The organism is Gracilibacillus xinjiangensis, assembly GCF_042651765.1.
GTDB lineage: Bacteria > Bacillota > Bacilli > Bacillales > Amphibacillaceae > Gracilibacillus > Gracilibacillus xinjiangensis.
Map to the genome: position 1 here is coordinate 346,029 of NZ_JBHSDT010000008.1, position 57,671 is coordinate 403,699.

Annotated in this window: 60 protein-coding genes, 1 other RNA gene and 2 other annotated features (2 of these 63 cut by a window edge); of the genes, 53 read left to right on the forward strand and 8 right to left on the reverse strand. The window is 38.0% G+C overall.

The window, feature by feature from the left end; all coding sequences use genetic code 11:
* The 18 genes from ACFOY7_RS12900 to pheA all read left to right on the forward strand — a co-directional run.
* A protein-coding gene (locus ACFOY7_RS12900) for a prepilin peptidase (protein WP_390252504.1) crosses the window boundary here: on the forward strand, window positions 1-566 show its 3' portion. Its footprint begins 184 nt before the window's first position; the window shows 566 of its 750 coding nt (coding positions 185-750); the start codon falls outside the window, past its left edge; it ends in the stop codon at window positions 564-566.
* A 194-nt stretch (window positions 567-760) separates the two neighbouring features.
* Window positions 761-1,609 carry a hypothetical protein gene (locus tag ACFOY7_RS12905; protein WP_390252505.1) on the forward strand — a complete coding sequence of 283 codons (849 nt, stop codon included), beginning with the start codon at window positions 761-763 and terminating at the stop codon, window positions 1,607-1,609.
* A gap of 169 nt (window positions 1,610-1,778) precedes the next feature.
* The gene (gene radC, locus ACFOY7_RS12910) at window positions 1,779-2,468 is read left to right on the forward strand and encodes a RadC family protein (RefSeq protein ID WP_390252506.1); all 690 of its coding nucleotides are present in this window, start codon (window positions 1,779-1,781) and stop codon (window positions 2,466-2,468) included.
* A 275-nt stretch (window positions 2,469-2,743) separates the two neighbouring features.
* Window positions 2,744-3,784: a rod shape-determining protein gene (locus tag ACFOY7_RS12915; protein WP_390252507.1), complete on the forward strand. Its 1,041-nt coding sequence runs from the start codon at window positions 2,744-2,746 to the stop codon at window positions 3,782-3,784.
* Window positions 3,785-3,796: 12 nt separating this feature from the next.
* Complete coding sequence (gene mreC, locus ACFOY7_RS12920; RefSeq protein ID WP_390252508.1) at window positions 3,797-4,720, forward strand: rod shape-determining protein MreC; 924 nt, start codon at window positions 3,797-3,799, stop codon at window positions 4,718-4,720.
* Entirely contained in the window at window positions 4,717-5,262 is a 546-nt protein-coding gene (gene mreD / locus ACFOY7_RS12925) for a rod shape-determining protein MreD (protein ID WP_390252509.1), read from the forward strand. Before mreC ends, mreD begins: the two co-directional genes overlap by 4 nt.
* A 39-nt stretch (window positions 5,263-5,301) precedes the next feature.
* The gene (gene minC / locus ACFOY7_RS12930; protein ID WP_390252510.1) at window positions 5,302-5,985 is read left to right on the forward strand and encodes a septum site-determining protein MinC; all 684 of its coding nucleotides are present in this window, start codon (window positions 5,302-5,304) and stop codon (window positions 5,983-5,985) included.
* Entirely contained in the window at window positions 5,978-6,772 is a 795-nt protein-coding gene (minD, locus tag ACFOY7_RS12935) for a septum site-determining protein MinD (protein ID WP_390252512.1), read from the forward strand. Before minC ends, minD begins: the two co-directional genes overlap by 8 nt.
* 342 nt (window positions 6,773-7,114) lie before the next feature.
* Window positions 7,115-7,888: a peptidoglycan DD-metalloendopeptidase family protein gene (locus tag ACFOY7_RS12940; protein ID WP_390252513.1), complete on the forward strand. Its 774-nt coding sequence runs from the start codon at window positions 7,115-7,117 to the stop codon at window positions 7,886-7,888.
* Window positions 7,869-8,759 (forward strand): site-2 protease family protein, encoded by an 891-nt coding sequence (locus tag ACFOY7_RS12945; protein WP_390252515.1) that lies wholly within the window; start codon window positions 7,869-7,871, stop codon window positions 8,757-8,759. The genes ACFOY7_RS12940 and ACFOY7_RS12945 overlap by 20 nt, the downstream gene beginning before the upstream one ends.
* Window positions 8,752-10,197 carry a ribonuclease E/G gene (locus tag ACFOY7_RS12950; protein WP_390252516.1) on the forward strand — a complete coding sequence of 482 codons (1,446 nt, stop codon included), beginning with the start codon at window positions 8,752-8,754 and terminating at the stop codon, window positions 10,195-10,197. Before ACFOY7_RS12945 ends, ACFOY7_RS12950 begins: the two co-directional genes overlap by 8 nt.
* A gap of 38 nt (window positions 10,198-10,235) precedes the next feature.
* Window positions 10,236-10,310: a sequence feature (ribosomal protein L21 leader region), on the forward strand.
* 13 nt (window positions 10,311-10,323) lie between these two features.
* Window positions 10,324-10,632, forward strand: a complete 309-nt coding sequence (rplU, locus tag ACFOY7_RS12955; RefSeq protein WP_390252518.1) for a 50S ribosomal protein L21 — start codon at window positions 10,324-10,326, stop codon at window positions 10,630-10,632.
* Window positions 10,633-10,643: 11 nt separating this feature from the next.
* Window positions 10,644-10,973, forward strand: a complete 330-nt coding sequence (locus tag ACFOY7_RS12960) for a ribosomal-processing cysteine protease Prp (RefSeq protein ID WP_390252519.1) — start codon at window positions 10,644-10,646, stop codon at window positions 10,971-10,973.
* A gap of 15 nt (window positions 10,974-10,988) precedes the next feature.
* Window positions 10,989-11,267 (forward strand): 50S ribosomal protein L27, encoded by a 279-nt coding sequence (gene rpmA / locus ACFOY7_RS12965; protein WP_089740762.1) that lies wholly within the window; start codon window positions 10,989-10,991, stop codon window positions 11,265-11,267.
* Window positions 11,268-11,587: 320 nt separating this feature from the next.
* Complete coding sequence (locus ACFOY7_RS12970; RefSeq protein WP_390252520.1) at window positions 11,588-12,097, forward strand: Spo0B domain-containing protein; 510 nt, start codon at window positions 11,588-11,590, stop codon at window positions 12,095-12,097.
* A gap of 18 nt (window positions 12,098-12,115) precedes the next feature.
* The gene (gene obgE / locus ACFOY7_RS12975; protein ID WP_390252521.1) at window positions 12,116-13,396 is read left to right on the forward strand and encodes a GTPase ObgE; all 1,281 of its coding nucleotides are present in this window, start codon (window positions 12,116-12,118) and stop codon (window positions 13,394-13,396) included.
* Between the two features lie 38 nt (window positions 13,397-13,434).
* The gene (locus tag ACFOY7_RS12980; RefSeq protein WP_390252522.1) at window positions 13,435-13,887 is read left to right on the forward strand and encodes an ACT domain-containing protein; all 453 of its coding nucleotides are present in this window, start codon (window positions 13,435-13,437) and stop codon (window positions 13,885-13,887) included.
* An 18-nt stretch (window positions 13,888-13,905) separates the two neighbouring features.
* Window positions 13,906-14,790: a prephenate dehydratase gene (gene pheA, locus ACFOY7_RS12985; protein ID WP_390252523.1), complete on the forward strand. Its 885-nt coding sequence runs from the start codon at window positions 13,906-13,908 to the stop codon at window positions 14,788-14,790.
* An 18-nt stretch (window positions 14,791-14,808) separates the two neighbouring features.
* On the opposite strand, the gene ACFOY7_RS12990 is transcribed toward pheA, so the two are convergent.
* Together ACFOY7_RS12990 and ACFOY7_RS12995 are read right to left on the reverse strand one after the other, a co-directional pair.
* On the reverse strand, window positions 14,809-15,336 hold the full coding sequence (locus tag ACFOY7_RS12990; RefSeq protein ID WP_390252524.1) for a transcription repressor NadR: 528 nt from the start codon (window positions 15,334-15,336) through the stop codon (window positions 14,809-14,811).
* Entirely contained in the window at window positions 15,333-16,481 is a 1,149-nt protein-coding gene (locus ACFOY7_RS12995) for an IscS subfamily cysteine desulfurase (RefSeq protein WP_390252525.1), read from the reverse strand. Before ACFOY7_RS12995 ends, ACFOY7_RS12990 begins: the two co-directional genes overlap by 4 nt.
* A gap of 90 nt (window positions 16,482-16,571) precedes the next feature.
* Here ACFOY7_RS12995 and nadB point away from each other — a divergent pair, with 90 nt between their 5' ends.
* The 16 genes from nadB (at window position 16,572) to yajC (ending at window position 30,513) form a co-directional block, all read left to right on the forward strand.
* Entirely contained in the window at window positions 16,572-18,086 is a 1,515-nt protein-coding gene (nadB, locus tag ACFOY7_RS13000) for an L-aspartate oxidase (RefSeq protein WP_390252526.1), read from the forward strand.
* Window positions 18,086-18,928, forward strand: coding sequence for a carboxylating nicotinate-nucleotide diphosphorylase (gene nadC, locus ACFOY7_RS13005; RefSeq protein ID WP_390252527.1), 843 nt, complete (start codon window positions 18,086-18,088; stop codon window positions 18,926-18,928). The genes nadB and nadC overlap by 1 nt, the downstream gene beginning before the upstream one ends.
* The gene (gene nadA, locus ACFOY7_RS13010; protein WP_390252528.1) at window positions 18,925-20,028 is read left to right on the forward strand and encodes a quinolinate synthase NadA; all 1,104 of its coding nucleotides are present in this window, start codon (window positions 18,925-18,927) and stop codon (window positions 20,026-20,028) included. Before nadC ends, nadA begins: the two co-directional genes overlap by 4 nt.
* A 140-nt stretch (window positions 20,029-20,168) precedes the next feature.
* Entirely contained in the window at window positions 20,169-21,398 is a 1,230-nt protein-coding gene (safA, locus tag ACFOY7_RS13015; protein WP_390252529.1) for a SafA/ExsA family spore coat assembly protein, read from the forward strand.
* A 170-nt stretch (window positions 21,399-21,568) separates the two neighbouring features.
* A complete protein-coding gene (locus ACFOY7_RS13020; RefSeq protein ID WP_390252530.1) occupies window positions 21,569-22,318 on the forward strand; it encodes a YebC/PmpR family DNA-binding transcriptional regulator in 750 nt (249 codons plus the stop codon).
* 289 nt (window positions 22,319-22,607) lie between these two features.
* Window positions 22,608-23,150 carry a BofC C-terminal domain-containing protein gene (locus ACFOY7_RS13025; protein WP_390252531.1) on the forward strand — a complete coding sequence of 181 codons (543 nt, stop codon included), beginning with the start codon at window positions 22,608-22,610 and terminating at the stop codon, window positions 23,148-23,150.
* A gap of 196 nt (window positions 23,151-23,346) precedes the next feature.
* Window positions 23,347-23,820, forward strand: a complete 474-nt coding sequence (locus ACFOY7_RS13030; protein WP_390252532.1) for a small multi-drug export protein — start codon at window positions 23,347-23,349, stop codon at window positions 23,818-23,820.
* Between the two features lie 19 nt (window positions 23,821-23,839).
* Window positions 23,840-24,574: a hypothetical protein gene (locus tag ACFOY7_RS13035; protein ID WP_390252533.1), complete on the forward strand. Its 735-nt coding sequence runs from the start codon at window positions 23,840-23,842 to the stop codon at window positions 24,572-24,574.
* Between the two features lie 16 nt (window positions 24,575-24,590).
* Window positions 24,591-24,992: a GntR family transcriptional regulator gene (locus ACFOY7_RS13040; RefSeq protein ID WP_390252534.1), complete on the forward strand. Its 402-nt coding sequence runs from the start codon at window positions 24,591-24,593 to the stop codon at window positions 24,990-24,992.
* The gene (locus ACFOY7_RS13045) at window positions 24,985-25,857 is read left to right on the forward strand and encodes an ATP-binding cassette domain-containing protein (RefSeq protein WP_390252535.1); all 873 of its coding nucleotides are present in this window, start codon (window positions 24,985-24,987) and stop codon (window positions 25,855-25,857) included. The genes ACFOY7_RS13040 and ACFOY7_RS13045 overlap by 8 nt, the downstream gene beginning before the upstream one ends.
* 292 nt (window positions 25,858-26,149) lie before the next feature.
* Complete coding sequence (gene ruvA, locus ACFOY7_RS13050) at window positions 26,150-26,749, forward strand: Holliday junction branch migration protein RuvA (RefSeq protein ID WP_390252536.1); 600 nt, start codon at window positions 26,150-26,152, stop codon at window positions 26,747-26,749.
* Window positions 26,750-26,770: 21 nt separating this feature from the next.
* Complete coding sequence (ruvB, locus tag ACFOY7_RS13055) at window positions 26,771-27,772, forward strand: Holliday junction branch migration DNA helicase RuvB (protein WP_390252537.1); 1,002 nt, start codon at window positions 26,771-26,773, stop codon at window positions 27,770-27,772.
* On the forward strand, window positions 27,769-27,969 hold the full coding sequence (locus tag ACFOY7_RS13060) for a DUF2905 domain-containing protein (protein ID WP_390252538.1): 201 nt from the start codon (window positions 27,769-27,771) through the stop codon (window positions 27,967-27,969). The genes ruvB and ACFOY7_RS13060 overlap by 4 nt, the downstream gene beginning before the upstream one ends.
* Window positions 27,970-29,001: a tRNA preQ1(34) S-adenosylmethionine ribosyltransferase-isomerase QueA gene (gene queA / locus ACFOY7_RS13065; RefSeq protein ID WP_390252539.1), complete on the forward strand. Its 1,032-nt coding sequence runs from the start codon at window positions 27,970-27,972 to the stop codon at window positions 28,999-29,001.
* Between the two features lie 86 nt (window positions 29,002-29,087).
* Window positions 29,088-30,227, forward strand: a complete 1,140-nt coding sequence (gene tgt / locus ACFOY7_RS13070; RefSeq protein ID WP_390252540.1) for a tRNA guanosine(34) transglycosylase Tgt — start codon at window positions 29,088-29,090, stop codon at window positions 30,225-30,227.
* Window positions 30,228-30,249: 22 nt separating this feature from the next.
* On the forward strand, window positions 30,250-30,513 hold the full coding sequence (gene yajC, locus ACFOY7_RS13075; RefSeq protein ID WP_390252541.1) for a preprotein translocase subunit YajC: 264 nt from the start codon (window positions 30,250-30,252) through the stop codon (window positions 30,511-30,513).
* Between the two features lie 78 nt (window positions 30,514-30,591).
* Here yajC and ACFOY7_RS13080 read toward each other — a convergent pair whose 3' ends face one another.
* Complete coding sequence (locus tag ACFOY7_RS13080) at window positions 30,592-30,981, reverse strand: TIGR04086 family membrane protein (protein WP_390252542.1); 390 nt, start codon at window positions 30,979-30,981, stop codon at window positions 30,592-30,594.
* A 152-nt stretch (window positions 30,982-31,133) separates the two neighbouring features.
* Between ACFOY7_RS13080 and ACFOY7_RS13085 the strand changes: the two genes are divergently transcribed.
* From ACFOY7_RS13085 to ACFOY7_RS13095, 3 genes are all read left to right on the forward strand, one after another.
* Window positions 31,134-32,435, forward strand: coding sequence for an ArsB/NhaD family transporter (locus ACFOY7_RS13085; RefSeq protein ID WP_390252543.1), 1,302 nt, complete (start codon window positions 31,134-31,136; stop codon window positions 32,433-32,435).
* A gap of 58 nt (window positions 32,436-32,493) precedes the next feature.
* Entirely contained in the window at window positions 32,494-33,174 is a 681-nt protein-coding gene (locus ACFOY7_RS13090; protein ID WP_390252544.1) for a DUF421 domain-containing protein, read from the forward strand.
* 139 nt (window positions 33,175-33,313) lie between these two features.
* The gene (locus ACFOY7_RS13095; RefSeq protein WP_390252545.1) at window positions 33,314-33,862 is read left to right on the forward strand and encodes a hypothetical protein; all 549 of its coding nucleotides are present in this window, start codon (window positions 33,314-33,316) and stop codon (window positions 33,860-33,862) included.
* Between the two features lie 91 nt (window positions 33,863-33,953).
* Here ACFOY7_RS13095 and spoVB read toward each other — a convergent pair whose 3' ends face one another.
* Complete coding sequence (gene spoVB, locus ACFOY7_RS13100; RefSeq protein WP_390252546.1) at window positions 33,954-35,492, reverse strand: stage V sporulation protein B; 1,539 nt, start codon at window positions 35,490-35,492, stop codon at window positions 33,954-33,956.
* Between the two features lie 132 nt (window positions 35,493-35,624).
* Between spoVB and ACFOY7_RS13105 the strand changes: the two genes are divergently transcribed.
* The 5 genes from ACFOY7_RS13105 to ACFOY7_RS13125 all read left to right on the forward strand — a co-directional run bounded on the left by ACFOY7_RS13105 (window position 35,625) and on the right by ACFOY7_RS13125 (window position 41,522).
* Window positions 35,625-35,912, forward strand: coding sequence for a post-transcriptional regulator (locus tag ACFOY7_RS13105; protein WP_390252547.1), 288 nt, complete (start codon window positions 35,625-35,627; stop codon window positions 35,910-35,912).
* Between the two features lie 45 nt (window positions 35,913-35,957).
* The gene (gene secDF, locus ACFOY7_RS13110; RefSeq protein ID WP_390252549.1) at window positions 35,958-38,216 is read left to right on the forward strand and encodes a protein translocase subunit SecDF; all 2,259 of its coding nucleotides are present in this window, start codon (window positions 35,958-35,960) and stop codon (window positions 38,214-38,216) included.
* Between the two features lie 85 nt (window positions 38,217-38,301).
* Window positions 38,302-38,643: a LapA family protein gene (locus tag ACFOY7_RS13115; RefSeq protein ID WP_390252550.1), complete on the forward strand. Its 342-nt coding sequence runs from the start codon at window positions 38,302-38,304 to the stop codon at window positions 38,641-38,643.
* Between the two features lie 55 nt (window positions 38,644-38,698).
* Complete coding sequence (recJ, locus tag ACFOY7_RS13120) at window positions 38,699-41,020, forward strand: single-stranded-DNA-specific exonuclease RecJ (protein ID WP_390252552.1); 2,322 nt, start codon at window positions 38,699-38,701, stop codon at window positions 41,018-41,020.
* The gene (locus tag ACFOY7_RS13125) at window positions 41,010-41,522 is read left to right on the forward strand and encodes an adenine phosphoribosyltransferase (protein ID WP_089740732.1); all 513 of its coding nucleotides are present in this window, start codon (window positions 41,010-41,012) and stop codon (window positions 41,520-41,522) included. The genes recJ and ACFOY7_RS13125 overlap by 11 nt, the downstream gene beginning before the upstream one ends.
* A 67-nt stretch (window positions 41,523-41,589) precedes the next feature.
* On the opposite strand, the gene ACFOY7_RS13130 is transcribed toward ACFOY7_RS13125, so the two are convergent.
* On the reverse strand, window positions 41,590-41,718 hold the full coding sequence (locus ACFOY7_RS13130; protein ID WP_390252553.1) for a hypothetical protein: 129 nt from the start codon (window positions 41,716-41,718) through the stop codon (window positions 41,590-41,592).
* Between the two features lie 173 nt (window positions 41,719-41,891).
* Here ACFOY7_RS13130 and ACFOY7_RS13135 point away from each other — a divergent pair, with 173 nt between their 5' ends.
* Entirely contained in the window at window positions 41,892-44,096 is a 2,205-nt protein-coding gene (locus ACFOY7_RS13135; RefSeq protein ID WP_390252554.1) for a RelA/SpoT family protein, read from the forward strand.
* Between the two features lie 18 nt (window positions 44,097-44,114).
* Window positions 44,115-44,561: a D-aminoacyl-tRNA deacylase gene (dtd, locus tag ACFOY7_RS13140; protein ID WP_390252555.1), complete on the forward strand. Its 447-nt coding sequence runs from the start codon at window positions 44,115-44,117 to the stop codon at window positions 44,559-44,561.
* Between the two features lie 539 nt (window positions 44,562-45,100).
* Here the strand turns inward: dtd and ACFOY7_RS13145 are convergent.
* Window positions 45,101-46,012, reverse strand: a complete 912-nt coding sequence (locus tag ACFOY7_RS13145; protein ID WP_390252556.1) for an N-acetylmuramoyl-L-alanine amidase — start codon at window positions 46,010-46,012, stop codon at window positions 45,101-45,103.
* A 342-nt stretch (window positions 46,013-46,354) separates the two neighbouring features.
* Between ACFOY7_RS13145 and ACFOY7_RS13150 the strand changes: the two genes are divergently transcribed.
* The 4 genes from ACFOY7_RS13150 (at window position 46,355) to ssrS (ending at window position 50,223) form a co-directional block, all read left to right on the forward strand.
* A complete protein-coding gene (locus ACFOY7_RS13150; RefSeq protein WP_390252557.1) occupies window positions 46,355-46,528 on the forward strand; it encodes a hypothetical protein in 174 nt (57 codons plus the stop codon).
* A gap of 50 nt (window positions 46,529-46,578) precedes the next feature.
* Window positions 46,579-46,797, forward strand: a binding site (T-box leader).
* 113 nt (window positions 46,798-46,910) lie between these two features.
* Entirely contained in the window at window positions 46,911-48,173 is a 1,263-nt protein-coding gene (hisS, locus tag ACFOY7_RS13155) for a histidine--tRNA ligase (protein ID WP_390252558.1), read from the forward strand.
* Between the two features lie 12 nt (window positions 48,174-48,185).
* Window positions 48,186-49,943: an aspartate--tRNA ligase gene (gene aspS / locus ACFOY7_RS13160; protein ID WP_390252559.1), complete on the forward strand. Its 1,758-nt coding sequence runs from the start codon at window positions 48,186-48,188 to the stop codon at window positions 49,941-49,943.
* Window positions 49,944-50,025: 82 nt separating this feature from the next.
* Window positions 50,026-50,223, forward strand: a non-coding RNA gene (gene ssrS, locus ACFOY7_RS13165) — 6S RNA.
* Window positions 50,224-50,506: 283 nt separating this feature from the next.
* On the opposite strand, the gene ACFOY7_RS13170 is transcribed toward ssrS, so the two are convergent.
* Entirely contained in the window at window positions 50,507-51,199 is a 693-nt protein-coding gene (locus ACFOY7_RS13170; RefSeq protein WP_390252560.1) for an RsfA family transcriptional regulator, read from the reverse strand.
* 110 nt (window positions 51,200-51,309) lie between these two features.
* The gene (locus tag ACFOY7_RS13175; RefSeq protein WP_390252561.1) at window positions 51,310-52,575 is read right to left on the reverse strand and encodes a replication-associated recombination protein A; all 1,266 of its coding nucleotides are present in this window, start codon (window positions 52,573-52,575) and stop codon (window positions 51,310-51,312) included.
* A gap of 238 nt (window positions 52,576-52,813) precedes the next feature.
* Here ACFOY7_RS13175 and cymR point away from each other — a divergent pair, with 238 nt between their 5' ends.
* The 5 genes from cymR to recD2 form a co-directional block, all read left to right on the forward strand.
* The gene (gene cymR, locus ACFOY7_RS13180) at window positions 52,814-53,233 is read left to right on the forward strand and encodes a cysteine metabolism transcriptional regulator CymR (protein WP_390252562.1); all 420 of its coding nucleotides are present in this window, start codon (window positions 52,814-52,816) and stop codon (window positions 53,231-53,233) included.
* A gap of 18 nt (window positions 53,234-53,251) precedes the next feature.
* Entirely contained in the window at window positions 53,252-54,394 is a 1,143-nt protein-coding gene (locus tag ACFOY7_RS13185) for a cysteine desulfurase family protein (protein ID WP_390252563.1), read from the forward strand.
* A gap of 14 nt (window positions 54,395-54,408) precedes the next feature.
* Window positions 54,409-55,518, forward strand: a complete 1,110-nt coding sequence (gene mnmA, locus ACFOY7_RS13190; RefSeq protein ID WP_390252564.1) for a tRNA 2-thiouridine(34) synthase MnmA — start codon at window positions 54,409-54,411, stop codon at window positions 55,516-55,518.
* 133 nt (window positions 55,519-55,651) lie between these two features.
* The gene (locus ACFOY7_RS13195; protein ID WP_390252565.1) at window positions 55,652-56,317 is read left to right on the forward strand and encodes a tetratricopeptide repeat protein; all 666 of its coding nucleotides are present in this window, start codon (window positions 55,652-55,654) and stop codon (window positions 56,315-56,317) included.
* Between the two features lie 19 nt (window positions 56,318-56,336).
* A protein-coding gene (gene recD2 / locus ACFOY7_RS13200) for an SF1B family DNA helicase RecD2 (protein ID WP_390252567.1) crosses the window boundary here: on the forward strand, window positions 56,337-57,671 show its 5' portion. It continues 1,035 nt past the right edge of the window; the window shows 1,335 of its 2,370 coding nt (coding positions 1-1,335); it begins with the start codon at window positions 56,337-56,339; the stop codon falls past the right edge of the window.

The window sequence follows — 57,671 nt, forward strand, 5'->3', positions numbered from 1 at the left end:
AAGGAAAATGCAAACATTGTACACAGAAGATATCCCCAATATACCCAATTGTTGAGCTGATTTCAGGGATTGGTTTTTTATTCAGTTATCATGTACTTGGACATTCAGAAGCACTATTAACTGCCCTTCTATTGATAAGTCTGTTTTCTATCATTATGATGACAGATTGGAAGTATATGATTATCCCTAATAAAATTCTGCTATTTTTTCTCCCATTGTTTACCATCAGCATCCTTCTGGATACCCCCGATCATCTCCACTTAAATCTTTTTGGCGCAGCATTCGGTTATGGGGTGATCGCTGTAATTATTCTCGCAAGCAGTGGCGGCATGGGGGCAGGTGATATGAAATTATTAGGATTACTAGGTTTTGTTGTAGGTTTTCCGAAAGTGCTCTCTGTCCTGTTATTAGCAGCTGTTTTTGGATTAATCACTGCTTTCATGCTGTTAATCTTGGGTAAGACGATGAAAAGTACGCCGATTCCTTTCGGCCCCTCTCTAGCATTAGCAGCCTATATCATTTTTATATATGGTGATAGCTGGTTTTATCCTTTCTATTATTGGTGAAATGTTTGAGCATTCTCTTATCTTTCTGACAAAAAAAACGCCATCGTATTTCACTTTTCGGATGAGGGACGGAATTAATGACATTGTTTATCAGATCCTGGCGAAAGTTTTTAATCCCTTGATGACAAAACTCGTCTTACATCTTATTTGTTATATGATAGGGTGATAGAAAAGAGCTGAAATGAGGGATCAAGTTGAAAAACAGTAATAGAATATCTGTTCATATAAATCAAAAAAAACAAGAACCGAAAAAAGACCCTATCGAACATTTGCTGGAAAAAGAAAAGAAGCCAACAAATGAGGAGAAGAGCCAGCCAGTCTACCAGCCCATTCATCGTCCTGTCAAGTCTGGTTTTTGGACAACTTATCGTTCTTTCATTTATGCTGCTTTAACTGCAATTGTTATTGGTACCTTTTTAGGATTTATTATGTTAAAGATATTTGTTGATATGGATCCTGAAGAAGTAAGTCTGGATAATAACCAGCGAGTTAATAGTGTTGTAACTGCATCAGAGGACGTGGACACAGAAGAGAAATCAAACGATAATCCAATTTTTAAAAGTGCTGCACATCAAGCGTTTGTTGTGCAGGCAGGTGTCTTCAGTTCAGAATCTGCCGCAACGCAGCTGCTAAACGAGTTAAAGGGATCCAATATACCTGCAATGATTTGGCAAAGGGATAATCAATTCCACCTATTTGTATCTGTCCATTCAACAAGTGATGCATCGAAGAATTATCTTAAATCGATTACAACAGATATTGAAATGTATGGCGGGAAAGCATGGACAACAGTGCCTGTAGAAATTAGTATTACAGAAAGTGAAAAAAAGTGGTTAGAATCATTTGATACACTATTACCTCAATTGTTCGAAAGTCCCGACATGAAGCTATTAAAAGAATGGTTGACAACGAAACCGGACAATCTCTCCCCAAACTTAACAGCATTTAATGAAAAAATAGAACAAGCCGGCAATAAAGAACAATTAGACATGTTAACCGTTTTGGAAATTTGGTATCAGTATTCCCTGTTGTCTAATAAATAATATAATTATTCTTTTTCTATAAGCAACTTATAGAAGTTCACGTATTTTAGCAGGAAATTGCTGCTGATTTTTACCCAAAGGTTGATGAAAAAAGAAAAATTCGGGATTTGTTGCTTCTTCATTAGTTTCGTAAAATAAAAAGGTACGTTATTTTTGAAGGAGGCCGTATATGAATACAGAAATGGTTAAAATGAAAGAAGTCCCGAAACGTGACAGACCACGAGAAAGGTTGATAGAATTCGGCTCTGACCATTTATCGAATCAGGAATTACTCGCAATACTATTCGGGACAGGAACGAGATATGAAAATGTCTATCAATTAGCTGAGCGTGTGTTAAGACATTTTGAAGGTTTAGGGCAACTGAGAGATGTTACCATTGAAGAATTAATCGGATTAAAAGGGATTGGCCATGCGAAGGGAGTAAACTTATTAGCTGCTATTGAGCTGGGCAAACGAATTCAGCAATACCAGGATAAAGAACGTTATATCATTCGCAGCCCTGATGATGGGGCAAATTATTTAATGGAAGAAATGTGCAAATTGAAACAGGAACATTTTGTTGTTCTATTTCTCAACACCAAAAATCAAGTCATTCATCGCCAAACCATCTTTATGGGGAGTCTTAATGCATCGATTGTCCACCCTCGCGAAATTTTCAGAGAAGCTGTAAAAAGATCCTCTGCATCAATCATTTGTGCACATAATCACCCCTCTGGAGACCCCTCTCCATCACAGGAAGACATCCAAGTGACTAAACGATTGGTAGAAAGTGGAAAGGTGATAGGAATAGAGTTACTTGACCATATTATTATCGGGGACCATCGATTTATTTCATTAAAAGAAAAAGGGTACTTGTGACACTATCTATTTTGTGAAAAATTAAGTATAATTAATTTACAAGCTTAAAACAAACGCCTTGTACAAGAAATTGCTTGTATAAAGGCGTTTATTATTGTACGTTACCAATATATAGGTATATAGTAGAATAAAGACACAAAATTAATATAGCGGAGTTTTTAAAAATTTTGCCTATATTATAATGATAGAAGGTTAATTCTTGATTGACTGACGATTAAAGCATAAAATTAAGCTTGACTAAACATTATTAAATTAGCTTGAGAGGAAGAAAAAGATTGGCATTATTTAATTTTTCGCAAGATTTGGGGATAGATCTAGGAACTGCAAATACCCTTGTATTTATTAAAGGGAAAGGTGTTGTTGTAAGAGAACCTTCTGTTGTTGCTATAAATAAATCAACAGGTGATATAGAAGCTGTAGGCGGTGACGCTAGAAATATGATTGGTCGTACACCAGGAAATATTGCTGTTATACGTCCAATGAAAGATGGCGTTATTGCTGACTATGATACAACTGCTGCAATGATGAAATATTACATCAAGTTAGCACAAAAAAATCGTTCATCATTTGCTAAGAAGCCAAATGTAATGGTATGTGTTCCATCAGGTATTACAATGGTGGAAGAACGAGCTGTAATTGATGCGACTAAACAAGCTGGGGCTAAGGATGCCTTTCCAATTGCAGAACCTTTTGCAGCGGCAATTGGGGCAGGACTGCCAGTTTGGGAACCAACAGGAAGTATGATTGTTGATATCGGTGGGGGAACAACAGAGGTTGCAGTTATCTCACTAGGCGGTATCGTTACAAGTAAATCAATCCGTACTGCCGGTGACGACATGGATGATGCGATTATCCAATATGTAAAACGTAAGTATAACTTAATGATTGGTGAAAGATCTGCCGAATCAATAAAAATGGATATTGGTTCAGCGAAAGTACCAACTGAAGTTGATGAAATGGATATTAGAGGTAGAGATTTATTAACAGGTTTACCAAAAACAATTACGATAACATCGGAAGAAATCGCTTATGCATTAAAAGACACGGTTGATGCAATCGTAGAATCTGTAAAAAACACGTTAGAATTAACACCGCCGGAACTATCTGCAGATGTGATGGATAGAGGGATTGTATTATCAGGTGGTGGTGCACTCTTAAAAGGACTGGATGAAGTAATAAGTGATGAAACGAAGATGCCTACATTTGTTGCTGAGGAACCATTAGATAGTGTAGCAATTGGGACAGGGAAGTCACTAGAATATATTGAGCAATTCCGCGCACAATCTAAAAACTCTACTAACCGTTTTACAGATTAAGCAGGTGTTCCCATGTTTTTATTTAAGAAAAAGCATATGTTTATTTTTCTTATTGTTCTTATGATTTTAGTAGGGATAATAGGTTTTTCATTAAGAGAACGCAGCAATTTAACACTGGTCGAAGATTTTATTCATGACAGTGTTGGTTGGGTGCAACAGTTAGTAAATGAACCGATTAATTGGACCACAACATTTTTTTCCAATGTAAATGAGATTAAAAATGTCTATTCAGAGAATCAGGAATTGAAGTCCCAATTAGAAGAAATCCGTCAATTGGAATACGAAAATCAGGAACTATCTAAGGAATTAGAGGAATTACAAGCAATAGTAGGAAAGACAGAAACAGATTTTCTGCAAAATTTCAACGCGATTCAGGCATCAGTAGTTGCCAGAAGTAAAGACAATTGGTTTAAACAAATTACGATAAACAAAGGCACACAGGATGGTGTACTGCCAAATATGGCGGTAATAACAGGGGAGGGTATGATTGGTAAAGTGCAAACAAGTTCACCCTTTACCTCAACTGTCTTACTGTTAAATGGTTTTGATCGATCCAATCGTATCTCTGTCAATGTTGATCAAGAGGATACTGCGACAGATATGTCGGGATTTATCGTAGGTTATGATGAACAAACCGATCTGTTATTACTGGAATTGAATGAAAATAACGATAATTTACAGGCAGGGCAATATGTGTTTTCATCAGGGCTAGGTGGAGTTTTTCCGAAAGGGTTGGAAATAGGTGAAGTGACTGAAGTAACGGAAGGTCGCTATTCTTTGACAAAGGTTGCCTATGTTAAACCCGCAGCTGATTTAGAATCTGTCCACCATGTTATGGTGATTGACCGTGGGATGATAACGACTGAAGAAGCAGATAGATTAGCTAGAGAAGCTGAAGAAGAAGCGGAAAGTGCTGAAGAGGTGGATGAGTCATGAGTCGTATCATCCCCTTTTTACTGGCATGTATATGTTTGTTTCTCATCATACTGGAAGGTGCTTTAGCAAATATTTTAGTTAAACTGTCTTTTATTCCAGCAGAGTGGCAGATTGTATCTCATTTTTTATTGTTATTTGTGATTTATATTACGATATTCTTTGACCGTCAAAGCACATATTACAGTTTCTTGTTCGCTGTCCTTTTTGGATTATTAGTTGATATTCTCTATACACCCATTTTAGGGATTTACTTATTCGCCTATGCTGCAGCCATTTACATTGTAAGAAATTTCATGAAATGGTTACATGCTAACTTCTATGTGACAGTTTTAATGATGATAGTTGGAGTTTTTACTGCAGACATCTTGGCCTATTTTCTTTATAATATAATTCAAATGCATAATATGGGTTGGAATGAGTATTTGCTTGATAGGTTATTACCTACAATTTCCTGGAATGTAATTGTTGGAATTGTCTTCTTTCCGATGTTATATAAACTATTAAAAAAGTGGCAATTTATTAAGTTTCAGCATACGGATTGATATATGCACCATGAAGATAGATTAAGGGGTTGAAGTATTGTGGCAGCAAATCGTTGTATCACTATAAAAGGAACGCGTGATGGTTTAACGCTTTTTATGGATGATACCTGTACATTCGATGATCTATTAAAGGAATTAGAGAGTGTTCTATCAATGAACTATATAGCTGAGAATGAACAACCGATCCGGATAAGAGTTGAGCTTGGGAATCGATATATATCGGATCAGCAGGAGAGTAAGTTAAAGGATATTTTCTCCAATCAACAAAACTTCATCGTTGATCAGATTGTATCAAACGTTATTTTAAAACAGACAGCTCTGGAATGGAGAGATGATACAGCGATCAAATTACATAATAAAATAATACGCTCAGGTCAAGTGCTTAAGGTTGTAGGCGATCTATTATTAATTGGTGATGTGAATCCTGGCGGAAAAGTGATTGCAACTGGAAATATATATGTTTTGGGACACCTTAGAGGAATCGCCCACGCCGGTAGTGACGGCAATATGGCATCAGTTATTGCCGCCTCTTTTATGAGTCCAAGTCAGCTGAGAATTGCCGATACTATTAGTCGTTCACCAGATTATGAAAATGATGGCGGAATGATGGAATGCGGATTTGTTGACAAATCCAGTGGACAAATTGTGATGGATCGTATAAGTGCTTTGGCTAGGACACGTTCAGATTTAAGTGTTTTTGAGAGGAGGATTATGAATGGGTGAAGCGATTGTTATCACGTCAGGAAAAGGTGGGGTAGGTAAGACAACTACTACTGCTAATTTAGGTACATCGTTAGCATTACTAGATAAGAAAGTGTGTTTAATAGACACAGATATTGGTCTTCGAAATTTGGATGTTGTAATGGGGCTGGAAAATCGAATCATCTACGATATTATTGATGTGGTAGAGAAACGATGCAAAGTATCCCAGGCTTTAATTAAAGACAAACGATTTGATTGCTTATACTTATTACCTGCGGCACAAACTAGTGATAAGACTGCATTAACTCCAGAAGGTATGGTAGAAATTATTACAGAACTGAAAGCAGAGTATGATTATATTTTGATCGATTGTCCGGCAGGCATTGAACAAGGGTTTAAAAACGCTATTTCAGGTGCTGACAAGGCGCTTGTTGTCACAACACCAGAGAAATCAAGTGTACGGGATGCTGATCGTATTATCGGCTTGTTGGAGCAGGAAGATATAGAACCACCAAACTTAATCATTAACCGAATCCGTAACCATATGATGAAGAATGGTGATATGCTGGATATTGATGAAATCATTCAAATTCTTTCGATAGATTTGATTGGAATCGTAGCGGATGATGATGAGGTAATTAAAGCAACTAATCATGGAGAACCGATTGCCTTTCATCCGAATACTAAAGCATCCATTTCCTATCGTAATATTGCTAGAAGGATATTAGGAGAATCTGTACCGCTTCAGTCGTTAGATCAGAAAGTAACTTTTATAGATAAACTGAAAAAAGTATTTGGAAAGAGTTAATAAACAATTACAAGAGGCTGGGACAAAAGTAGTTTGTCCTTACGATAATCCGGACGATTCTGTCCGGATTTTTTGCTTTCTGGAAAGGTATCTATCTTCCTCGGCTTCATGCCAGGTTACCGTTTTGGAAGAGAGACTTTGAGCTAGCATTATCTATATGAGTATATTAATGAGTGATATACTTGAATATTTATTGTTCGGTTTTTAAATTCATCCTTTTTTGGCAGGTAGAAGAGCAGCACTTTATTTTCCGGTTCATCATACGATCAATCATTTAATTAATCATATTCACTAAATGCCTATCATACAATATTTACAAACTCGATAAAGGATTGTGAGGATATGAAAAAAAATAACTTATCATCGATTCGGAATAATATTAACCGTCGGAAACAAGAGAAGAAGAAAGTTACCAGCAGTTATAAAAGAAGCAGTCCAACTGAATTTTCAAGGAGGATTAATCTCGAAGACGAAGAGAGACATGGTTTTTATCCTTCCATACCAAGTTCCGATGGGAAATCTGATAATCATCCCATAGTTTTTCGATCATTTTTAGTGAGAAGTGTCCTTGCTGTATTTCTTTTCTTTATCTGTGCAATCTCCATAACATCTGAATCAAGCTGGTTAGAGAAACCGAAAGAATGGACAAGCTATGCATTAAAAGAAGAATTTCCTTTTGCATCTGTAAATGCATGGTATCAGGCAAAGTTTGGGGCACCATTTGCATTAGAGACAAGTGTAACAGAAGGGGAACAACTTGATGTATTGCCTGCATTCGGACAGATTAATCAATCATTTCAGGAAAATGGACAAGGCATTCTGATTACAGCAGAGGAGGAAACAGAAGTGGCAGCAGTGGATGCTGGGACGGTCTTATTTGCTGGCAATGACCAGAAGACAGGAAAGACAGTAATTATTCAGCATGCCGATCGAAGCAAGACTATTTACGGTTTCTTATCAGATATTGAAGTTCATTCCTATCAATCAGTTAAAGCAAATCAAATCATTGGATCATACCAGCCATCGGAAGCAAACCAGGCAATCTATTTTGCTGTGGAAAAGAATCAGCAATACATTGATCCAATTCAGGTGATTCATGTCAATGAGCAACCATAACTATTTGCCTCCAATCCATATCCATCCAATTGTCTTTTTCTTTATCGCAGTATCAGTTTTAACAGGTATGTTTGTTGACCTTATCATCATTTTTTTTATCGTGTTTTTTCATGAGATGGGTCATTATTATTTCGCAAGGAAATTCAATTGGAAAGTAAAGCACATTTATTTATGGATATTTGGTGGAGTAATGGAAACAGAAGATAATGGTACAAGATCAATGAAAGAAGAATGGATCGTAACAATCGCTGGACCGATGCAGCATTTGTTTTTATTCTTCTTTTTTTATTTTATTGGGTATATCGGTTGGTTACCTGAATCAACCATCAATATGGCCATGCAATATAATACATTTATTTTGCTAGGAAATTTACTGCCGATTTTCCCATTGGATGGTGGGCGGATGCTGCAGCTGATCTGTGATAGCTTGTTTCCTTTTCATATGGCGCATTCTTTAACAATTATTCTATCAGTTGTATCAATTGCTGCATTTTTAGTCTGCGCATTTTTGATAGGAACCTCCTCACTAAGTTTATGCTTGCTTTTTGTTTTTTTATTTTGGGAAAATCGTTTAGAATGGAAACGCAGGCACTATCGGTGGTGGAAGTTTATTCTTTACCGCAATAGTGAAGCAAGCAGTTATAAGAAACAATCCATTTTAAAAGTGGACATGGATCAGCGTATTATTGATATATTTTATCAGTTTTACCGCAATCGGTATCATGTCATTCGGGTGACTGGGAATTATAACAGAGACCATCCTTTCTTTATAACAGAATCGGAATGTATTCAAGCGTTTTTTACGAAGAAGATTCATCATCTGACGGTTGGTGATATCGCAAAAATGGAAGAAGAGGTAACTTATGTGTAGGTTAATATTTCAAACCAGATTAACAGAAAAAATTGGTCTCTATACGGAAGAGAACCAGGTGAAAGATATTCAATTAGATCGTATAACTAGTCATGCACGGGTTGGCTCGATCTATTTAGGAAAAGTGAGGAACATTGATCGATCAATTGAGGCTGCCTTTATTGAAATAGATAAAAATGTAGTTGGATTCTTGTCAAAAAAAGAATATCCCTTCAATAGCGAACTGGGATCAAAGCTGACAGAGGGCTCTTCTATCATTGTGCAGGTGATAAAAGAGGCATATCAGGACAAAGGCCCCAGATTAACGGCAAATATCACTTATGCTGGTGCCAGTATGGTTTATTTACCTTACAGCGGTTATCTTGCATTCTCCAAGAAGCTAACAGAAGATGACCGGATTAAGATGGAATCACTCTTAAAACATCGGTTAACAGTGCAAGAAGGGCTGATTATCCGAACGAAAAGTGTTGATATGGCAGAGGATGAATTATTAGAACAGCTGGAACAGTTGCGAAAAACGCATGTGAATCTGTTAGAGTTCTCTAAAAATAAAAAAGCTCCTTGTAGATTACAAACAGTTAATCAAGTACCGGATCAAATGTTAAACCAGTACCAGAGTCTCCCATTAACTGAGATAATTTTTGATCAAAAGCAAATAATGAAACAGATGCAACAGAAATTCCCTGATCTTGCTGATAAGATGTTGTACAAACAATCGGTTTCTTTACCTGGCGACAAATCAATTGATCAAATTTTAGAAGAAGCTGTACAGCCAACCGTTCGAACAAAAGACGGGATTGTATTAACGATTGAGCAGACAGAAGGCTTAACAGTGATTGATATTGACAGCAGCCAGTATCAGAGCAGACAGAATAGACGATCAACCCTTTATCATATTAATCAAAAGTCGATAAGGCCGATTGCAACAGAAATTCGCAAACGTAATATATCTGGCATTATATTAATTGATTTTTTAAAAATGAAAAATAGAGAGGAACAACAGCATATTTTGCAATTGCTGCGAAAAGAGTTAGCCTGTGATCCTATTCGAACAGAAGTATATGGCTTTACGAAGCTGGGACTTGCGGAAATGACGAGAAAACGAGAACATGTCGGTATTTTGCAGTTATTGACAGACAAATCCTCAACTATTGGCTATAAGAAAACCATAGAATCATTTGCTTATCAGTTTGAAAGAGAATTGCTGGCATGGAATGGTACAAAAACAGAGGCTGTCATTGTAGCATGCTCGCCTGAATTTCATCATTTCATTCAACAATATATTCTCCGGAACATTGCCGATCTTGTTACAATAGATGTTTATCAGTTTATTGATAGCAATACTTCCAACTATCATATTGTGAGAAGTGGCAGCGGGGAACTTGTACAAGAATATATTGATCAAAAGAAGGAATGGAACATTGACAAAGTGCTATGAAATATGGTATGATCGATTCGTTGTTTATGTAGCACCCGTTGCTGCTGCAACCGCGCAGAACAGGTTATGAAAGCTTTAATAAAGCTGCCTGTATGGCGAGTCTGAGTATTAGAGGAGGTGCATATTGTGTACGCGATTATTGAAACTGGTGGAAAACAAGTGAAAGTAGAAGAGGGTCAAGTGATTTACGTAGAGAAACTAGCTGCTGAAGCTGGTGAATCAGTAACATTTGATAAAGTACTTGTAGTTGGTGGAGATGAGGCTAAGTTTGGTGTTCCATACGTAGATGGAGCTACTGTTACTGCGAAAGTAGAAAAACAAGGCCGTCAGAAGAAAGTCACTGTATTCAAGTACAAGCCAAAGAAAAACTATTCACGCAAACAAGGTCACCGTCAACCATATACAAAATTGACGATTGAAAAAATCAATGCATAAGGGTTTCTCTTATGATTGAAGTGATTATTGAGCGTAAGCAAAGTGCAATAAAATCCTTTACCGTTACAGGACATGCAGGAAGCGGACCTTACGGGCATGATTTAGTTTGTGCCGCCGTATCTGCGGTTTCCTTCGGTGCTGTAAATGCGGTATTACAATTATGTGAAATAGATATTTCGATTGATCAAGCCGGTGATGATGGCGGTTATTTGAAAATTTCCCTTCCTGATGATATTAATGATGAGAAAGCCTCTATATTATTAGAAGGAATGGTTGTTTCATTACAAACCATTGAGCGGGATTATGGTCAGTTTATATCAATCACTGATGCTATTAAATAAGGAGGTGCAACGATTATGTTACGTCTAGATTTACAATTCTTCGCGTCTAAAAAAGGTGTAGGTAGTACAAAAAACGGTCGTGACTCTGAGTCTAAACGTTTAGGTGCTAAACGTGCAGACGGTCAATTCGTTTCTGGTGGTTCTATCCTTTACCGTCAACGCGGAACTAAAATTTACCCAGGTGAAAACGTAGGTCGTGGTGGAGATGACACACTATATGCTAAAACTGATGGTGTTGTTAAATTCGAACGCTACGGACGCGATCGCAAAAAGGTAAGTGTATATCCTGCATAAGGATTCGATAAGACTCTAACCGTATTAGGTTAGAGTCTTTTTCATTAATCACACATAGATTTTCTCGCACATGGAACGAATGCAGAATAGGAGCTGTTTGATCATCTCCCAAGTTCATTCATCATGCAGGGGTTGATGAATTAAAAGTGGTGTCTGCTCTCGCAGGTTAAAATTATCCCCAAGCCAAGCCCTCTTTCCATCTTATTATCCATTCGTTTAAAATAGTATCACAGCAATAAAAACATCCGTACACCACTTATCGCATTTCAAGCACAATTATGCTATAATTTTCTTATTATGCTTTAGAGGTGAACGTGGGTATGGAAGATAGAGAGGTTATCGAACTATTGCGTCATTATCGTCATGATAATCTGAATGATTTGCAGCTTGTCATGGGATACTTACAATTAGGGAAACCAGAAAAAGCACAATCAAAGATAAATGAGATTATTGAAAAAGCTAATCGCGAAAGACAGTTAGATCGGTTACAAATCCCGAAAACGATGCTGTGGATTTACAAGAAAAATTGGTTTTCAGAGAATGTATCATTAGATTATCATATAGATATGGATGATCGGACTGTTTCATTATCTGATGACCTTCTTAAACAGCGATTGGAAAGGATTTTTGCGGATTTATCTGCCTTTCGGAAAGAATTTGAACACTATCATGCTGTTTTAGTTATTCAAAATGGACCACAACTGCAATTATCCATTGAAGGAGAATGGATGAATCAGGGTACATTAATAGAAAAGCTCAGAGATAATAAGTATTTGGATAATGTTCAAGTAAGGGAAGACAAGCAATTACAATTAAAATGGACAGAATAAATGAAGTAGGTGATTCGAATGTTTGTCGATCAGGTCAAAGTTTATGTAAAAGCAGGAGATGGGGGCAATGGGAGTGTTGCCTTTCGTCGTGAAATATATGTACCAATGGGTGGTCCTGCAGGTGGCGATGGTGGAAATGGTGGAGATATCATTTTTGAAGTTGATGAAGGATTAAATACATTAATGGATTTCCGCTACCAAAGGCATTTTAAAGCAAACCGCGGTGAAAATGGAATGGGTAAAGGAATGCATGGAAAGAATGCAGAACCATTAGTTCTCGCTGTTCCTCCAGGTACTACAGTGAAGGATGTTAACACAGAGGAAGTTTTGGCAGATTTAGTTGAACACAAGCAACGAGCAGTTATTGCAAAAGGTGGCCGTGGCGGCCGAGGGAATATCCGTTTTGCCACAGCAAGAAATCCTGCACCGGAAATTGCAGAAAATGGTGAACCTGGTGTAGAACGAGATATTCAAATTGAATTGAAGCTGATTGCAGATGTTGGATTAGTTGGATTCCCTAGTGTTGGAAAATCCACCTTATTATCTGTAGTGAGTGCGGCAAGGCCAAAAATTGCTGATTATCACTTTACCACGTTATCCCCGAACTTAGGAGTTGTCGATACACAAGACCAAAGAAGTTTTGTTTTGGCAGACTTACCTGGTTTAATAGAAGGGGCACATGAAGGTGTCGGTTTAGGGCATCAATTCTTGCGCCATGTGGAAAGAACACGTGTCATCTTACATGTGCTGGATATGGCTGGAACAGAGGGTCGCGATCCTTACGATGATTTTATTACAATTAATAAAGAACTCGAGCAATATGATCCAACAATATTAGAACGTCCGCAAATCATTGCAGCGAATAAAATGGATCTGCCGGAAGCAGAGGAACAATTAGCCTTCTTTAAGGAACAGCTAGAAGAAGACTATCCGATTTTCCCCATTTCAACAGTAACAAGGGAAGGGATTCGTGACTTATTATTTGCTGTTGCGAATAAATTAGATGAGATACCGAAAAATTACAAACCGATTGAAGAAAAAGAGGATCGAGTAGTATACCGTTACGAAAAACAGGCAAAAGCCTTTAAGATTACAAGAGATCCTGATGGTGCATTTGTATTATCGGGAGAGCAAATCGAAAAATTACTGAAAATGACTGACTTAACCCGAGATGAATCTATTCAGCGTTTTTCACGTCAATTGCGCGGAATGGGTGTCGATGAGGCATTGCGTGAACGAGGCGCTGAAGATGGTGACACGGTAAGATTGCTTGATTTTGAATTCGAGTTTATGGAGTAATTATCCTTATGCTCATACAAACAAAGGGGAATGAATGAATGCCTGGAAAGAATGAAAAGTTCTACTTGGTACGTGAGGATTTCTTACCAGACGGAATGAAGAAAACAATAGAGGCAAAAAAATTGCTGGAAGGCAAAAAAGTAGACTCCATCCATGAAGCAACGAAAAAGGTCGGTTTATCACGGAGTGTTTTTTATAAATATCGTGATGCCGTATTTCCTTTTCAACACATGGTAAAAGAGCAAATGCTCACATTATTCTTTCATCTTGAAGACCAGACAGGTGCATTGTCCCATTTGTTATCAATGGTAGCAAGTGCTGGATGCAATATTTTAACGATCCATCAAACAATTCCAATTCAAGGGAAGGCAAATGTTACGTTGTCATTGAACACAACAGGTATGACAGAAGAGATCGATGAATTGATCCATCAGTTAAAACAAGTTTCCTATGTGAATCAGGTTGAAATATTAAGTTCGGGTGTGTCTTAAATAGGGGGAGCAAATTTCATGTCAGAAACAATAGGATATCTAGGGCCAAAAGGTACATTTACAAAAATAGCAGTAGATTCCATGTTTAATGGTGAAGTGAAAAAAGGTTATAAAAATATTCCGGAGTGCATTGATGCAGTACAAAATAAAGAAATCGACTATGCAGTTGTTCCATTAGAAAATACGATTGAGGGAACAGTCAATATTACGTTAGATTATATAATACAAGCAAAAGATGTCAAAATTGTCAGTGAAGTAATTGTCCCCATTCGCCAGCATTTAATGGTGCATTCGAGCAATGCAGCACAGCCATTAGATAAGTTAAGCATCATTTATTCACACCCTCATGCGATTGCTCAATGCCATGCTTACCTGCGAAATGAGCTGCCAAATGTTAAAGCAAATTCCATGGCATCAACAGCAGCTGCAGCAGAATATGTTAGTAAACATCCTGAGGAAAATGTTGCGGCCATTGCGAACCATTTAGCAGCAAAAGAATATGACTTATCTATTGTAGAAAAAGATATTCATGACTTTGATAATAACCATACTAGATTTGTTGTATTACACAAAGAGAATGCAGCATTAACGTCAAATAAACTAGAGGAAAAAGGTTATAAAACGACAATAACAGTGTCACTGCCTTCGGATCGCCCTGGTGCTCTGCATCAAGTGTTATCTGCATTTGCCTGGCGTAACTTAAATCTGTCTAAAATAGAATCCCGTCCGATGAAAACAGGGTTAGGGAACTATTATTTTTTAATTGATATAGAGCAGAAGTTAGATGAAGTATTGATACCAAATGCTATTGCGGAAATGGAATCATTGGGGTGCTCTGTAGAAATTTTAGGCAGTTATCCTTATTATTTGCATAGTGGGAATGGTGTAACGCTTGCGATATAAATTCGCAAGCGTTTTTCCTTATTTAAATAGATAACCTTTTTGTTTTAATGCCTCAAAAGCTTTATCTAATTTCCATTCCTGATCTGCTGAAATGGTATGGTTATGTACACCGTCAGTAAGCTCTAATAAATATGGTGCATTTTTTTGTTCGACCTTTTCAATAAATGAATCTACTTCCGTACGATTGCTTACCATGATCGATGCTTTTAAATCACCGTAGACTGGATGTTCAATCATCACATCTTTTACCATTGCGCCATTGTCAACGATCGTATATAATTCATCTTTTGTTTCCTCCCGGTGATGGCGGCATGCAATCACCCTCTCAAACGGTTGTGCTGCTTGTTGCTGCATAAATAAATAGCCGCTGCTTGTTGCAATAATAGGGTGGTTTTGTGCTTTTAATAAGGTAATATCCTGAACAATTACCTGCCGGCTAACATTGGCCTTCTCAGCCAGTTCACCACCAGTTATTGGCTTCTTTGCTTGTTGCAGCCAGCCGATGATGGCTTCTCGTCTGTCATTACCAATTAATTTCTTTGTCATTGGGCTACTTGTTCCTCCTTTATTCGCCTGAAAATTCTTGCTGATATATCAAGCACTTGATCAAGGTCATGCTTTGTTGTCAAATGGCTGAATGAAAACCGAATGTACCGTTTGCCATCAGCTTTATTTGTTAAAAATGGGTTGATCGCCCGTGGTATTTGCTGTTGTCCGAGACTGCATGCACTTCCTGTTGATATGGCTACACCATAACGATTGTATTCTAACAAAATGTAATCACCTTGTGTTGTTTCTGTTAAACAGCCAATAATACTTGGACAGCCATTGTCTGAATTTAATACAGGAGCGAGAGGGATTTGCTGTTTCTGCAACTGTTCAACGAAATACTTCTTTAGTGCTGTCAGATGTTCTGAATGTGTAGCTAGCTCTTTACTCATATAATCAGCAGCATACGCAAATGCAGCTGCACCAGCAACATCCACAGTTCCTGGACGAATTCCCTTTTCATGATTCATAGGGATAGGGTGTGCTGTTAATGGAATGGCAGGATGTAAATATATTGCACCAATCCCTTTAGGCCCAAATAATTTGTGGCTGGATATCGTGATTGCATCAATAGGAGTTTTCTCCAGGTCAATCTTTATTTTACCAAATGATTGGACACAATCGCTATGAAAATATATCTTTCGTTCATGTAAAAGCTGACTGATTTGTTCAATTGGCTGGATAACACCAGTTTCCCCGTTAACATGCTGGATAGAAACAAGACATGTATCTGGTCGAATACTTGCTTTCAATTCCTCTAAATCAATTTGTCCATCTCTTTTTCCATCTAGAAACGTAACCTCAATTAAACCGGCTCTATCCAAATGCTGCAAATGATAATAGACAGAACTATGCTCCATAATTGTGGAAATTACATGCTTCTTTCCAGTACACGACCTTAGCAATGTATCAATTGCCAGTAAATTTCCCTCTGTTCCGCCACTTGTAAAATAGACCGCGTCACTGGATGTCTTTAATGTTTCCGCTAACAGCTTTCGCGCATTTTCTAATATACTTGCTGCATTTGAGCCTACATCATGTAAACTGCTGGCATTTCCATAATGGTTTCTCGCCACTTCTTGGTAGATAGATAAAGCATCTTCCATTACTGGTGTAGTCGCAGCATAATCGCAATAGATCATTGTCAAGCTCCTTTATAGAAAAAATACTTGCCTTTTCCTCTATTATATGTAAATATATCTGTAAAGACAACTGTAAAGTTAGGTGGGGAAATGAGAAAACAAAAAGTGATTATAATCGGCTCAGGTCTAGCAGCCCATGTAGTTGCCAGCAAGCTTATAGCATCAAGTCATGTCGTAATGATCACAAAAAGAAACTATGAAGATAACAACTCAATCAAAGCACAAGGCGGCATTGCAGCTGCTCTTGCACCGGATGACAGCTGGTATGAACATTATCAAGATACACTAGCAGCAGGGGTACATTATAATGAAAAGAAAGCAGTCAAGTATTTAACTAGAGAAGGCATTCGCCAAATGAATCTGTTAATAAAACAGCTTCCAGTGGATAAAGATTTCCAGGGAAATATTGACTTGGGCAAAGAAGGAGCACACAAACATCGCAGGATCATCCATCTTGGCGGAGATCAAACAGGAAAACATGTAATGGCATATTATCAAAATTTAGTGCAGGGGAAAATAGACATTATAGAAAATCAAACAGCGGTGGAATGTATTATAGAAGACGGTAGATGTTCTGGAATGCTCACAATTGATCAAGAAGATCATTTCCATTTTCATTTTGCTGATCATGTGGTGTTGGCAACAGGAGGATGTGGGGCAATATATGAGGCAACATCCAATGATCCATCAATAACTGGTGATGGAATAGCAATTGCATACAGAGCAGGTGCTGTCATTACAGATATGGAATTTATTCAGTTTCACCCAACAATGATAAAAGGCGGCAATGGACTTATTTCTGAAGCAGTTAGAGGGGAAGGAGCACTACTTGTTGACCAGCAATTAAGACCAATTATGGCGGAATATCATCCAGATAAGGATTTGGCACCACGGGATATTGTGGCGAGAGCGATTTTTACAGAAGAACAAAAAGGGAACAGCATCTTTTTGCAAATTAATCAGATTAGAAATTTCAGAGAAAGGTTTCCTCAAATCACTAGTCTATGTGAAAAGTCGCACATTGATCTTAAACTAGGATTGATTCCTGTCACGCCATGTGCCCATTTTTTAATGGGAGGAGTGAAAGTTAATGTATCCGGAGAAACTGCTGTTCCTGGATTGTACGCGGTTGGAGAAGTTGCCAGGACAGGTGTCCATGGTGCCAACCGTTTAGCAAGTAATTCTCTGTTAGAAGCGATCGTTTTTGGTGACATGCTTGCATATAAAATAAGCACATCTAAGAACTTATCTTCCCTGTCCTCTAATTCTAATAAACAGGCCGCTGACACTTATCCATTTGAGCTTCCTGCCATTAAAGAATTAAGAAGAAAAATGACAAAATATGCGGGAATAGAGAGGTGTGAAGATCAATTACAAGACATGAAGCGTTGGCTTGAATCGTACATAAATGGTCTAGCGGAATTAAGGAATATGACAAGAAAGCAAATAGAAACAAGCCATATGCTTAGAACAGCATATTTAATAACGACTTCTGCAATTTTGAGAAAGTCTAGTGTTGGGGCACATTATCGAATAGACAGTTCATCAAATACACCAGCTGAACCGATTGAGTTACAAAAAAACATGACAGAGGGGGTTCTGTAATGAATAAATGGCTGTTAAGAAAACAACTTGAAGCATTTTTTCATGAAGATATAGGGGATGGGGATAAGACAACGGAATATCTGTTTGAAACAGATCGGGTTATAGAAGGTGCATACATTGCGAAAGGAAATGGTATTTTTTCAGGGGAAAGTATATTAATAGAAGGATATCAGCTTCTTGACCAGAAGGTTGAAGTCCACCTAATGAAAAGAGATGGCGACATTGTTAGAAAAGGGGAGACGATAGCCGTAGTTAGTGGGAGTAATCAAGCATTACTCACTGGAGAGAGGGTCCTGTTAAATTTGATTCAGCGGATGAGCGGGATTGCTACAGTAACAAATCAAGCAGTAAGACGACTAGATAATCCTGACATAAGGATATGTGATACAAGGAAGACAACACCAGGTTTGAGAATGCTGGAAAAATATGCAGTAAGATGTGGAGGCGGCTTCAATCATAGGCATGGACTTTATGATGCTGTAATGATAAAGGATAATCATATAGAATCAATGGGGTCTATCACCAATGCAGTAGAGCAAGTCCGTAAAAAAGCAGGCCATATGATCAATATTGAGGTAGAAGTCGAGAATGAATCACAACTAGAAGAAGCGCTCCAAGCAAATGTTGATGTTATTATGCTCGATAATCTTGAACCTGTACAAATTATAAAACTGATGAAAAATATCCCTGATAATATGACGACAGAAGCTTCTGGCAACATCACCGTCGATAATATTGCTGCATATCGCGACACCGGTGTTGATTACATCTCACTTGGCTTTATAACACATTCTGCAAAAGCAATGGATATTAGTTTTCGATTAATGGGGGAATCAAAATGAGTATGGCACAACTTCTGCAAACAAATCAATCCATGTTACCAGAAAGATATAAACAACTGACAGATAAAGAAATGGAAACAAGAATAACAGCAATTAAAACAACACTAGGAGATGATTTATTCATCCCTTGTCATCATTATCAAAAAGATGAAGTGATTCAATTTGCTGATGCAAGTGGTGACTCCTTGCAATTAGCACAAGTATCGGCTAAACAAAGTGCGTCTGTGATTGTTTTCTGCGGAGTTCATTTTATGGCAGAAACAGCAGATATTTTATCAAAAGATAACCAGCATGTCATTTTACCAGATTTAAGAGCTGGCTGTTCTATGGCAGACATGGCAAATGATCAGCAAACAAATGAGGCATGGCAAGTATTGCAAGCGATTTTTGGTGATACCATTTTGCCATTAACCTATGTTAACTCGACTGCTTCCATTAAAGCATTTGTTGGGCGAAATGGTGGAGCAACAGTGACATCTTCTAATGCAAAGAACATGGTTAAATGGGCATTAGAACAAAAACAGCGGCTATTGTTTCTGCCAGATCAGCATCTGGGCAGAAATACTGCATATGAGCTAGGAATTAAATTAAAGGAAATGGCCGTATGGGATCCCATTCACCGTAAGCTGGAATATGATGGAGACTATCAGCAGATAAAAGTGATTTTGTGGAAAGGGCATTGTTCGGTACATGAAAATTTCACAGTGCAAAATATAGCTCAAGTTCGCAAAGAGCACCCAAACATGAAGATTATTGTACACCCTGAATGCAGCCATGAAGTTGTACAGAAATCAGACGATGCGGGGTCGACTAAATATATCATTGAAACAATTGAACGTGCAGGTAGTGGCACAGAATGGGCGATCGGAACAGAAATGAACTTAGTTAACCGGATTAGAAAAAACCACCCCAATAAAAAGATTATCTCCTTAAATCCTTATATGTGTCCATGTTTAACAATGAACCGGATAGATCTGCCCCATTTATTATGGGTATTGGAAGAGGTGGAGCTAGGAAAAATGTGTAATCGAATAAAAGTAGAAAAAAATATGGCAATGGACGCCAAGATTGCGCTTGATCGGATGTTGCAATTATCTTAAAGAAGAGAAAAGGTATCTTGAAAGAAATAATACGAGATATCTTTTCTTTTTTTATTCAACATTTTAGGCTTAGTGCATATGTTGATAAAGAAGACGGAACAGGTGCCTAGATACTTATGGAAAGGAAAGGAGTAAGTACATTGAAAATTCACGTTGTGCAAGAAAATGAAACACTATGGAAAATTGCGCAAAAGTATGGGGTGGATTTTGAAGAATTAATTGCTGTTAATCAACAATTATCCGATCCAGATATGCTTATGCCTGGAATGAAAATAAAAATTCCTTCTACAAGTGATAAACAACATCAAACCCCGACTACCCAGAAACAACAAACTGTACCAACTGAAAAAGAAAAGCCTGAATTTAAACCAAGTGAAGAGAAACAACCAAAACTGCCAAAACTTCCAAAACAACCGAAAAATCAGATTCTACCAGAGATTAAAGAAGATGAAGATAAAAAGTGGGAACCATTAAAAAAGGAGTTGCCATCATTGCCTATGAACTTCAATAAGCAACAGCCACCTGCAAAAAAAGAAAAACCAATGCAGCCGATGATGCCGCAAAAAGAACCGAGTCAAGATTTAAAGTGGCTGCAGTTTACTTCCAACATGAATAATTTTGAAACAAACATTCAGCCAATGCAACCTATGGAACAAGTAGGAGGAGTTCACCAGCCTCCAGCACCAGAACAACCGCAAATGGAGATGCCAAAACAACCACAAATGCAAACGCCTCAGCATCATATGCCGACACAGCAAATGCAGCCAATGCCAATCCAAGCACCATGTTATTCACAGGAAGGTCTTCCTTATGGATATGATCACATGGAACAAACTCATCATAAGAACCAGATGGGCGGGTATCCATTCCCTGATAACTTCCAACCGCAAGTGATGGGGGCACATCAACAGCAGCCAATGTCCCCTGACATGATGCTGCAAGGAAACCAGCCGCAGCAAATGCAGCAACCGATGATGCCACAGGGAATGAATCAGCCGCAGCAAATGCAGCAACCGATGATGCCACAGGGAATGAACCAGCCGCAGCAAATGCAGCAACCGATGATGCCACAGGGAATGAACCAGCCGCAGCAAATGCAGCAACCAATGATGCCACAGGGGATGGATCAGCCACAACAACAACCTTTTGGACAACAAATGCCGAGTCCATTAAATGTTCCTCAACAAGGAATGCCAGGATATCCAATGGTACAGCCGCAGCATGGTATGCAGCCACCATATACCATGTACCAATCTCCATATGGAATGCAGCAGCCAAACATGCACCACCCAATGCATGGCCCAGGAATGGTTTCACCATATGGCCATCCGAAAAAAGATGATTGTGGCTGCGGACATCGAGACGAATAGGCAGTACCAGAGACGATTCAATTGAGTCGTCTATTTTTTTGTTTATTGAACGAATTGGTAAGCTAGCAGGATAGGATGCTAGTGTGTTAATGATAGCAACATATTTTCAAAAAATATAGGATTATGGTAAACTAAAAGGCAGCTTTTATAGATCTAAAGGGGTGAGCAAAATGGCAGGACATTCTAAATGGAAGAACATCCAACGTAGAAAGAATGCCCAGGATGCGAAGCGTGGCAAAATTTTCATGAAACATGCGAAAGATATCTACATTGCAGCGAAACAGGGCGGTGGAGATCCTGAAATGAATCCATCACTTAGACTTGCTGTAGATAAAGCAAAAGCGGATAATATGCCAAACGATAATATTGATCGTGCCATAAAGAAAGCAACGGGGAACCTTGATGGAGCAAATTATGAAGAACTGACATATGAAGGGTATGGACCTGGTGGTACTGCGGTCATGGTGGAAGTATTAACAGATAATCGAAACCGTACAGCATCAGAGCTTCGCCATGCATTCAGCCGCAATGGCGGCAACTTGGGCGAAAATGGCTGTGTTGCCTTTATGTTTAATCGCAAAGGGTATATAGTGATTGAGCAATCGACAACAGATTTGGATGAAGATTCTGTGATGCTTGAAGTAATTGAAGCAGGTGCTGAAGAAATGGAAACAAGTGATGGGGCATATGAAATTTTTACAGACCCTGACGAATTCCAAACAGTAAAATCTGCATTAGAAGAGAGCGGATTTTCATTGGCAACAGCTGAAGTTACCATGATTCCCGAAACACTTTCCGCTGTTGATCAAGATGCGGCAGATAAAATGGTAAAACTCGTTAACATGTTAGAGGATATGGAAGATGTACAAGAGGTGTTCCATAACCTGGATGCAGATGAAGAAATAATGGCTCAATTATAATATAGGTAAAACCAACAAAGACTGCTTTTCCTGTTTCGGAGAGGCAGCTTTTTCTATGAAATCCTGGTTCATTTGGTATTGCGGGAAATATGCAGGAATGTATGGTTCACATATTAGGAAAAGTATGTAATTTCATCAGGGAGTATCGCGGCAAAGCAAAATTTTTAACGTTCAAGGGTTAAGAAAGCGAACACATCCGCTGGAGGAAGAGCGAATGTGAGTTTTTCTTATTAAATTGGATAGTTTTGGACATAATAATAGTAACCTTAGTTAAAATGGAGGATGAAAGATGAATAAATACTGGTTACTGTTAAATGGAATCGTATGTGTTCTTATAAGTTTGTATTTACTTACTGTCACTGATCAATCAACAGATACCAAGCAAGAGGCTGAAGTAATTGATGTGATGCGACAAAAACCTTTAACAATTGATGTAATGCTGGAAAAAGAGTATATCGATGGTCAGGTAGAAGTGGAAAAAGTAACTGAAACAATATCTTCGATGGAGGATTTCTGGGCCCAATATGAAGAATGGAATTTATTAGAGCAGAAACAAGGTTTTATCAGATTTCGTAAAGAGGTAGAAGATATTTCGCCATATGTAAAAACATTTGGATATTTTGGTATTAAAGATGGGGTATTAACAATATTTGAAGGTATACCGGTTAATGAAGCGGTCATTCAATCGTTCTATCACATAAATATAGAAGAATTAGAGAGCCATTTATTACAGGACTTGAAAAAAGGGATAAAAATAGAGACGAAAGAAGATTATGAAGAAGTATTAGAAACATATCAAATCTATCACCAATCCAAAGCTGTTAGCAGTTGAAAGAAGAAGATCCACCATTGCTTGAAAAAAAGCGAGGGTGGATCTTTTGTTTTTTCTATAAATTCTAACTGATCGAGAAAGACACCGCCGGCATTTTGTTTCAATTACTTCTAAAATTTTCTTGCATTTTAGAAAAATTAGGTGTTATACTGTTTATATAGATATACACAGTATAACACTAGGGGGAAGAATGATTATGTTAGAACTATTATGGGCATATGTTTTAGTTTTTATCTTGTCTGCAGTTCCTTTCTTTGAGGCAATCATTATCACGCCTCTTGCCATTGTTGCAGGGTTATCGCCAGTTCCTGTTTTTATTTTGGCCGTTGTCGGGAATTTACTAACGGTTTATGCAGTTATTGTTTTCATAGAAAAGATCAGATCATGGCGAAAGGAAAAAGATGGAGAAGGAAAACGTGCCAGCCGTGCGAAGCAATTGTGGACAAAATATGGATTACCTGGCCTTTCCTTACTTGGTCCATTTTTCGTTGGAAGCCATTTAACTGCATTTCTAAGTCTAATCTTCGGTGGTACAAAAAAACGTGTAACAATGTGGATGACAATAAGCATTTCGGCATGGAGCTTGGTTTTAGGGATACTTGCATATTTCGGAATTGACTGGTTTAATATGGACAATAAGTTTCTTGAGCAAATTTTTAATCAACAGTAATTGAGAGAGGGTTTAAACAATGTGGAAGGAACCATTGACTTTAGTCATAAATGAATTAAAAATATTATGGAAGCCATATATAGCTACATTACTTTTTACGATTATGTTAGGCATCTTTTCCTCAACCATGTTAAGTCATCTGGCTGAATTCCTGGCAGAAGGTGAGGGATCCTATAACAGTGTTTCCCTTGATATTATTTTTGGAATGTTAACACCATGGTTTACCACCATATTTCTATCAAGCCCTTACCTAAGTTTCAAAACGGTGAAAGAAGATCCATTTGGAAAAAGGATGGCTCTATATCGGACGATGCCTATTTCCATGAAACTATTAGCAAGAAGCCGAATGTTATTAATGCTGGCAACATTCATCACATTATCATTAGCTTTTTATCTGGCGATGATGATTAGTTTGCCAGCGTCTTTTTATCACATTGTTCCATCTGAGTTGTTTACAGCATTTATTTTGTTCTGGTTCGGCTACTCTCTGGCAATTGGCAGTCTTAATGTTTTTATTGAATATGGAACGAATGGAAAAGTGCTTTATATCTTTTCGTTCCTATGCGGTTTTATTATTGCAATACTAATTATTCTTTTCAACATTTTAGGAGATGCAGGAGTTGTTGAAACAGTTATAATAATGTTGCAACAATCTCGCTGGCCTGTAGTAATAATGCTGCTGCTTGGTATCATTAGTTACACAACATGGGAAAACTTATTAAGATCAAGACTGAACAAGAGAGATTATTTGTAATGGAGGGAAATCATTAATGAAACTTCCAATTACAGTTTCTGAGAGCAGCAAAGAACCGATTTATTATCAAATTGAAACACAATTAAAAAGCCTTGTAATAAGTGGGCAGCTGACTTCAGGCACACTGCTGCCTTCCATAAGGGCATTATCTGGTGATCTTTCCTGTAGTGTGATCACAACCCGACGTGCCTATCAGAACTTGGAAAAGGATGGTTTTATTCAAACTATTCAAGGCAAAGGGACATTTGTTAAGGACATCGGCCAACAAGCGAAATCCGAAACAAAGGAAACTGTCGCCTCATCCTATATTGAAAAGTTATTAAAAGATTTAAAATCGCTAGGTCTCACAGAGGTTGAGATTAAAACATTGGTCTATAAAGTGTTATCAGAATGGACAGGAGGTCACCCCCATGAGTAATTATGTATTGGAAGTAGAGCAATTAGCTAAATCGTTTAAATATTTTCAATTTGGACCTGTTGATCTTCAAGTAGAAAAAGGGACTGTAATTGGATTAGTTGGAGAAAATGGTTCAGGGAAAAGTACATTTTTCCATTTAGTTCTTCAGTTGCTTTCTCCAGATAGGGGGACTGTTCACTGTTTGACTCATGATATATCTGTAAATAGCAGTACTGCAAAAGAAAAAATCGGCTATGCAGGCAATAACATATATGAGGGATATGGGCAGCTTACAATAAAGCAATTGGCACAGCTTGTCAGTTACTGGTATCGTCATTGGGACAAGGACAAGTACAGAACAATGATAGAAAAATATCAGATTAACGAGAAAGAGAAATACCAAAATTGTTCTGCAGGTACGAAGAAAAAAGTTGAATTTGTTTTCGCTATGGTTCATTCCCCGCAGCTGCTGTTATTAGATGAACCATTTTCTGGTGTGGATATCAGGTCTAAACGTAAGATGCAGGAAGAATTAGCAGATTTTATGGAGAATCCACATAATGCTATCATCCTTTCTACCCATCAACAAGAAGAGATGAACGCATTGTGTGATTATCTATGGATAATGGATCAAGGTACTATCATTGCAAAAGTGGAAAAGGATGAGATTTTGCAGCAATGGATGCGTGTATGGCTGAAAGACTTGCCAAATGAAATAAAACAGCATCGTTATGTAGTAGAGTATGATGTGGAGACACCTAATATTGTTACGAACAATTTTGAGGAAATGGAAAAAGTGTTAGCCCGTTCTAATGTGGCATATACCCACTTTAAAAGGATGGAACTTGATGAAATTCTTGCATATATAATGGAGGAAGGCAGATAACATGATGCCTTTCTTTTTTTATTATGGAGCTAAAGGTTCTGCTGATGGAGGTCACACCCTGATTGTCCGGTCCCTTTTGAAGTGTTTCTTATTGCATATCTTGTTGCGTTCTCCTTAGTCTCCCTTTGTATATAGAGTTATTGTAGTGTATGATAGACGTTAGAATGCGTCTCTTTTATAGAAAATATGATCAGCTAACCATTGCCTTCTAACATGACAGATACTTGAATCAGCAGGAAGAATAGGCTATGATAGATACGAACATATGATTGATAAAATAAGGTGGAATATGATGATTGCATATATAAGAGGGAAGATAGCGGAAATTACGGATCAGGCTGTTTTCGTTGAAGCAAATGGAATAGGTTATGAATTAATTTGTCCAAATCCATTTCGGTTTCAAACAAAATTAGGCCAAATAGAGAAAATTTATACATATCATCATGTAAGAGAAGATGCGCAAATATTATACGGCTTTGAGAAAACAGATGAAAAGACATTGTTTTCGAAAATATTGAATGTATCAGGTATTGGTCCTAAAGGAGCTCTAGCTGTTTTAGCATCCACTAGTGTCCAGGATTTTGTTACAGCTATTGAACAGGAGAATGAGAAATTTTTAACAGGGTTTCCTGGTGTGGGCAAGAAGACCGCTCGACAAATGATCTTGGATTTAAAAGGGAAACTTCCGTTTGATTATACTATGGAAGAGTTTACTGCAGCCCGGGATGGAAAAGAAACTAATGATCTTGCATTAGACGAAGCAATCGAGGCACTGAAGGCATTAGGATATTCTGATAAAGAGATAAATCAAATTAAACCAAAATTAAAACAAGAAAAACAGCAAGAGGCCGATGGATATATTCGTAAAGGTCTTGCTTTAATGATGAAATAGGGAAAGAAAGGAGCTAGCTTGATGGAGGAACGGATTATATCTGGAGAACTACAGGAACAAGATGCTTTTGAAGAGCTAAGCCTCCGACCACAGCTTCTCAAACAATATATTGGTCAGCATAAGGCAAAGGAAAATTTGGCAATTTTTATTGAAGCAGCGAAAATGCGAAATGAAGCCTTGGATCATGTATTATTGTATGGCCCGCCAGGACTTGGGAAAACTACGATGGCACAGATTATTGCAAATGAGATGGGTGTACAGTTTAAAACAACATCAGGTCCTGCCATTGAGAGATCTGGTGATTTAGCGGCAATATTATCTTCCTTAGAAGTTGGTGATGTGCTGTTTATTGATGAGATTCATCGACTGCCCCGTGCGGTTGAAGAAATATTATATCCTGCAATGGAGGACTTTTGTTTAGATATTGTGATTGGATCAGGGCCAAGTGCCAGATCTGTGCAATTAGATTTGCCGCCATTCACATTAGTTGGGGCCACAACCCGTGCAGGGCTTCTAACAGCACCATTAAGGGACAGGTTCGGTGTTTTAAGCAGGTTGGAATTTTATGAAATAATTGATTTATGTGCAATTGTCGAAAGAACGGCAGAGATTTTCGAGACAAATATTGATAAACAGGCTGCATTGGAAATTGCACGGAGGTCGAGAGGAACCCCAAGGATTGCTAACAGACTGTTGAAAAGGGTTCGCGACATATCACAAGTAAAAGGTGAAACAGAAATCTCTTTATCAACAACACAACAAGCATTAGGAATGCTGCAAGTTGATGATGCGGGACTTGATCAGATTGACCATAAACTATTACTTTCCATGATCGAAAGTTTCCAGGGCGGACCTGTTGGTTTGGACACGATCGCTGCATCAATCGGAGAAGAATCGCAAACAATAGAGGATGTATATGAGCCATTTTTGCTTCAGCAAGGGTTTATCCAGCGAACACCGAGAGGCAGAATGGTGACATCTAAAGCATACGCCCATTTTAATATGGAGGTGCCGAGGACTTGACGGAATTTGGCAAAATCTTTATTGTAATAGGGATCGTATTTATTATTATCGGACTTATATCAAGTTTTATTGGTAAATTACCAGGTGATATCAGCTTTCAAAAAGGTAATTTTTCGTTCCATTTTCCGATAATGACATCGATTGTTGTTAGTATTATTTTGACATTGATTTTTTATGTGATAGGACGGTTTAAGTAGATGAGAATAGAGGATTTTGATTTTGATTTACCAGAAGAATTAATTGCTCAAACACCTTTAAAAGACCGTACAAGTTCCAGGTTGATGGTGTTGAATAAGGAGCAGAGGACTATTGAGAATCATCATTTTTATGAAGTGATTGATTTTCTTAATGAAGGGGATTGCTTAGTTTTAAATGACACAAAAGTTCTCCCTGCAAGGCTTTATGGGGTAAAGGCGGATACTGGGGGCAAGGTGGAAGTTTTATTATTAACACAAATAGAAAATGATGATTGGGAAGTGTTAGTAAAGCCAGCTAAACGTATCAAGGCCGGTACAGAAATCAGTTTTGGTGATGGTAAGCTTAAGGCAACCTGTATCAAAACAAAAGAACATGGTGGCCGCATTCTTCGCTTTCATTATGAAGGGATATTTTACGAAGTTTTAGATGAACTTGGGGAAATGCCTTTACCTCCATATATAAAGGAACAATTGAATGAAAAGGACCGATACCAGACTGTATATGCGAAAGAGCAAGGGTCTGCTGCAGCACCAACTGCTGGCCTGCATTTTACGGAGGAATTGTTAGCGGAAATTAACCAAAAAGGTGTGGAAATTGCTTTTATTACGCTCCATGTCGGTTTAGGTACATTCCGCCCTGTGAGTGTGGATGATGTAGAGTCACATGAAATGCATGCAGAATTTTACCAGATGACGGAAACAACTGCGAAACAGTTAAATGCAGTAAAAGAGCGCGGTGGACGAATTATTTCAGTTGGTACAACATCAACAAGAACATTAGAGACCATTGCGCGTGATACAGGTGGGGTGTTTGAAGCAAGAAATGGATGGACAGATATCTTTATTTACCCGCCATATGAATTTAAAGCAATTGATGGTTTGATTACAAATTTTCATTTGCCAAAATCAACTTTAATCATGCTGGTGAGCGCATTAGCAGACAGGGATTTTATTTTAGAAGCATACAACAAAGCGGTAGCAGACCGTTATCGATTCTTTAGTTTCGGTGATGCGATGCTAATCTTGCCGTAAAAGAAGGCATCTTGGATAAACGACAGTATTAGAAGAACTGCCATTCATTATCATAGGAGTTTTTCAAATAAGGAAGGACAAAAGATATGACAGCAATAACATATGAACATATTAAAACATGTAAACAAACAGGCGCAAGACTGGGAAAAGTCCATACACCGCATGGTTCGTTTGAAACACCTGCATTTATGCCTGTAGGGACACTTGCAACAGTAAAAACAATGAGTCCGGAAGAATTAAAACAAATGGGTTCGAATATGATTTTATCAAACACATATCATTTATGGTTACGTCCTGGACATGATATTGTCAAAGAAGCGGGCGGACTGCATCGCTTTATGAATTGGGATGGGGCAATTTTAACAGACTCAGGAGGTTTCCAGGTTTTCAGTTTAAGTGATCTGCGTAATATTGAAGAAGAAGGTGTTCACTTTCGAAATCATTTAAACGGGGAAAAGCTATTTCTTTCACCTGAAAAAGCGATGGAAATTCAAAATGCACTAGGTGCTGATATTATGATGGCTTTTGATGAGTGTCCACCATATCCAGCAGAATTTGATTATATGAAAAATTCTGTTGAACGGACCAGCAGATGGGCTGAACGTTGTTTAGAAGCGCACGGACGGAAAGAAGACCAAGGGTTGTTTGGTATTGTTCAAGGTGGAGAATATGAAGAATTACGCAGACTCAGTGCAAATGACTTAACTTCTTTAGACTTCCCTGGTTATGCAATTGGCGGCCTTTCCGTAGGGGAACCGAAAGATGTGATGAACCGTGTTTTAGAGTTTACCACACCTCTGCTGCCAACAGACAAACCAAGATACTTAATGGGAGTAGGTTCGCCGGATTCATTAATCGATGGTGCAATTCGCGGTGTTGATATGTTTGATTGCGTACTGCCAACGAGGATTGCCCGAAATGGAACGTGCATGACATCAGAGGGACGTTTAGTTGTAAGAAATGCGAAATTCGCTCGTGATTTTTCCCCATTAGATCCTAATTGTGATTGTCATGTTTGTAAAAATTATACCAGGGCATATATCCGTCACTTAGTAAAAGCGAATGAAACGTTTGGTTTTAGGCTTACTACTTATCATAATCTATATTTTCTGTTAAAATTAATGGAACAAGTTCGTGAAGCGATAATGCAGGACCGACTTGGAGATTTCAGAGAAGAGTTCTTTGAACAATATGGTTTCAATAAACCGAATGCAAAGAATTTCTAAAAAATAAAGGGGGGAATACAGAATGGAATTGTTAATTTCACTTGCACCATTATTAGTTATGGTAGTAATCTTCTATTTTCTTTTGATTAGACCTCAACAAAAGAAACAGAAGCAAGTACGCCAAATGCAGTCAGATCTGAAAAAAGGCGATAAGATTGTTACAATCGGCGGTTTTCACGGTACTGTGCACGCATTAGATGAAGATAAGATTGTACTTATCACTGATGGCGGGACAAAACTTACATACGACCGCTCAGCCGTTCGTGACGTAACAGAACAATTGTAGAAGTAACATAAAAACACGTAGTTGCTATATTAGTAATCTACGTGTTTTTTTCGTGTAAAAAGATATGATGGCAACATACTAGTTACCTGATTGTTCTGCTACTTCTCCTCCGGATACATTTACTCCAATAATTGCGCCAATCATTGCTAATAATAAATAAGCAGCATGGTGGACAAACTGCACAATTGTAAAGCTTGCCTCTACACCTAAAAAGCGATAAAAGAATACGAACAGAGTGAACAGTATACTTGTAATCGCTCCCACAATAATTCCTTTATGTTTTGCTTTTAAACCGGCAATGAACCCGCCGATAAATAGAGCAAGAAAGCTGATTAGCAGTGTCACAAGCTCTAAAGTTGATTCTCCTAATGAAGTAAAACGTAACAATAAAGCTAGAATAATACTTGCAGCTAACATAACGACAATGATGCCAATCCAACCAAACAAAACACTTATTGCTGTTTTCATACTATCTTCTCCCTTCTGTAATGCATCTCTATATTTATTTATGCATGTCCTGCAAATTTAGAAGGATGCTTTTTTGAATAGTTCTTGTATGTTCGAATATAGATGGTAATATAGCTTGTCAACATTACTTAGATTGTGGAGAGGTGAGTTATTTGGCAGTAACGATTGCAATCGCCATTTTTATCATTAGTTATATTTTTATTATGACAGAGAAAATAAATCGTGCCCTTGTAGCATTGGCAGGAGGATTGCTTTTACTTTTAACAGATATATATGAATGGGAAATGGCAGTAAATGAATATATTGACTGGAATACAGTCGCATTACTTTTTGCCATGATGGTTTTGGTTTCGATCACGAAGAAAACTGGTGTATTCTCATATATCGCCATACTGCTGGCTAAATCCGTTAAAGGAAAACCGGTTCCATTACTTGTTGGGATTGCAGTCCTTACGGCGATCGGGTCAGCATTGCTAGATAATGTGACAACAGTATTACTATTTGTGCCAGTTATTCTAACGTTAACTAAATTATTGAAATTACCAGCCATTCCTTACTTAATTACGATAATTATTAGTGCAAATATTGGAGGTACGGGAACTTTAATTGGTGATCCTCCTAATATTATGATTGGTCAAGCAGTCCCGCATTTAACGTTTGTTTCCTTTTTAGTTCATACTGCCCCTATTGCCATCATTATCTTTGTTATAACTATTTTGTTATTAATTTTGGTGTTTAGAAACAAATTAAAAGCAATTGACCAGGATAATATAAATAAATTAATGAAGATGCAGGAAACAGACTATATAAATAAAACACCATTATTATACCAGTCATTATCCATCCTTTTCTTAACAATTATTGGTTTCATCTTGCATCCGGTTCTTCATATTGACTTAACTATAATCGCCCTGAGTGGTGCTATTATGCTGTTATTAATAAGTGAGAAAGAAGTAGATACAGAGAAAGTATTTGAGCAAGTGGAATGGGTAACACTGTTTTTCTTTATCGGACTGTTCATGTTAGTCGGCGGGCTTGAGGAGGTTGGTGTGATAGATGAATTAGCAAGATCCATCATGTGGTTAACAGAGGGAGATATGATGAATACTGCATTACTTTTGCTGTGGACATCCGGTCTTTTTTCGGGAATTATTGATAACATCCCATTTGTTGCTGCAATGATACCAGTAATCCATGAATTTGAATCATATGGTATGACAAACCTTGATCCATTATGGTGGTCTCTTGCATTAGGTGCATGCTTAGGCGGAAATGCTACACTGATTGGAGCGTCTGCAAATGTTGTGGTGGCCGGATTGGCAGAGGCGCAGGGGGAACGGATTCCTTTTGTGAAATTTATGTTATATGGTCTCCCGATTGTAATCCTGTCATTAATTATTACAACGGTTTACGTTTATTTCCGATATCTGTTGCCATATCAACAGACACTTTAGCATAACAGGTTGGAAATTGGATATGCTAATCTTATCATCGTTTTGAGGATGTGACAGGATGTCCTATGAAGAAATACTCATTCTTATTGTTAGAACATTATTCTATTACTTAGTGGTTATTGTCATTTTCAGGTTAATGGGGAAACGGGAAGTTGGTGAACTCAGTTTATTAGATATTGTTGTATTTATCATGATTGCTGAGATCGCTGTTTTGACAATTGAAGATCTGAAATTATTTTTCGGTTATGGCTTGATACCAATGATTACTTTATTGTTAATTCAGAGAATGACTGCCTGGATTTCTCTTAAAAGTCCATTATTTCGTAAATGGTTTGAAGGAAAACCTTCTATTATTGTCACAAAAGGGAAAATCGATGAATATGAGATGAAGAAAAACCGGTTTACTTTTGAAGATTTAATGCAGCAATTAAGGGAAAATGGGACAGAGAGTTTGAATGAAGTGGATTATGCCATATTGGAACCATCTGGTAAATTGTCGATCATTGAATACAATGGTGATGATCATTCGCTCGGCAATAGAATGAATGGTCTCGTTCTTCCATTAATTGTTGATGGTCATGTGCAAATGCACGCACTAGAACAATTAAAAAAAGATCGGGCATGGCTGAAAAAGCAGCTTCATAAACAGGGATTTGATCATTTTCAGGAGGTTTCCTTCTGTTCTCTGAATGCGAGAAATGAATGGTATATTGACCGGAAAAATGAAATAACCAATTAAAAATGATGCACCATTATTGTTGGACAAACATCTGACATTGGTGCAATTTTTTATTTTATTTTCATAAATTTCGATTAGAAATGGAAAAGCAGAAGTGATAAAATCCTATAGGCAAATACGTATAGAGGAGGAAATAAGTTTGAAAAAGTATATATTTTTCATATTAAGTGTTTTCGTATTTACACTTACAGCATGTGGAGCTGAGGAAGAAACGAAAACAGAAGGCCAAGGCCAGGATCAGGCAGAAAGTGATAGTGCATTAGACGAGGAAGCTCCTCAGCCCGAACGACCAGAAGAGGAAAAAGCAAAAGAAGCAACAGATTCTATAGATACTTCTATGTATGAATATGCTTCAAATGTTGAAGTTACTGATGCTATTGAGATTAATAACCACATAACATTGATGATTGATATGAATGATAATTTAGAACAAGGGCTAGCATTTATGCATGCAACCAACCAAACTTACGACTTTATTGAGCAAAATAACATGGTTAATGTTGAAACAATAGGCATTAATATAAGACTGAAAGGAATTAAAATTGCCATGTTTACCGTACATCCTGGTGAGATAGAGAAGAATGAGACAGAAAGTATGGCGAATATTGTACTGAAATCATCCGAAGTAGAGATGGTATCACCAGAGGTAGAAGAATTTATTAGGGAGTTTGATTTAAGCATAAAATAATAAAAAGACATCTCAATGCGAGATGTCTTTTTATATCAGAGGAGAATAAATCTTGCAGCTGGAGATTTTCGTCAATTGTTTGGAGCGGTATTTATTTTCTTCTTAATTGCTTTAATTCATCCTTACTAATGAATTGTAAGGAAAATAAGAATAGGATATAGCAAAGGAACAGGACAATCAGGGTGAGAACAAATGGAATGAATTGGTTGATCGAGAATGGGAATAACCGAATAAGCAGCCAGCCTAACCAAAAGGTTAACCCAATTAGTGCAATCATTTTAGCAATCATGGAGAAAGGGATAACAAACTGTATATGTCGGAATAATGTGACAAGGTGAAAGATTGTCCCAATTATTACACCAACACACATAGCAATTGCTGCACCATATATTCCGACTTCAGGGTTTGTTGTAAGTAAAATCAATACAATAAATTTAATTACTGTTGCAACAATATTATTCCACATCGCTTGCTTGGCCAGATCAAGTGCTTGCAATGTAGCATTTAGCGGGAATTGAATATACATAAATAAGAAGCATGGAGCCATGATTTTCAGGAATAAACTGGCATTGTTTGTCCCATACATATACATCAAAATAGGATCTGCAAATAATGTTAATAAAACGGTAGCAATTGCACCAGAGGCAAAAGATAAGCGTACAGACTGGTGGATCCGATAGTGGATCAGTTTTTTATGGTTCTTCGCTTCTGCTTCACTTATATTAGGGACAAGTGCTACAGCCAGGGAATGTGTAATAAATGTTGGTAAAAATAATAATGGAATGGCATACCCTGTTAGTGTCCCGTACATTTTTGTAGCAACGGCTGTCTGGAACCCTGCAAATGCTAAACTTTGTGCAACAAGGATCGGTTCTAAGAAATTGGCAACAGAGCTGACAAGTTTGCTGGCAGTACTGGGTAAAGCAATGGATAGTAATTGATTCAATGTCTTTCTGCCTGTTTTAAAATAGTGAAAGGCATCTTTTCTTAACTTCATCCGTTTTTTTATTTGGAACATGTGCAGCATATATAATAAGGAGACAGCTTCTCCGATAATTACAGAAATCATTGCAGCTGCTGCAGCAAATTCTAATCCATATGGTGCGAAAATCTGGACAAGGATAACAATAAACGCAATTCGAACGATCTGTTCGATTACCTGAGCGATACTTTGCGGTTTCATGTTCTGTCTGCCTTGGAAATAACCCCTAATAACGGCAGCAACGGCGCTGATCGGGATGATTGGAATAATTGCCAGCATTGGATAATAAACACGACTGTCTGTAAGGAGATTTGTTGCAATATATGGGATAATCAAGTACATGAGAATGGATGAGATGATACTGAGACTTCCCGTAATACTGAGTGAAATAATCAGAATTTGTTTGATTTTTTTCGTATCACGATTTGCATCAGCTTCTGCTACTCGCTTGGATATGGCAATAGGTAAACCGATTTGGGAGATCGTGTACATTAAAAATAATGTAGGCAATGCCATATTATACAGTCCGATTCCTTCTTCCCCCATTACTCGAGCTACTACAATCCGATTAATAAAACCGAGGAATCTTGTAATCATTCCTGCTATAATAAGGATTATGGTTCCTTTTAGAAAATTTTGTTTGGTCACATTATCAGACCTACCTTCTCAAATGGAAATTTTTCATATACAATGAAGTATATGCATCAATAGGAGACAAGCATGACCGAATTTAAAAATAAATAGTTATCAATCAACCATTATAGGAGTGGAGGAATTCCAATGTGTGAAAGAAAAGCAGTTTCAGCATGGAAATCAGAGTTAGTAGATGTGATAGATAGTAAAGTACATGAATTTAAATTATTGGATTATTCAAAAGCAACTGCTGAGGATATCTGGCAATGCCTCGTCCGGAAGGTGTGGAAAGGAGACCCTGAAAAAAGATTATCAGAAGTTGTGCAGGATATCTTACACTTGCATTCCAATACATATATGAGTTATTTAACTCAACAATCATTTCAAGATACAAGTTTGCAGGAATCTATTGAAGCTTTGTTCGGAAAAGAGTAAAATGTAATGTGTTGTTGTTTTGTTTAATTTAGGGAGGATTTACACATGGTAAAAAGAGGGAGAATCGTTGCTTTTCTATTAATTGTCCTAGTTATAGGCGCAGCGATTGGTACAACATTTACAAATATTACAAATAAAATTAACTTAGGGTTAGATTTACAAGGTGGTTTCGAGGTTCTTTATGATGTGGAACCATTGGATGAAAATGTTGATTTAACTACGAAAGATCTTGAGGCTACAGTAGCCATTTTAACGGAAAGGGTTGATGCATTAGGGGTAAATGAACCCAGCTTTTCTATTGAAGAGCCTGATCGCATAAGAGTGCAGCTTGCAGGGATAACTGACCAGGATGAAGCAAGGGACCTTTTAGCAACATCTGCGTCCTTATCTTTCCGTGATGTGAATGATAAAGAGTATTTAAATGGTAATGATATCAAACAAGGTAGTGCGCAGCAAAACTTTGATCCAAATACAAATGAACCAATCGTCACCGTTCAATTTAAAAACGCAAATTTATTCGGTGATGTGACAGAAGAAATAATGAATAACCCTGAACTGGAAAACAGAATTGTTATTTGGATGGATTATGAAGAAGGGGATTCCTACAAAGAGGAAATTCAAAAAGAAGATCCGAAATTTGTTTCCGCACCGGGGTTCTCTCAGGTTTTACGGACAACAGATATTCAAATTACTGGTAACTTCACGGTAGAATCTGCAAAAAGATTGGCAGATATTTTGAATGCCGGTTCATTGCCAGTTGATTTACAAGAAGAATATTCTACATCTGTTGGTGCACAATTTGGTCAGCAAGCATTAGAGAAAACAGTTTTTGCAAGTATCATTGGTGTTTTGTTAATTTTTGCTTACATGATTGTTTATTATCGGTTCCCTGGTATTATTGCAACAATCACATTAAGTGTTTACATTTATTTAGTGCTGCTCGTATTCCAATTAATGAATGGTGTACTGACATTGCCAGGTATAGCCGCATTAGTACTTGGAGTCGGGATGGCGGTTGATGCGAATATTATCACATATGAACGGATTAAAGAAGAGCTGAAGGAAGGCAAGTCAATGAAAGCTGCCTTCAAAGCAGGTAATCAGCATTCTTTATCTACCATTTTTGATGCGAATATTACAACATTAATTGCAGCAGCTGTTTTGTTTATTTTTGGTACAAGTTCTGTAAAAGGTTTTGCAACATTATTAATGGTCAGTATTGTGTTAAGTTTTATAACAGCGGTATTTGGTTCACGTCTGTTCCTAAGCTTCTGGGTTAGCAGCAATTTCATGAATAACCGTCCAGGCTGGTTTGGTGTGAAGAAAGATCAAATTATTGATATTAACAGTAAGGAAGAAGTAGAACCGAAAGTATTCGGCCGCAAGTTTGATTTTGTAAAACATCGCAAAAAATTCTTCCGCATATCGATAGCACTTGTTCTGCTTGGCGTTGTATCTTTAGCTGTCTTCCGCTTAAACGTTGGAATTGACTTTACTTCAGGTTCGCGTGTCGAAGTATTGGCAGATCAATCCTTAACAGTAGAGGAAATTGAAGCAGATTACGAGGAATTGGGATTAACACCGAGTGTGCCGGTAGTATTGTCTGGAGATAATAACAATATTGCTGTAGCAAGGTTTGTTGATGAACTTTCCCAGGAAAAAGTAGCAGAAGTAAGACAGCACTTTGAAGCAGAATATGGCAGTGCACCGACGGTAAATACTGTGTCTTCTGTAGTTGGGGAAGAATTGGCGAAAAATGCAGTATTAGCTGTATTATATGCTTCTATCGGGATTATTATCTATGTGACGATTCGCTTTGAGTTTTATTCTGCATTAACTGCGATCATAGCGTTACTGCATGATGCCTTTTTCATTCTTGCATTCTTTAGTATTACAAGGATGGAGTTTGATATCACGATCATTGCTGCGATATTGACAATTGTCGGTTATTCGATCAATGACACGATTGTAACCTTTGACAGGATCAGGGAAAACTTGAAGAAAAAGAAACGGATAAAATCATTTGCCGAACTTGCTTCCATTGTGAATCACAGTTTGATGCAAACATTGGCTCGAAGTATAAATACCGTGTTAACTGTAATCTTCGCTGCTATGATGTTATTGATCTTCGGAGCAACATCGATTACAAACTTCTCGTTTGCTTTAGTTATTGGTTTATTTGCAGGTACGTATTCATCCCTATTCATTGCAGCCCAATTATGGCTGGTATGGAGAGGGAAATCTATTAAAGATAAACCAATTGTTTATACAGAGAAAAAATATAATGATGGTCCACAAGTTTAATGAAAAAAGCCACCAATATTGGTGGTTTTTTTTGGTTTGTTTGTAATAAGAAAAGGGAACGATAACATGGAAAGAGGTGATAGTGATGAAAGGACAGACATATATTATTTTAGCTGTTGTATTTGCTGTGATTATTGCAATTTTTGCAGTAATTAATGTGGACCCGGTTGAAGTCAATTATTTATTTGGCAGCGGCGAAGCTCCTTTAATTTTAGTTATATTATTTTCTGTTTTAATGGGGGCTGTTATTACAGCAGCTGTTGGAGTTGTCCGATTGATTCGATTACAAAGAGAAATACGCTTGGTGAAGGAAGAGAATAATGCATTAAAAGCACAGGATAATCCCGTGGTGGACATGGATTCACACAATGAAAACAAAGAAGAGGATTCATTGGAAATAATAGAAAAAGATCATTCAAAACAATAATCTGTTTGCTACCCTTGGCACACTTTTGTATAATAAGTTAGTCAGGGGTGAATTTATGTTAACCAGTCAATCAAATTGGATTTTTACATATAAAGATCAAATCGAAGAACAGAGTCCGTTAGACGACTTATCATTGTCTCCAGTTATTAAAAAACTGTTAGCACAGAGAGGTTGGAAAGCAAAAGAAGAGGTGGAAGCATTTCTTCATCCAACACTTGGTCAATTGCATGATCCAGCTTTGTTTCAAAATATCGATATTGCGAAGAAAAGAATTGAACAAGCAATAGAAGATGGCGAGAGTATTCTTGTATATGGTGATTATGATGCAGACGGGGTTACATCAACCGCCTTGATGGTAGAAGCGTTAAGAGAAAAAGGTGCGATGTGTGATTATTACATACCAAACCGTTTCACAGAAGGTTATGGCCCAAATGAGGAAGCATTTCGGGAAGCATACAAGCAAGGTTTTCAATTAATAATAACAGTGGACAATGGGATTGCAGGAGTAGAGGAAGTAAAGGTCGCCAATGAATTAGGTATGGACATCATTATCACGGATCACCATGAGGCGCAGGAACAATTACCGGAAGCATTGGCAATCATTCATCCGAAATGTGCTGCTGAATATCCTTTTAAGGAGCTTGCTGGTGTAGGGGTTGCTTTTAAATTTGCTACCTATTTATTAGGCTATTTTCCTAAACAATTTCTTGATCTAGCCGTTATTGGTACGATTGCCGATTTAGTGCCATTACATGATGAAAATCGTGTACTTGTTCATTATGGACTAAAAGCACTTGCTAATACAGAGAGAGCTGGTCTGAAAGCATTAAAGCGGCAATGTTCAATTGAAAATAATGTAACAGAAGAAGATATCGGTTTTCGGATCGGACCAAGATTAAATGCTGTTGGCCGTCTACAGGATGCCAATATGGCGGTTGATTTACTTTTAACAAGTGATCCGGATGAAGCTGATGAATTATCTAGTTATGTGCAGGAATTGAATACGGAAAGACAGAAAATAGTTGCAAAAATTACAGAAGAGGCAATTGCTGAGATAGAACAAGATGACAGCAATCCGCATGTACTCGTTGTAGCTAAGGAAGGCTGGAACCAAGGGGTACTCGGAATCGTTGCATCAAAGTTAGTGCAAACCTATCATCGTCCGGCCATTGTGTTAGCGATAGATCCTGATAACCAGAGTGCAAAAGGATCCGCAAGAAGTATTGATGGCTTTGATTTATTTACTAGTTGTATGAAGCACAAATCCTTGTTTACCCATTTTGGCGGACATGCCCAAGCTGCCGGAATGACCTTGCCTCTGGAGAACATTTCGGTATTAAGAGATGAACTTGATGCGATTGCGAAAGAGCAATTAACAGAGAATGATTTTAAACCGCAGCTGAATGTGGATGCATCTATTGATTTAAAAGATGTGAATCTGGAAATGATCCAGGAGTTAAACCAATTAGCACCATTTGGTATGGGAAATCCTAAGCCTTCTTTTCATATTAAAGCAATACCTGCAGAGATCAGACAAATTGGTGCAACAAAAAACCACTTAAAAATCAAATTTGATCAGGACGGCGCACAAGTTGATGCAATAGGTTTTGGATTAGGTGATGTGTATGCCAAGTTAACAAAAGATACATCACTTGAAGCAGTGGTCGAATTACAGGAAAATGAGTGGAATGGAATGAAAAAACCACAATTATTCTTAAAAGACTTAGCCATAACAGAATGGCAATTATTTGATTTTCGCGGGGCAAAACAGTGGCAGAACCAATTAGACAATACGTTAGATTATCAATACGTACTCACATTTCACGAACAAAAAGATGTGATGGCAGATGTGATAAGTCCAGATATGCTGAAAGCAATGGATGGGCCAATTGAAGCACTCTACTTAATTGATTTACCCGAGTCTTTAGAGGAGTTAAGTTGTTTATTAAATGGTAAGCAGATCAACCGGATTTATGCATGTTTTCAACTAACGAACAGTTATTTCTTTCAAAGAATTCCATCAAGAGAAGAATTCAAATGGCTTTATCAGTTAATGTTAAAACGAAAATATTTTGAGTATAAAGTCGACGCACCAAAGCTTGCATCGTACAAAGGATGGAAACTTGAGAAAATTAAGTTTATGTTCCAAGTTTTTCATGAGTTAGGGTTTTTAACCAGAGAAGGGTCAACAATTGTTCCAACAGAAAACCCGGGAAAGAAAGATTTAACAGAATCACCGCTCTATCAAAAAATAGCCAAACAAATGGAAGTAGAAGAAACACTATATTATTCAACTTATCAACAACTTAAAAAATGGATAGAAGAGCAATTAGTTTGTGCTTCAGAACCAGAGGAGGAAATGGTTTATGGATTTTAAAAAATATATTACAGTGGTGGAAGATTGGCCAAAAGAAGGCGTACGATTTAAAGATATTACAACATTAATGGATAATGGACCTGCATACAAGGCAGCTGTTGATGAGATTGTAAAATATGCTGAAAATAAGGAAATTGATATTGTTGTTGGCCCAGAAGCACGTGGATTTATTGTAGGGTGTCCTGTTTCCTATGCACTGGAAATCGGGTTCGCACCAGTCCGCAAAGAGGGAAAACTTCCGCGTGAAGTGGTAAAAGTAGATTATGGTTTAGAGTACGGGAAAGATATACTAACCATTCATAAAGATGCAATCAAACCAGGGCAACGAGTATTGATAACAGATGACTTGCTGGCAACAGGCGGAACAATTGATGCAACCATTAAACTTGTCGAGCAGCTTGGCGGTATTGTTGTAGGATGTGCCTTCCTTATCGAATTAACTTATTTAAATGGTCGTGATAAGCTGGACGGCTATGATGTATTAACATTAATGGAATATTAATTTTGTAATATATGAGGCTGGGGCAAACGGGCTTTAGCCGAAGTCAAAACCGAACTATGATCGAATCTTATTTCATTCGATGTAGTTCGGTTTTTTGTAAACTTCCTTTGACTCCGGGCACTCGTACATTTATGAGCAGCTTTGTTCCACTGCGAATTCTTTTCGTTTGGATATCCAGTATTGTTGACTTTGGCATACAAGTTATTGATATCTCCCATTCTTTTAATGTAAAATTCAATTGGTTCCGCTTACATTAATAAATTGTCGAGAAATGAAAAAGAATATAAGGAAATACGCGCTAATTTTTGATATGATAGTAAAAACACAAACTATGTTAATGTGGTAAGTCTAAAACTAAAAGGTGATAACATGGCAAAAGATAAAATTTTAGCGCCTGAAGAGATTTTTGAACAAGCAGAGGGCTATTTAAATGAGGAAGATATAAAGTTTATTAAACATGCCTACCAATATGCTGAAAAAGCACATGAAGGGCAGTTTCGTAAATCGGGAGAGCCTTACATCATTCACCCTGTTCAGGTTGCTGGAATATTAGTGAATTTAAAATTGGATCCAGAAACGATTGCAGGGGGTTTTCTTCATGATGTGGTGGAAGATACTTCTGTTACGATAGAGGATCTTCGCACAGCTTTTAATGAAGAAGTAGCCATGCTTGTAGATGGTGTAACAAAACTCGGTAAAATTAAATATATGTCCAAAGAGGAACAGCAGGCAGAAAATCACCGGAAAATGTTTATCGCAATGGCTAAGGATATTCGTGTCATTCTCATTAAATTAGCTGATCGGCTTCACAATATGCGGACATTGAAGCATTTGCCAATGGAAAAACAACGCCGAATTTCTAATGAAACATTAGAAATATTCGCACCACTTGCACATAGGCTTGGTATTTCAGCTATCAAATGGGAGTTAGAAGATACGGCATTACGCTATTTAAATCCACAACAATATTATCGTATCGTTCATCTGATGAAGCAAAAGAGGGAAGAACGAGAATACTATATTGAAGAAGTCATGCAAGAAGTGAAGAAGCAATTAAATGATGTAAATATTCAGGCAGAATTTTCGGGACGGCCAAAGCATTTATACAGCATTTATCGAAAAATGATGCTTCAAAAGAAACAATTTAATGAAATCTATGATCTTTTAGCTGTAAGAATTATTGTTTCAAGTATTAAAGACTGTTATGCTGTACTTGGAATTATTCATACATGCTGGAAACCAATGCCGGGAAGGTTCAAGGATTATATTGCCATGCCAAAAGCGAATCTGTATCAATCATTGCATACAACAGTAATCGGGCCAAAAGGGGCACCATTAGAAGTGCAAATACGGACAAAAGAAATGCATGAAATTGCAGAGTTTGGTATTGCCGCACACTGGGCATATAAAGAAGGCAAGAAAATCAATCCTGCTAAACAATCGAACGAAGATAAATTAGCATGGTTCCGTGAAATTATTGAATGGCAAAATGATACCAATGATGCGGAAGAATTTATGGAATCATTAAAAGTTGATTTATTCTCAGATATGGTCTATGTGTTTACACCAAAAGGGGATGTCATCGAATTACCAAGAGGATCTGTGCCGATAGATTTCGCCTATAAAATCCATACAGAGGTTGGTAATCATACCATCGGTGCAAAGATTAACGGCAAAATGGAGCCATTAGATTTTCCGTTGAAAAATGGGGATATTATCGAGGTAATGACATCGAAACATTCTTATGGTCCTTCACAAGACTGGCTGAAAATGACTCAAACTTCACAAGCAAAAAATAAAATCAGACAATTTTTCAAAAAGCAGCTGCGGGATGAAAATGTATTAAAAGGCCGTGAATTGGTTGAAGAAGAAATAAGATTAGCTGGATATGATCCAAAAGAAATTCTTACAGAAGAGAATATTCAGTTAGCAATGGATAAATTCAGCTTCACGTCTGAAGAAGATATGTTTGCAGCGGTAGGATACCATGGCATTACAGCAGCTCAGATTGTTACACGTTTAACGGAGAAAATTCGCGAAGAAAAAGAGAAGAATAAGAACATTGAAGAGACAATTGAAGAAGTAAATGCAAGTGGACAGAATATGAAGAAAAAACCAAAACGGGATTCCGGTGTGCATGTAGAGGGTGTAGATAACATGCTGATCCGTCTGTCAAAATGTTGTAATCCTGTTCCCGGTGATAAGATTGTTGGTTATATTACAAAAGGCCGAGGGGTTTCTGTCCACCGTGCAGATTGTCCTAATGTCCAAGCAGACGATGCACAGGATCGCCTGATGGAGGTAAACTGGGAAAATGAAGAATCGGAAACGAAACAATATCATGTTGATTTGGAAATTTCCGGATATGACAGACGAGGGTTATTGAATGATGTCTTACAAGTTATTAATGAAACGAAAACAAACATTATTGCAGTGAATGGCCGTTCGGACCGGAATAAAATCGCGGTAATTCATGTGACAATATTGATTCATAATATTAACCACTTGCGACGGATCGTGGAACGTCTGAAACAAATTAAAGATGTCTACACAGTAGAGAGAACGATTCAATAAGGGAGCGTATTGGGTAAAATGAAAGTTGTATTGCAAAGAGCCAGAGATGCTTCTGTTACAGTAAATGGGGAAATAATGGGTGCAATTGATGAAGGGTTTGTTGTACTTGTTGGTGTCACCCATACGGATACAGAAGAAGAAATTCAATATTTAGTGAATAAGATTATTCATCTCCGCGTCTTTGAAGATGATAACGAAAAAATGAATTTATCATTAAAAGATGTTGGTGGAAAAATCTTGTCGATCTCCCAATTCACATTATACGGTGACTGCCGCAAAGGAAGAAGACCAAACTTTATGAAGGCAGCAAAACCGGACTTGGCCAAAACTATTTATGAAACGTTTAATGAAAAATTAAAAGATGAGGGAATTGTCGTGGAAACAGGAGCATTTGGTGAAATGATGGATGTATCTTTTACTAACATAGGACCTGTTACAATTATTCTTGATTCAGCTGAGCGTTAATATAACAGAAAACCATCCAATTAGGATGGTTTTTTCTTTGGTATATACGGTTCAATGCCATGACGCAGAAAAAAGAAGAGCGCAAGGTATTCGGGAGTGCTCCCAATGCCATGCAGAAAAAATGAGAGCGCAAGGCATTCAGGAGTGCTCCCATTGCCATGACACAGAAAAAAAGAAGAGCGTAAGGTATTCGGGAGTGCTCCCAATGCCATGACGCGGAAAAAAAAGAAGAGCGTAAGGTATTCGGGAGTGCTCCCAATGCCATGACGCAGAAAAAAGAAGAGCGCAAGGCATTCAGGAGCTCTCACAATGCCATGACGCGGAATAAATGAGAGCGCAAGGCATTCAGGAGTGTTCCATTGCCATGACACAGAAAAAAAGAAGAGCGTAAGGTATTCGGGAGTGCTCCCAATGCCATGACGTAGAAAAAAAGAAGAGCGCCAGGTACTCGGGAGTGCTCTCAATGCCATGACGCAGAAAAAATAGATCGCAAGGCATTCGGGAGCTCTCTCGGTTTGATGTCTTATGTCTCTTTCTAACTAATTCTGAAAATATTGCTGTAATCCTGTTACAACACCTGTGCTTACTGCTTCTAAGAAGATTCGTGACCGGATATGGTTTTCTTCCTGCTGATTGGAGAGAAAACCTAACTCAAGTAATATACCGGGACGATGGTTTGTCCGCAATACTTGTAAATCGGCTTGTTTAATTCCCCGGTTCTCCATCCCTGTTTCTGTAATGATCCCATCCTGAACAATTTCTGCCAATGACTGATCACGGCTGTTATAGAAAAAAGTGCTGACACCCGCTACTTCCGGGTGCTCTGGTGTACTGTTGTAATGAATGCTTAAAAAAGCATCGGCATGGACCGTGTTAGCAAACGTACTGCGGCTAAATAATGTAATATAACGATCGTCTTCTCTTGTAAAGTGAACGATTGCTCCATTGGCTTCTAGAAATTCTGCCAACACTTTGGCAGTTTTTAATGTATAGGTACTCTCAAAGTCCTCACTTACACTTATCGCACCAACATCTCGCCCGCCATGACCTGGATCAATAACAATTACTTTTCCATGTAATCCAGGAGGAATAATGGAACGCTGCTCATTTACTTGGCTGTTGTTTGGATTGTCTTTTGTTATCAGGTCACTTTCTTCTATCGTGACATAATCTTTTGAAACCCATCCAGTTTGCCCATTATAATCAATCTTCACCCAATCCTCTGTTTCCTTTAAAATTGGGTAAACATCTGGCGGGTTTACTTTGCCGATTGCATCGAAAGCTGTGCCAGGACCGCTGCGGACATTTAACTGCTCGCCATTAATATAAGCTTCCTTTGCATAAATAACGAATGACATGGAAAGACTAAGTATCAAAATAAGCAGAATAACGATGAGCACTTTCTTACGCAAATAATCACCCTCTAACCAATTTAATTCTATATTACTCAAGTTTGTCCATTTTTGCACGTAAGTATAAGAAATTTCACGCCGGAGGGGTACTGGAGATAAGGCTTAATGGTGAACATATCATTTTGGATATATGTATAAGGATTAATGCAAAAAAGTCAGGGAGTACAAGTTAAGATTTGGTTATAAAGTGGTAATTAACATCAAAATCTAGATAGTAAGGTTGGAGATTTTAAAGTAAAACAGCAATTTACCACGGAAAAGTGTGCGTCATGGATCAAGTTTTCATATTTCATTCATCTTTTTTACAAGCATTTTTGCTTACTTAATTTAATTACCGGGTGTCTTTACTGGTTTCTATTAGAGGAAGGGAAGTTCTTGTATATGAAGTTTAGCCAGAAGCAGCAAAAGAATATGTTTTCCTGTCACCATCATTCCCAGCGAATTAATGATTTTGCAGAGTTTAGAAAAAGAGATTATCAAACAGAAATAGCTGCACAAATGGACATATCTTTGCATTCGACACAAAAAAATAAAAAAATGCAGAAACCAACTTGACAAAAGCATTTTAAAACGATTATGATATAAACAATTGTAAAAAGTGATCGAAAAAGCTTTTGAAGGAAAAAGTAATAAAGGGATAGAAGCGAAGAGAGAGAATTCCCCAGGCTGAAAGAATTCTTGCTGACTGCCTTTATGAAAGACATTCTGGAAGCTCCTAGCTGAACTAGAGTAGGTATGGACGTACACAGGCGTTAACTGTTCGAGTGGGAGTATATGATTACTTCAACTAGGGTGGCAACACGGGTAAGACTCTCGTCCCTTATTTTATAAGGGATGGGAGTTTTTTTGTTCAATTACATTTTAAGTTACAAGCCTAGAGAACGTGGGCTTACATAATGATTATCATGAAGCTTTTTAAAATAGAGGAGGAGATTTCGTGAAAGGACCTAGAGGTACACAGGATTTATTACCTGGTGTCACAGAAAAGTGGCAATATGTTGAAGAAAAACTGAAAGATTTAAGTAGTAGATATAATTATCACGAAATACGTACACCGATATTTGAGCATACAGAACTTTTTCAACGAGGTGTTGGTGATACAACTGATATTGTCCAAAAAGAAATGTACACATTTACTGACAAAGGTGACCGCAGCATTACATTACGGCCTGAAGGAACGGCATCAGTTGTCCGTTCATTTGTCCAGCACAAATTATTTGGGTCACCAAACCAGCCAACGAAATTGTTTTATATTGGTCCAATGTTCCGTTATGAAAGACCGCAACAGGGGAGAATGCGCCAATTTGTTCAGTTTGGTGTAGAGGCATTAGGCAGTGAAGATCCGGCAATTGATGCAGAAGTAATCTCACTTGCCATGAATGCATACAAAGAGCTTGGCTTACAGTCATTAAAACTGGTAATTAACAGTTTAGGAGATAAAGAAAGCCGAGATAATCACCGACAAGCATTAATTGACCACTTTACACCAGTAAAAGAAGAACTTTGTGGTGATTGCCAATCTAGATTAGATAAGAATCCGCTACGGATCCTTGATTGTAAAAAAGACCGGGATCATGAAGCAATGCAGACAGCACCATCGATTCTAGAATACTTAAATGAATATTCCAGCAGCTATTTTGAGCAAGTAAAAGCATACTTAGATGTCATGGGAATTTCCTATGTTGTTGACAAAAACCTTGTGCGCGGGCTGGATTATTACAACCATACAGCATTTGAAATAATGAGTGATGCAGAAGGATTTGGTGCTATTACAACACTTTCGGGTGGCGGAAGATACAATGGATTAGTTCAGGATCTTGGCGGCCCGGAAACACCCGGTATCGGTTTTGCGTTAAGTATTGAGCGTCTTCTTATGGCACTGGAGGCAGAGAATATCGAGCTGCCAATTGATCAGCGTCTTGATTGCTATGTTGTTGCGTTAGGTGATGAAGCAAAAATACAAGCAGCTTCCATCGTTGAGCAATTAAGGCTTTCTGGTATGAAAGTTGATAAAGATTACCAAGATAAGAAAATGAAAGCACAATTTAAAGCTGCTGACAGGCTGAAGGCCCGTTTTGTCCTTGTTTTAGGTGAAGAAGAAATAGCCAACGATTTGATTGCAGTAAAAAACATGGAATCCGGTGAGCAAGAAAATATCGTATTAGAACAATTAGTATCATATTTAAAAGGAATTATTTAAGGGGGAGCAATTATGTCAAACCGAACATTAGCAGGTTCGTTAAGAAAACAACATATCAACAAAGAAGTAGTACTAAAAGGCTGGGTCCAAAAACGCCGTGATCTTGGTGAAATTATTTTTATAGATTTCCGTGACCGTTCAGGTGTTGTTCAGGTTGTATTCAATGCGGAAATTTCCAAAGAAGCGTTGGAAATTGCAGATAGTGTGAGAAGTGAGTATGTACTAGAAATCTCAGGAAAAGTTGTTGAGCGTGATGCGGAAACAGTGAATCCGAAAATCGCAACAGGTGAAATTGAAATAATTGCAGACAGCATCAAAGTTTTAAATGAATCAAAGAACCCGCCATTTTCATTAACAGATGATGTAGATGTTTCGGAGGATGTCCGTTTGAAGTATCGTTACTTAGATTTACGCCGTGATGTGATGCAGGAAACATTCAAATTACGTCATCAAGTAACCCAATCAATCCGTCAATTTTTAAATGACGAAGCTTTCCTTGAAATGGAAACACCAATGTTAACAAAAAGTACGCCAGAAGGTGCCCGGGACTATTTGGTGCCAAGTCGTGTCCATGAAGGATATTTCTATGCACTTCCACAGTCACCACAGCTGTTTAAACAGTTGCTAATGGTTGCAGGCTTTGAAAAGTATTATCAATTTGCCCGCTGTTTCCGTGATGAGGATTTACGTGCGGATCGCCAGCCGGAATTTACTCAAATCGATATAGAAACATCTTTCCTCACAATGGATGAAATTATGGAAATGACAGAGCAGATGATGGCTAAAGTGATGAAAGAAGTAAAAGGATTGGATATCCCAACACCATTCAAACGCATGCCTTATGATGAAGCGATGGAACGATTTGGTTCAGATAAACCGGATGTACGCTTTGAAATGGAGTTAGTAACATTATCGGAAGCTGTAAAGGAATCCGGTTTTAAAGTGTTCCGTCAAGCTGTAGAAGATGGTGGAAAAGTAAGTGGTTTGAACTTAAAAGGAAAAGCTGATCAATATTCTCGTAAAGATTTAGATAATATGACAGATTTTGCGAAAATTTACGGTGCAAAAGGTTTAGCATGGTTGAAAGTAGAAGAGGACGCATTGGTTGGTCCAATTGCGAAATTCTTCTCAGAGGAAGAGCAAGCACAATTCAGATCATTGCTTCATGCAAGTGCAGGAGATTTATTATTCTTTGTTGCAGATAAACAGCAAGTTGTTTATGACACATTAGGTGCACTTCGAATAAAACTGGCGAAAGACCATGATCTAATTGATGACAGCAAGTTTGAATTCTTATGGATTACAGACTGGCCATTATTAGAATATGATGAAGATGCTGGCCGCTATCATGCAGCACACCATCCATTTACAATGCCGTTTGAATCAGATATTGAAAAACTTGATACAAACCCTGGTGAAGTACGTGCACAAGCATATGATCTTGTCTTAAATGGGTATGAACTAGGCGGGGGATCTCTTCGTATTTACCAAAGAGAAATGCAGAACCAAATGTTTGAAAAACTTGGCTTCACAACAGAAGAAGCAGAGGAGCAATTCGGTTTCTTATTAGATGCTCTAGAATTCGGTGCACCACCACATGGAGGAATTGCTTTAGGATTTGACCGTATGATCATGTTACTTGCAGGTCGCACAAACTTACGGGACACGATTCTCTTCCCGAAAACCGCTTCCGCTTCCGATCCAATGACAGAAGCGCCAAGTGCAGTTGATTCGAAACAATTAAACGAATTACACTTAAAATTGAAATAATTACATGCTAAATTGTAAAGCTTTTGTAAAGTAACGGACTTGAAAAATAGCATGTTATATGCTATTATTTATTTACAAGTTAACAATCCTGATGTGTTCGTCGCATAAATGGCGTTTTGACCGAACACCATTAACTACGGGAGCCTATTGTTCTTATATCTAGTGCAGGCCGCTTTACTTATGTAAATGATAGTGGAAGCACGAACTATAAGACAGGGCACCCACCTGCGGAGAGCGGGTTCAAAACTTCATCAACCACGACGGCACGATTGGGATTGTCGAATGTAAAATAACAAAGCACATCTATTATTAGATGTGCTTTTTCATTATTTGAGAAACGAGAACAGCTTCAGTCACTTCCCCGGAACTAGCAAACTTTCCTTACTTTTAGAACATGTCTCATCCCCGATAGGGAAGGGAAGTATATTTACTTATTTATGCAACTTGGAAAAATCTATACACACTGATGGAAGCGAAGTTTGTTATCGGAACCACAATTTATCATTATCCAGTTGGTAAAATAGAGAACCATGCAGAGCTTTGCCCGGTTCTCTACCATATTTCTATTTAGCAACTTGTTCCAAATTGCCGTTCTTGTCCATACGGAATTTCGGGACAGGTCTTGGTTGTTCTTCTTCAAACACAACCATTTTTCTTGCGCGTTCGACAATCTGCATAAATGCCTGATAGTCTTCATTCATTGTCATTAATTCACGTTCTAATTCTTTTACTCTCTTTTCTTTTGATTCTAACTGGTTCTGAAGCTGTTCTTTTTCGTGGATAAGACGTTCCATATTAGATTGAGAGTATTTTAACTGTTGCTGCTCTTTCTTCAAGCCTTGTAAAAAACGAATAACTTGTCCGAGCTCCATTGTTTCATTAACTGTTTCTTGAACCGGTTTTGTTTCTTTTGGCTCCCAGTTCCATAGTAGGTTGTTGTCTTTATTAATGATTTCGTTCGCATCAGCCTCGTCCTCAGGTAAGTGCAGATTCATATTATTGCTTTTTTCTTGATTTATTAAAGCTCTTTTTCTATCTTTCCGTTGTTTTTTCGCAATCTGAACTGCTTGCTCATAGCTTTGCCTTACTTCCGCATTCCATCTGAAACCACAGGCAGCTGATGTACGGTTCAGTTTATCTCCAACTTCATCAAATGCTCTTAATTGGGTACTGCCTTCTCGAATGTGTCTTAAGACAGTTTCAGCTAATAATAGATCATCTTCATGTGACCATGCGTCTTGGCGTACTTTGGCCATAAATTCCACTCCTAACTTGTCTCATATATTAAAAGATTTCTCACTAGATTCATAATCGTTCATCACATGAGCTTATCTATTATTCTGACCAGAAAGGAGTGTTTTAAACATTATTTTTTTAAATTTCGGTAAATTTGTTTTAGGTTCTTTTCAAACTTCCCTGTTTCTTTCGGGTGATAATATTGTTTATGTTTTATTTTATCTGGCAAATATTGCTGCTTCACCCAGCCAGCATCGTAAGAGTGCGGATATTTATAATCAACACCACGTCCTAATGATTGGGCACCTTTATAATGAGCATCTTTTAAATGGAGTGGAATCTCTCCGGTATCGCCTTTTCTTATATCGGCAAGTGCTGCATCAAGTGCTGTATAGGCAGAATTTGATTTCGGGGAAAGGCACAGTTCCACGATAGCAACAGATAACGGAATTCGCGCTTCAGGAAACCCCACCCGCTCAGCTGACTGTATTGCAGCTAATGTGTGAGGACCTGCCTGGGGATTTGCTAGACCAATATCTTCATAGGCACATACAAGCATTCGCCTTGTAATACTGTCAAGATCGCCTGCTTCAATTAGGCGTCCTAAATAATGAAGTGCTGCATCGACATCACTGCCTCTGATTGACTTCTGAAAAGCGGACAGAACATCATAATGAGCGTCGCCACCTTTATCGTGGGAGAAACTTTTCTTCTGCATCGAAGCTTCGGCTGTCTCAAGGTCAATCACAATATTCCCATCAGAATCTCTAGGGGTGGAGTATGCAGCAAGTTCTAATCCGTTTAGTGCTGCCCGTAAGTCACCATTCGCCGCATTTGCAAAATGTTCCATTGCTTCTGGTTCCAGTTCAATCGCTAGCTCGCCAAGCCCGTTTGCTGTGTCATTAACGGCGCGTTCCATTGCTTTTTTTACATCATCCTGATCTAATCGCTGCAATTCAAAGATATGTGATCTGCTTCTAATTGCAGGGTTAATCGAATGATAGGGATTACTTGTTGTACAGCCAATTAATGTAATTAAATTAGATTCCACATGTGGCAAAAGAAAATCTTGCTTTGCTTTATCCAGACGATGGACTTCATCTAAAATAACGACAAGCTGTCCGCTCATTTTCGCTTCTTCTACCGCTATTTCCATATCTTTCTTTTTATGAATGGCTGCGTTCAGCAGCTTATAGCGTATATTCAGACTGTTTGCAATTCCGATTGCCATTGATGTCTTCCCAGTACCGGGAGGGCCGTACAGGACCATTGAATGCAGCCGGCCTGCATCAACCATTCTGCGGATCATTTTCCCTTCTCCAACTAAATGTGTTTGTCCGATTACCTCATCTATATTTTTTGGTCGCATACGGAAAGCTAATGGTTGTGTTGCCATTATATCATCCTTTCTTTTTGCATAACTCGATAAATTCCACAGGGATAGAAACAGTAAACTTGACATTTCCGACCCAATTTTTTAGACTATTTATTTCGTAAGGTTTTGTATAACCTAAAGAAAAACAATTCACAGTTCAGCAACAATTATACCATTCATGCTATAATAGCAACTAATGACATATATTAAAACTATTTGAAATAGATTGGATCACTATTGGGAAAAATGAGGTGCAGAGATGAAGATATCAACGAAAGGAAGATATGGACTAACCATTATGATCGAATTAGCCAAAAATAATGGCAATGGGCCAATGTCTTTAAAAACAATTGCAAAGGAAAATGATTTATCGGAACATTATTTAGAACAGCTTGTTGCACCACTTAGAAATGCAAGCTTAGTGAAAAGTATTCGTGGTGCATATGGCGGATATGTTTTAGCGAAAGAGCCGCATGAAATTACAGCAGGGGATATTATCAGAATATTGGAAGGTCCGATTACGCCTGTAGAAGGTATTGAGGACGAAGAACCTGCCAAACAGGAGTTATGGATCCGAATTAGAGATGCCGTGAAAGATGTACTTGATACAACGACATTAGAAGATTTATCGACATATGGTGAAAAAGGAACACAAGATCCGTATATGTTCTACATTTAAGAAGAAGGACTGACGAGAATGAAAGCAATCTATTTAGATCATGCCGCAACAACACCAATCCATCCAGATGTTTTGCAAGTAATGGTAGAAACAATGGAAGATAATTTTGGAAATCCATCTAGTGTTCATTCTTTTGGAAGAAAAGCTAGACAATTATTAGATAAAGCCCGGATGACTGCAGCGAAGTCGATTGGTGCTAGTGAGAAAGACATCATTTTCACAAGTGGCGGGACGGAAGCCGATAACTTGGCCTTACTCGGTGTGGCTGAGGCGAACAGAGATAAAGGAAAGCATATCATTACAACAAAAATGGAGCACCATGCAACACTCCATGCCGCACAGGCTTTAGAAAAGAAAGGATATCAGGTAACGTATTTGGATGTGCTGGAAAATGGAACAATTGACTATGAACAATTAAAATCATCATTACGTGATGACACGGTCTTGGTTTCTGTGATGATGGTAAATAATGAAACAGGTGTTATCCAGCCAATTGAAGAGATAGGCAACCTGTTAAAAGAACATCAAGCCTATTTTCACACAGATGCTGTCCAGGCATACGGGTTGCTGCCAATTAACGTAACAGCACTAGGTGTTGATTTGCTTACAGTGTCCTCCCATAAGATCAATGGCCCAAAAGGTGTTGGATTTCTTTATATCCATCCAGATGTGAAAATAAATGCCCAGCAGTTTGGCGGAGAACAGGAACGTAAACGAAGAGCAGGTACAGAGAATGTAGCTGGAGTTGCTGGCTTTGCCAAGGCAATAGAAATTTCAATGATACAGCGTGAAGAACGGATCAGCAGCTATCAGAAATACCGGGATTTATTTTTAGAGAAATTAAACGAAGCAGCTATTGATTTCTCTATTAACGGGGTGGACAGTGAACGTGTCCCCAATGTGGTGAACATTAGTTTTCCCTGTGCGAATGTTGAGCAGCTTTTAACCAATTTTGACCTGAGCGGTATAGCAGCATCAAGCGGCAGTGCATGTACGGCAGGTTCTGTGGAGCCGTCCCATGTCCTGACAGCAATGTTCTCGGAAAATAACCCATGTACAACAAATTCAATCCGTTTCAGTTTTGGATATGCGAATAATGAAGGAAATGTAGTCGAAGCAGCAGAAAAGGTTGGTAAAATTGTACAACGATTAACAAAATAAAGGTGGTGAAAATCATGAAAAAACCAGAAGATACAAGAGTAGTTGTTGGAATGAGTGGTGGGGTAGATTCATCTGTTACTGCACTGTTACTCAAAGAACAAGGATATGATGTTGTCGGTATTTTTATGAAAAATTGGGATGATACAGATGAAACAGGCTTTTGTACAGCAACAGAAGACTTTGATGATGTAGTTAGAGTGTGTAATCAATTGGATATCCCTTATTATGCGGTGAATTTTGAGAAGCAATATTGGGACAAAGTATTTACGTATTTCCTTGATGAATATAAAGCAGGCCGAACACCAAATCCTGATGTGATGTGTAACAAAGAGATAAAGTTCAAAGCATTCTTGGAGCATGCCTTATCTCTTGGGGCAGATTATGTTGCGACAGGCCACTATGCACAGATCAGACGTGATGGTGATCGTGTCGAAATGCTCAGAGGTGTGGATGATAATAAAGATCAAACCTATTTCTTGAATCAATTATCAGAAGACGTATTGCGCAAAGTAATGTTCCCATTAGGTCATTTACCGAAATCGGAAGTACGCAAAATTGCCAAAGAACATGAATTGGCTACAGCAACGAAAAAAGACAGTACAGGAATTTGCTTTATTGGTGAACGGAATTTCAAGGAATTTCTTAGCGAATACCTGCCAGCACAACCAGGCAAAATGATGACATTAACTGGTGAAGAGAAAGGTGAGCATGACGGGTTAATGTATTATACTATTGGTCAAAGACAAGGCCTAGGGATCGGCGGTTCTGGCGGGCCATGGTTTGTTGTCGGGAAAGATGTAGAACGAAATATTCTGTATGTTGGCGAAGAATATGAAAATGATGCACTCTATTCTGACGGTCTTACTGCTGTTGATATTAATTGGATTAATGAACAACCTAGTGAAGCGTTCCATTGTACTGCGAAATTCCGCTATCGCCAAACAGATACGGGAGTAACCGTGTATCCAAATCCGGACGGAACAGCTAAAGTTGTTTTTGATAACAGTGAGCGTGCAATTACACCAGGACAAGCAGTTGTTTTCTATCAAGACGAAGTATGCCTTGGTGGCGGAACCATTGACGAAGTAATAAAAAACGATCAAGCATTAGATTATGTTGGATAAAATGAAGGGACAGTACTTTTTATAAAAAGGCTGTCCTCTCTTTATACTGCTTAAGAGGAGTTGGCGTCAAGTCAAGTTTCTCTTAATTTTTTGATAAAGTTCGAGTAAAATAGAGTATGGAGGTATTGTTAAAATGACAGAAATAGATCAAGGTATTCAATTAATGCAAGAAGGAAAATTAGAAGAAGCGGCGAAATATTTTACTGAGGCAATAGAGAAAAATCCTGAAGACCCAGTTCATTATATTAATTTTGGGAATTTACTTTTACATATGAAAGAATATCAGCGTGCGGTACGTTTTTATACAAAAGCAACAGAACTTGATGACAAAGCGGCGACAGCCTTCTACGGTTTAGGAAATGTCTATTTTGAACAAGATGATTTCCGCAAGGCGAGGGAAAACTACCAAAAAGCGTTGGCTTTGGGCTTAGAAGAAGCTGATGTACACTTTATGTTAGGGATGGCATGTCTGTATGATGAGAAGTTCAAAATCGCTTTGCCCTATTTGCAGCGGGCAAACGAATTGAAGCCGGATGATGCAGATGTTCTGTTCCAATATGGATTAGCGCTAGCGCAAACAGAGCAGCTTACGGAAGCAAAAGCAATCTTCGAACAAGTGTTAGAATTAGAGAAAGAACATAGTGATGCCCATTATAATTTAGGTGTGATCAGCTTATATAATGATGATGTAAATCAAGCATTGGCACACTTTGATGAAGCAATCAAGATTCAGCCAGATCATTTGCTTGCAAGCAATGGCAAGTCTCAAATTGAAATCATGTTAGCCGAAAATGAGTAAGTAAAGGGGTATTTTGGCAATGGAAACAGAACAAATCGTTGATCAAAAAAATTTCATAAAAGGGGAAATGATCCATACGATTTTCGAAAATAAAAACGAGCATTTCTCCATTGCTAAAATTAAAGTAATTGAGACTAATCAAAACTTGGACGAGCAAGAGATTGTTGTAAAAGGCTACTTTCGCAGACTTGATCCAGGAGAGACATATGAATTTTATGGGAGAATGGTTGAGCATAAAAGGTTTGGACGGCAGTTCCAGGTTGACAGCTATCAGCGTTTTTTGCCTGAATCAAAAGAAGGGGTTATTGCCTATCTGTCCAGTGACTTATTTCCTGGGATTGGCAAGAAAACCGCAGAGCGGATTGTGACAACCCTTGGGGAAACAGCCTTATCACAAATACTGAATGACAAAACAGTCCTCGCCAAAGTAAAAGGACTTCCAGAAGAAAAGCAAGGAAAGATTTATCAAATATTACAGGAGAACCAGGGATTTGAGCATATTGTCATTGAACTGTCCAAGTACGGGTTCGGCCTGAAAATGGCACAGAAAATGTATAGTGCCTACAGGGAAGAGACTTTAGATCATTTGATGAATAACCCGTATTTATTTGTGTTCAAAGTCGAAGGTTTCGGTTTTCTCCGGGCAGACCAGATCGCCAGACAGAATGGGATTACAGTGGACCATCCGACAAGGCTTCAAGCTGCATGTATTTTTGTTCTGCAAAACAGCATTCAGGATGGTCATGCCTATTTGCCATTAGATTATTTGCTGAGTGAAATGGATGTGCTGTTGGATGGTGTGACGAACAATATTTCACCAGATAAAATGACAGAGCAAATCGTTGAATTGAATAAAGAAAAAGAAATTATTGTCAATGACCGAAAAGCTTATCTGCCATCACTCTACTATTCAGAAACAGGTTTCTGTGCCCAAGTGAAGCGGATTGCTGATAAGAAGCTGGAAAGAACCTTTACTGATGCGGAGTTACTGAAAATTGTCGGTAAAATTGAGGAAGATGAAGTGATCAGTTACGGTAAAGAGCAATATGAAGCGATAGAAACCGCCTTATCGGAAAAATTGATGATATTAACTGGCGGTCCTGGAACAGGGAAAACAACGGTAATCAAAGGGATTATTAATGCCTTTGCTCAAATCCATGATGTTTCCCTGGATAAAGATGACTATGATGATGACCAGGAATATCCATTCGTCTTAACAGCCCCGACAGGCAGGGCGGCAAAGCGGATGAAAGAGTCGACAGGTATTGAAAGTATGACAATCCACCGTTTATTAGGCTGGGATGGCAATGAGACGTTTGACAAAGATGAAGATAACCAGCTTGCAGGAAAAATG

Excerpts from the sequence above, each read along its gene's own strand:
- yajC (WP_390252541.1), top strand. The coding sequence starts at position 30,250 with ATGGAATTGTTAATTTCACTTGCACCATTATTAGTTATGGTAGTAATC.
- ruvB (WP_390252537.1), top strand. The coding sequence starts at position 26,771 with ATGGAGGAACGGATTATATCTGGAGAACTACAGGAACAAGATGCTTTT.
- ACFOY7_RS13020 (WP_390252530.1), top strand. The coding sequence starts at position 21,569 with ATGGCAGGACATTCTAAATGGAAGAACATCCAACGTAGAAAGAATGCC.
- nadB (WP_390252526.1), top strand. The coding sequence starts at position 16,572 with ATGAGAAAACAAAAAGTGATTATAATCGGCTCAGGTCTAGCAGCCCAT.
- ACFOY7_RS12970 (WP_390252520.1), top strand. The coding sequence starts at position 11,588 with ATGGAAGATAGAGAGGTTATCGAACTATTGCGTCATTATCGTCATGAT.
- ACFOY7_RS13025 (WP_390252531.1), top strand. The coding sequence starts at position 22,608 with ATGAATAAATACTGGTTACTGTTAAATGGAATCGTATGTGTTCTTATA.
- ACFOY7_RS13125 (WP_089740732.1), top strand. The coding sequence starts at position 41,010 with ATGGATTTTAAAAAATATATTACAGTGGTGGAAGATTGGCCAAAAGAA.
- secDF (WP_390252549.1), top strand. The coding sequence starts at position 35,958 with ATGGTAAAAAGAGGGAGAATCGTTGCTTTTCTATTAATTGTCCTAGTT.
- queA (WP_390252539.1), top strand. The coding sequence starts at position 27,970 with ATGAGAATAGAGGATTTTGATTTTGATTTACCAGAAGAATTAATTGCT.
- ACFOY7_RS13150 (WP_390252557.1), top strand. The coding sequence starts at position 46,355 with ATGAAGTTTAGCCAGAAGCAGCAAAAGAATATGTTTTCCTGTCACCAT.
- ACFOY7_RS13035 (WP_390252533.1), top strand. The coding sequence starts at position 23,840 with ATGTGGAAGGAACCATTGACTTTAGTCATAAATGAATTAAAAATATTA.
- ACFOY7_RS13030 (WP_390252532.1), top strand. The coding sequence starts at position 23,347 with ATGTTAGAACTATTATGGGCATATGTTTTAGTTTTTATCTTGTCTGCA.
- ACFOY7_RS13195 (WP_390252565.1), top strand. The coding sequence starts at position 55,652 with ATGACAGAAATAGATCAAGGTATTCAATTAATGCAAGAAGGAAAATTA.
- obgE (WP_390252521.1), top strand. The coding sequence starts at position 12,116 with ATGTTTGTCGATCAGGTCAAAGTTTATGTAAAAGCAGGAGATGGGGGC.
- ACFOY7_RS13130 (WP_390252553.1), bottom strand. The coding sequence starts at position 41,718 with ATGCCAAAGTCAACAATACTGGATATCCAAACGAAAAGAATTCGCAGT.
- ACFOY7_RS13115 (WP_390252550.1), top strand. The coding sequence starts at position 38,302 with ATGAAAGGACAGACATATATTATTTTAGCTGTTGTATTTGCTGTGATT.
- mreC (WP_390252508.1), top strand. The coding sequence starts at position 3,797 with ATGTTTTTATTTAAGAAAAAGCATATGTTTATTTTTCTTATTGTTCTT.
- mreD (WP_390252509.1), top strand. The coding sequence starts at position 4,717 with ATGAGTCGTATCATCCCCTTTTTACTGGCATGTATATGTTTGTTTCTC.
- ACFOY7_RS12950 (WP_390252516.1), top strand. The coding sequence starts at position 8,752 with ATGTGTAGGTTAATATTTCAAACCAGATTAACAGAAAAAATTGGTCTC.
- ACFOY7_RS12960 (WP_390252519.1), top strand. The coding sequence starts at position 10,644 with ATGATTGAAGTGATTATTGAGCGTAAGCAAAGTGCAATAAAATCCTTT.
- ACFOY7_RS13090 (WP_390252544.1), top strand. The coding sequence starts at position 32,494 with ATGTCCTATGAAGAAATACTCATTCTTATTGTTAGAACATTATTCTAT.
- nadC (WP_390252527.1), top strand. The coding sequence starts at position 18,086 with ATGAATAAATGGCTGTTAAGAAAACAACTTGAAGCATTTTTTCATGAA.
- ACFOY7_RS13135 (WP_390252554.1), top strand. The coding sequence starts at position 41,892 with ATGGCAAAAGATAAAATTTTAGCGCCTGAAGAGATTTTTGAACAAGCA.
- cymR (WP_390252562.1), top strand. The coding sequence starts at position 52,814 with ATGAAGATATCAACGAAAGGAAGATATGGACTAACCATTATGATCGAA.
- minD (WP_390252512.1), top strand. The coding sequence starts at position 5,978 with ATGGGTGAAGCGATTGTTATCACGTCAGGAAAAGGTGGGGTAGGTAAG.
- rpmA (WP_089740762.1), top strand. The coding sequence starts at position 10,989 with ATGTTACGTCTAGATTTACAATTCTTCGCGTCTAAAAAAGGTGTAGGT.
- aspS (WP_390252559.1), top strand. The coding sequence starts at position 48,186 with ATGTCAAACCGAACATTAGCAGGTTCGTTAAGAAAACAACATATCAAC.
- pheA (WP_390252523.1), top strand. The coding sequence starts at position 13,906 with ATGTCAGAAACAATAGGATATCTAGGGCCAAAAGGTACATTTACAAAA.
- mnmA (WP_390252564.1), top strand. The coding sequence starts at position 54,409 with ATGAAAAAACCAGAAGATACAAGAGTAGTTGTTGGAATGAGTGGTGGG.
- recJ (WP_390252552.1), top strand. The coding sequence starts at position 38,699 with ATGTTAACCAGTCAATCAAATTGGATTTTTACATATAAAGATCAAATC.
- ACFOY7_RS13080 (WP_390252542.1), bottom strand. The coding sequence starts at position 30,981 with ATGAAAACAGCAATAAGTGTTTTGTTTGGTTGGATTGGCATCATTGTC.
- dtd (WP_390252555.1), top strand. The coding sequence starts at position 44,115 with ATGAAAGTTGTATTGCAAAGAGCCAGAGATGCTTCTGTTACAGTAAAT.
- ACFOY7_RS12945 (WP_390252515.1), top strand. The coding sequence starts at position 7,869 with ATGTCAATGAGCAACCATAACTATTTGCCTCCAATCCATATCCATCCA.
- ACFOY7_RS12940 (WP_390252513.1), top strand. The coding sequence starts at position 7,115 with ATGAAAAAAAATAACTTATCATCGATTCGGAATAATATTAACCGTCGG.
- ACFOY7_RS13045 (WP_390252535.1), top strand. The coding sequence starts at position 24,985 with ATGAGTAATTATGTATTGGAAGTAGAGCAATTAGCTAAATCGTTTAAA.
- nadA (WP_390252528.1), top strand. The coding sequence starts at position 18,925 with ATGAGTATGGCACAACTTCTGCAAACAAATCAATCCATGTTACCAGAA.
- ACFOY7_RS12995 (WP_390252525.1), bottom strand. The coding sequence starts at position 16,481 with ATGATCTATTGCGATTATGCTGCGACTACACCAGTAATGGAAGATGCT.
- ACFOY7_RS13175 (WP_390252561.1), bottom strand. The coding sequence starts at position 52,575 with ATGGCAACACAACCATTAGCTTTCCGTATGCGACCAAAAAATATAGAT.
- ACFOY7_RS13040 (WP_390252534.1), top strand. The coding sequence starts at position 24,591 with ATGAAACTTCCAATTACAGTTTCTGAGAGCAGCAAAGAACCGATTTAT.
- ACFOY7_RS12980 (WP_390252522.1), top strand. The coding sequence starts at position 13,435 with ATGCCTGGAAAGAATGAAAAGTTCTACTTGGTACGTGAGGATTTCTTA.
- radC (WP_390252506.1), top strand. The coding sequence starts at position 1,779 with ATGAATACAGAAATGGTTAAAATGAAAGAAGTCCCGAAACGTGACAGA.
- ACFOY7_RS13185 (WP_390252563.1), top strand. The coding sequence starts at position 53,252 with ATGAAAGCAATCTATTTAGATCATGCCGCAACAACACCAATCCATCCA.
- ACFOY7_RS12990 (WP_390252524.1), bottom strand. The coding sequence starts at position 15,336 with ATGACAAAGAAATTAATTGGTAATGACAGACGAGAAGCCATCATCGGC.
- ACFOY7_RS13105 (WP_390252547.1), top strand. The coding sequence starts at position 35,625 with ATGTGTGAAAGAAAAGCAGTTTCAGCATGGAAATCAGAGTTAGTAGAT.
- tgt (WP_390252540.1), top strand. The coding sequence starts at position 29,088 with ATGACAGCAATAACATATGAACATATTAAAACATGTAAACAAACAGGC.
- ruvA (WP_390252536.1), top strand. The coding sequence starts at position 26,150 with ATGATTGCATATATAAGAGGGAAGATAGCGGAAATTACGGATCAGGCT.
- ACFOY7_RS13170 (WP_390252560.1), bottom strand. The coding sequence starts at position 51,199 with ATGGCCAAAGTACGCCAAGACGCATGGTCACATGAAGATGATCTATTA.